The 57,671-nt window shown below is 61.8% G+C and carries 45 protein-coding genes and 1 pseudogene (1 of these 46 running past the window's edge); 18 read left to right on the top strand and 28 right to left on the bottom strand.

Annotated elements, in window-relative coordinates:
* The 9 genes from xylB to FIV39_RS27690 form a co-directional block, all read right to left on the bottom strand.
* Positions 1-1,159 carry the 5' portion of a xylulokinase gene (gene xylB / locus FIV39_RS27730; protein WP_090410025.1) on the bottom strand. It extends 323 nt beyond the left edge of the window, so the window shows 1,159 of its 1,482 coding nt (coding positions 1-1,159); its start codon is at positions 1,157-1,159; its stop codon lies beyond the left edge, outside the window.
* A 140-nt stretch (positions 1,160-1,299) separates the two neighbouring features.
* A complete protein-coding gene (locus tag FIV39_RS27725; RefSeq protein WP_090405117.1) occupies positions 1,300-2,781 on the bottom strand; it encodes a mannitol dehydrogenase family protein in 1,482 nt (493 codons plus the stop codon).
* Positions 2,782-2,799: 18 nt separating this feature from the next.
* Positions 2,800-3,903 (bottom strand): ABC transporter ATP-binding protein, encoded by a 1,104-nt coding sequence (locus FIV39_RS27720; RefSeq protein WP_090405114.1) that lies wholly within the window; start codon positions 3,901-3,903, stop codon positions 2,800-2,802.
* A gap of 39 nt (positions 3,904-3,942) precedes the next feature.
* Positions 3,943-4,773 carry a carbohydrate ABC transporter permease gene (locus FIV39_RS27715; RefSeq protein WP_032886872.1) on the bottom strand — a complete coding sequence of 277 codons (831 nt, stop codon included), beginning with the start codon at positions 4,771-4,773 and terminating at the stop codon, positions 3,943-3,945.
* A 10-nt stretch (positions 4,774-4,783) separates the two neighbouring features.
* Positions 4,784-5,674, bottom strand: coding sequence for a carbohydrate ABC transporter permease (locus tag FIV39_RS27710; protein ID WP_090410023.1), 891 nt, complete (start codon positions 5,672-5,674; stop codon positions 4,784-4,786).
* A gap of 92 nt (positions 5,675-5,766) precedes the next feature.
* The gene (locus tag FIV39_RS27705; protein ID WP_090405111.1) at positions 5,767-7,089 is read right to left on the bottom strand and encodes an ABC transporter substrate-binding protein; all 1,323 of its coding nucleotides are present in this window, start codon (positions 7,087-7,089) and stop codon (positions 5,767-5,769) included.
* A 247-nt stretch (positions 7,090-7,336) separates the two neighbouring features.
* Complete coding sequence (locus FIV39_RS27700; protein ID WP_090405108.1) at positions 7,337-7,816, bottom strand: hypothetical protein; 480 nt, start codon at positions 7,814-7,816, stop codon at positions 7,337-7,339.
* A gap of 145 nt (positions 7,817-7,961) precedes the next feature.
* Complete coding sequence (locus FIV39_RS27695) at positions 7,962-8,867, bottom strand: AraC family transcriptional regulator (RefSeq protein ID WP_090405105.1); 906 nt, start codon at positions 8,865-8,867, stop codon at positions 7,962-7,964.
* Positions 8,868-8,939: 72 nt separating this feature from the next.
* Complete coding sequence (locus FIV39_RS27690; protein WP_090405101.1) at positions 8,940-10,229, bottom strand: glycosyltransferase; 1,290 nt, start codon at positions 10,227-10,229, stop codon at positions 8,940-8,942.
* A 159-nt stretch (positions 10,230-10,388) separates the two neighbouring features.
* Between FIV39_RS27690 and tpx the strand changes: the two genes are divergently transcribed.
* The 5 genes from tpx to FIV39_RS27665 all read left to right on the top strand — a co-directional run bounded on the left by tpx (position 10,389) and on the right by FIV39_RS27665 (position 20,088).
* Positions 10,389-10,889: a thiol peroxidase gene (gene tpx, locus FIV39_RS27685; protein WP_090405097.1), complete on the top strand. Its 501-nt coding sequence runs from the start codon at positions 10,389-10,391 to the stop codon at positions 10,887-10,889.
* Between the two features lie 232 nt (positions 10,890-11,121).
* Complete coding sequence (locus tag FIV39_RS27680; RefSeq protein ID WP_090405094.1) at positions 11,122-12,420, top strand: MdtA/MuxA family multidrug efflux RND transporter periplasmic adaptor subunit; 1,299 nt, start codon at positions 11,122-11,124, stop codon at positions 12,418-12,420.
* A complete protein-coding gene (locus FIV39_RS27675) occupies positions 12,417-15,518 on the top strand; it encodes an MdtB/MuxB family multidrug efflux RND transporter permease subunit (protein WP_090405091.1) in 3,102 nt (1,033 codons plus the stop codon). The genes FIV39_RS27680 and FIV39_RS27675 overlap by 4 nt, the downstream gene beginning before the upstream one ends.
* Positions 15,515-18,622, top strand: a complete 3,108-nt coding sequence (locus FIV39_RS27670; RefSeq protein WP_146371660.1) for an efflux RND transporter permease subunit — start codon at positions 15,515-15,517, stop codon at positions 18,620-18,622. Before FIV39_RS27675 ends, FIV39_RS27670 begins: the two co-directional genes overlap by 4 nt.
* Positions 18,619-20,088 (top strand): efflux transporter outer membrane subunit, encoded by a 1,470-nt coding sequence (locus FIV39_RS27665; RefSeq protein ID WP_090405083.1) that lies wholly within the window; start codon positions 18,619-18,621, stop codon positions 20,086-20,088. The genes FIV39_RS27670 and FIV39_RS27665 overlap by 4 nt, the downstream gene beginning before the upstream one ends.
* A gap of 7 nt (positions 20,089-20,095) precedes the next feature.
* Here the strand turns inward: FIV39_RS27665 and FIV39_RS27660 are convergent, their stop codons facing one another.
* Positions 20,096-20,563, bottom strand: coding sequence for a hypothetical protein (locus FIV39_RS27660; RefSeq protein WP_090405080.1), 468 nt, complete (start codon positions 20,561-20,563; stop codon positions 20,096-20,098).
* On the bottom strand, positions 20,556-21,479 hold the full coding sequence (locus tag FIV39_RS27655; protein WP_090405077.1) for an NAD synthetase: 924 nt from the start codon (positions 21,477-21,479) through the stop codon (positions 20,556-20,558). Before FIV39_RS27655 ends, FIV39_RS27660 begins: the two co-directional genes overlap by 8 nt.
* Before the next feature lie 252 nt (positions 21,480-21,731).
* Between FIV39_RS27655 and FIV39_RS27650 the strand changes: the two genes are divergently transcribed.
* Both FIV39_RS27650 and FIV39_RS27645 read left to right on the top strand, forming a co-directional pair.
* Positions 21,732-23,828: a putative bifunctional diguanylate cyclase/phosphodiesterase gene (locus FIV39_RS27650; RefSeq protein ID WP_090405074.1), complete on the top strand. Its 2,097-nt coding sequence runs from the start codon at positions 21,732-21,734 to the stop codon at positions 23,826-23,828.
* 60 nt (positions 23,829-23,888) lie between these two features.
* Positions 23,889-24,635, top strand: a complete 747-nt coding sequence (locus FIV39_RS27645) for an SDR family oxidoreductase (protein WP_090405071.1) — start codon at positions 23,889-23,891, stop codon at positions 24,633-24,635.
* Positions 24,636-24,647: 12 nt separating this feature from the next.
* Here FIV39_RS27645 and FIV39_RS27640 read toward each other — a convergent pair whose 3' ends face one another.
* From FIV39_RS27640 to FIV39_RS27625, 4 genes and pseudogenes are all read right to left on the bottom strand, one after another.
* Positions 24,648-25,013 carry a hypothetical protein gene (locus FIV39_RS27640; RefSeq protein ID WP_167361118.1) on the bottom strand — a complete coding sequence of 122 codons (366 nt, stop codon included), beginning with the start codon at positions 25,011-25,013 and terminating at the stop codon, positions 24,648-24,650.
* Between the two features lie 194 nt (positions 25,014-25,207).
* A complete protein-coding gene (gene mapR / locus FIV39_RS27635) occupies positions 25,208-26,617 on the bottom strand; it encodes a GntR family transcriptional regulator MpaR (RefSeq protein ID WP_090405066.1) in 1,410 nt (469 codons plus the stop codon).
* Positions 26,618-26,637: 20 nt separating this feature from the next.
* Positions 26,638-28,045 (bottom strand): annotated as a pseudogene (ccoG, locus tag FIV39_RS27630) (cytochrome c oxidase accessory protein CcoG).
* 184 nt (positions 28,046-28,229) lie between these two features.
* Positions 28,230-28,469, bottom strand: a complete 240-nt coding sequence (locus FIV39_RS27625) for a DUF3203 family protein (RefSeq protein ID WP_090405060.1) — start codon at positions 28,467-28,469, stop codon at positions 28,230-28,232.
* Positions 28,470-28,589: 120 nt separating this feature from the next.
* Between FIV39_RS27625 and FIV39_RS27620 the strand changes: the two genes are divergently transcribed.
* Positions 28,590-29,081 carry an MgtC/SapB family protein gene (locus FIV39_RS27620; protein ID WP_090405057.1) on the top strand — a complete coding sequence of 164 codons (492 nt, stop codon included), beginning with the start codon at positions 28,590-28,592 and terminating at the stop codon, positions 29,079-29,081.
* On the opposite strand, the gene FIV39_RS33150 is transcribed toward FIV39_RS27620, so the two are convergent.
* Positions 29,059-29,235, bottom strand: a complete 177-nt coding sequence (locus tag FIV39_RS33150; RefSeq protein ID WP_167361117.1) for a hypothetical protein — start codon at positions 29,233-29,235, stop codon at positions 29,059-29,061. The genes FIV39_RS27620 and FIV39_RS33150 overlap by 23 nt on opposite strands.
* A gap of 205 nt (positions 29,236-29,440) precedes the next feature.
* Between FIV39_RS33150 and FIV39_RS27615 the strand changes: the two genes are divergently transcribed.
* The 4 genes from FIV39_RS27615 (at position 29,441) to FIV39_RS27600 (ending at position 38,385) form a co-directional block, all read left to right on the top strand.
* Positions 29,441-31,429, top strand: a complete 1,989-nt coding sequence (locus FIV39_RS27615; RefSeq protein ID WP_090405052.1) for an alpha-1,4-glucan--maltose-1-phosphate maltosyltransferase — start codon at positions 29,441-29,443, stop codon at positions 31,427-31,429.
* Between the two features lie 153 nt (positions 31,430-31,582).
* Positions 31,583-34,930 carry a maltose alpha-D-glucosyltransferase gene (treS, locus tag FIV39_RS27610; protein WP_090405048.1) on the top strand — a complete coding sequence of 1,116 codons (3,348 nt, stop codon included), beginning with the start codon at positions 31,583-31,585 and terminating at the stop codon, positions 34,928-34,930.
* The gene (gene glgB, locus FIV39_RS27605; RefSeq protein WP_090405044.1) at positions 34,927-37,164 is read left to right on the top strand and encodes a 1,4-alpha-glucan branching protein GlgB; all 2,238 of its coding nucleotides are present in this window, start codon (positions 34,927-34,929) and stop codon (positions 37,162-37,164) included. Before treS ends, glgB begins: the two co-directional genes overlap by 4 nt.
* A 51-nt stretch (positions 37,165-37,215) precedes the next feature.
* On the top strand, positions 37,216-38,385 hold the full coding sequence (locus FIV39_RS27600) for a GGDEF domain-containing protein (RefSeq protein WP_090405042.1): 1,170 nt from the start codon (positions 37,216-37,218) through the stop codon (positions 38,383-38,385).
* Between the two features lie 8 nt (positions 38,386-38,393).
* Here the strand turns inward: FIV39_RS27600 and FIV39_RS27595 are convergent, their stop codons facing one another.
* From FIV39_RS27595 to FIV39_RS27585, 3 genes are all read right to left on the bottom strand, one after another.
* Positions 38,394-40,580: a GAF domain-containing hybrid sensor histidine kinase/response regulator gene (locus tag FIV39_RS27595; protein ID WP_090405038.1), complete on the bottom strand. Its 2,187-nt coding sequence runs from the start codon at positions 40,578-40,580 to the stop codon at positions 38,394-38,396.
* A gap of 171 nt (positions 40,581-40,751) precedes the next feature.
* Entirely contained in the window at positions 40,752-41,603 is an 852-nt protein-coding gene (locus tag FIV39_RS27590) for a CAP domain-containing protein (protein ID WP_090405035.1), read from the bottom strand.
* An 81-nt stretch (positions 41,604-41,684) separates the two neighbouring features.
* Complete coding sequence (locus FIV39_RS27585) at positions 41,685-42,893, bottom strand: MFS transporter (protein WP_090405032.1); 1,209 nt, start codon at positions 42,891-42,893, stop codon at positions 41,685-41,687.
* A gap of 113 nt (positions 42,894-43,006) precedes the next feature.
* On the opposite strand from FIV39_RS27585, the gene FIV39_RS27580 reads away from it, so the two are divergent.
* Both FIV39_RS27580 and FIV39_RS27575 read left to right on the top strand, forming a co-directional pair.
* Positions 43,007-43,891, top strand: a complete 885-nt coding sequence (locus tag FIV39_RS27580; protein ID WP_090405031.1) for a LysR family transcriptional regulator — start codon at positions 43,007-43,009, stop codon at positions 43,889-43,891.
* A gap of 56 nt (positions 43,892-43,947) precedes the next feature.
* Entirely contained in the window at positions 43,948-44,613 is a 666-nt protein-coding gene (locus tag FIV39_RS27575; RefSeq protein WP_090405029.1) for a GNAT family N-acetyltransferase, read from the top strand.
* A 147-nt stretch (positions 44,614-44,760) separates the two neighbouring features.
* Here FIV39_RS27575 and FIV39_RS27570 read toward each other — a convergent pair whose 3' ends face one another.
* Entirely contained in the window at positions 44,761-45,354 is a 594-nt protein-coding gene (locus FIV39_RS27570; RefSeq protein WP_090405026.1) for a TetR/AcrR family transcriptional regulator, read from the bottom strand.
* 72 nt (positions 45,355-45,426) lie between these two features.
* Here FIV39_RS27570 and FIV39_RS27565 point away from each other — a divergent pair, with 72 nt between their 5' ends.
* Positions 45,427-46,026, top strand: a complete 600-nt coding sequence (locus tag FIV39_RS27565) for an NAD(P)H-dependent oxidoreductase (RefSeq protein ID WP_090405023.1) — start codon at positions 45,427-45,429, stop codon at positions 46,024-46,026.
* A gap of 1 nt (position 46,027) precedes the next feature.
* Here FIV39_RS27565 and FIV39_RS27560 read toward each other — a convergent pair whose 3' ends face one another.
* The 3 genes from FIV39_RS27560 to FIV39_RS27550 all read right to left on the bottom strand — a co-directional run bounded on the left by FIV39_RS27560 (position 46,028) and on the right by FIV39_RS27550 (position 48,351).
* Entirely contained in the window at positions 46,028-46,417 is a 390-nt protein-coding gene (locus tag FIV39_RS27560; protein ID WP_090405020.1) for a hypothetical protein, read from the bottom strand.
* A gap of 32 nt (positions 46,418-46,449) precedes the next feature.
* Positions 46,450-47,706, bottom strand: coding sequence for a 3-phosphoshikimate 1-carboxyvinyltransferase (aroA, locus tag FIV39_RS27555; protein WP_090405017.1), 1,257 nt, complete (start codon positions 47,704-47,706; stop codon positions 46,450-46,452).
* 90 nt (positions 47,707-47,796) lie between these two features.
* Positions 47,797-48,351, bottom strand: coding sequence for a UPF0149 family protein (locus tag FIV39_RS27550; RefSeq protein WP_090405014.1), 555 nt, complete (start codon positions 48,349-48,351; stop codon positions 47,797-47,799).
* A gap of 185 nt (positions 48,352-48,536) precedes the next feature.
* Between FIV39_RS27550 and FIV39_RS27545 the strand changes: the two genes are divergently transcribed.
* Positions 48,537-49,349 carry a crotonase/enoyl-CoA hydratase family protein gene (locus FIV39_RS27545; protein WP_090405011.1) on the top strand — a complete coding sequence of 271 codons (813 nt, stop codon included), beginning with the start codon at positions 48,537-48,539 and terminating at the stop codon, positions 49,347-49,349.
* 5 nt (positions 49,350-49,354) lie between these two features.
* A complete protein-coding gene (nudC, locus tag FIV39_RS27540) occupies positions 49,355-50,188 on the top strand; it encodes an NAD(+) diphosphatase (protein ID WP_146371658.1) in 834 nt (277 codons plus the stop codon).
* Here the strand turns inward: nudC and FIV39_RS27535 are convergent.
* The 3 genes from FIV39_RS27535 to FIV39_RS27520 all read right to left on the bottom strand — a co-directional run bounded on the left by FIV39_RS27535 (position 50,156) and on the right by FIV39_RS27520 (position 53,639).
* Positions 50,156-50,935, bottom strand: coding sequence for a TSUP family transporter (locus FIV39_RS27535; protein WP_090405005.1), 780 nt, complete (start codon positions 50,933-50,935; stop codon positions 50,156-50,158). The genes nudC and FIV39_RS27535 overlap by 33 nt on opposite strands.
* A 912-nt stretch (positions 50,936-51,847) precedes the next feature.
* Entirely contained in the window at positions 51,848-52,564 is a 717-nt protein-coding gene (gene pcsA / locus FIV39_RS27525) for a phosphatidylcholine synthase (protein WP_090404995.1), read from the bottom strand.
* A gap of 148 nt (positions 52,565-52,712) precedes the next feature.
* Complete coding sequence (locus FIV39_RS27520) at positions 52,713-53,639, bottom strand: class I SAM-dependent methyltransferase (RefSeq protein WP_090410019.1); 927 nt, start codon at positions 53,637-53,639, stop codon at positions 52,713-52,715.
* Between the two features lie 191 nt (positions 53,640-53,830).
* Here FIV39_RS27520 and mdeB point away from each other — a divergent pair, with 191 nt between their 5' ends.
* Positions 53,831-56,509, top strand: coding sequence for an alpha-ketoglutarate dehydrogenase (gene mdeB / locus FIV39_RS27515; RefSeq protein WP_090404992.1), 2,679 nt, complete (start codon positions 53,831-53,833; stop codon positions 56,507-56,509).
* Positions 56,510-56,562: 53 nt separating this feature from the next.
* On the opposite strand, the gene FIV39_RS27510 is transcribed toward mdeB, so the two are convergent.
* Positions 56,563-57,054 carry a DUF1289 domain-containing protein gene (locus FIV39_RS27510; protein WP_090404988.1) on the bottom strand — a complete coding sequence of 164 codons (492 nt, stop codon included), beginning with the start codon at positions 57,052-57,054 and terminating at the stop codon, positions 56,563-56,565.
* 150 nt (positions 57,055-57,204) lie between these two features.
* Positions 57,205-57,671 (bottom strand): ribonucleotide-diphosphate reductase subunit beta (locus tag FIV39_RS27505; protein ID WP_146371599.1); only part of this gene is annotated, 467 nt, incomplete at its 5' end.

Raw genomic sequence — 57,671 nt, 5'->3', positions numbered from 1 at the left:
GCAGGCCGAAGGTGGTGCCTTCGACCACCGCGCGGCACAGGTTGGCACGGGTCAGGTTGGTCATGGTCAGCCCATGCAGGCTACCGGTGGCGTGGGGCAGGGCAGGCACGCGTTCGCCGTTGAGGAACGGCAGCATGCTGACGCCATCGGCGCCAATCGGGGCTTGCTCGACCAGCGCGTTGAAGGCGTTGAGGTCCAGTTCGAACAACTCGCGAATCACCCCGGTGGCGTTGGTCAGGTTCATCGTGCAGATCAACGGCAACCAGCCGCCGCTGGATGAGCAGAAAGTGGCGACCGACGCCTGCGGGCTTACGTTGGGCTGGTCGGCAAAGGCATACACGGTGCCGGACGAGCCCAGGCTCATGGTGATCACGCCGGGGGCGATATTGCCGGTGCCGATGGCGCCCATCATGTTGTCGCCGCCGCCGCTGGACACGATGGCATTGGGGTTGATGCCCAGGCGCTCGGCGATGGCCGGCAGGATGCTGCCGACGGTTTGATCGGCTTCGATCAACGCCGGCAGCGCAGCTTCGAGGCGGCCGCTGGGGTCTAGGTGCTTGAGCAGCGCCACATCCCAGGCGCGGGTGCGCACGTTGAAGTAACCGGTGCCCGAGGCATCGCCGTATTCGGCGACCGCGCGGCCGGTGAGCCAGTAGTTGAGGTAGTCGTGGGGCAGCAGGACATGGGCGATGCGCGCGAAGATGTCCGGGTGCTGCTCGCGGGTCCACAGCAGCTTCGACACGGTGTAGCCCGGCGCAATCGCCACGCCCAGGCGTTCCAGCGAGCCACTCTCGCCGCCCAGGTAGGCCAGCAGGCGCTCGTTCTCCGGCGCGGTTTCGGTATCGCACCACAGCTTGGCCGGGCGCAGCACCTGGCCGCTGTCATCCAGCAACACCAGCCCATGCTGCTGGCCGGACACGCCGATGCCAAGGATGGCCTGGCCGTCCACGCCGGCCTGTTGCAAGGCGCGGTGGGTGGCTTCGGTAAAGGCATCCAGCCATTCCTGGGGGTGCTGCTCGCGACGGCCATTGGCGCCGCTGATCAGGGTGTGCGCGGCGGCGCCCAGGCCCAGCACCTTGCCGCTGGAGGTGTCGAGGACGATGGCCTTGGTGCCTTGGGTGCCACAGTCGATGCCGAGGAACAGGTTTTGCTGGGTCATGATGGTGTGCTCAGCGGTGTTATTTTTTTGGATTGGCAACCCGGTCCAGTGTGGGAGGGGGCTTGCCCCCGTTGGCAGTGCGTCAGTGAAGGGTATTTGACTGACACACCTTCATCGGGGGCAAGCCCCCTCCCACAGTTTTAAGCCGGTTTCTTCAGGAGGTTCTGTAGGGTAGTGGTGACGCCGTTATCCCGCAGGCTCCCATAGCACCGCTCGAACGCTGCCACAAACTCAGGCGAGTTGGGAATAGCCATCCCGAAAATCTCTTCCACCCCCAGCAACCGCTGGCTGATCAGTGCATCGTCACTCACCAGCCCCTGGCAGAACGCCGCGCGCGGATCCGGGATCTTGTAGCTCACCCCATTCTCATCCACGCCCTTCAAATACAGGGCCCACGCCGCGACGACCAGTGCCGCGCGCTCGGTCTCGCGGCCATCGGCAATCAGGCGATTGATGGTCGGCACGGTGAACTTGGGAAACTTCGACGAGCCATCCGAACACACCCGTTCCAACTGGTCGGCAATCGCCTGGTTGGAGAAGCGGTCCACCAGGGTCTGCTTGTAGTCGCTCAGGTTGATGCCCGGTACCGGCGCCAGGTGTGGGGTGACGTCGAGGTCCATGTAGGCGCGCATGTAGGCCACGAACAGCGGATCGTTCATGGTCTCGTGCACAAACCGATAGCCTTTGAGAAAGCCCAGGTACGTCAAGGCCAGGTGGCTGCCGTTGAGCAAGCCGATCTTCATTTCCTCATAGGGCGTCACGTCGTCGGTGAACTGCACGCCGACCTTTTCCCACGCCGGGCGGCCGTTGACGAATTTGTCTTCCAGCACCCACTGCACAAAGGGTTCGCAAACCACTGGCCAGGCATCGTCGATGCCGTGTTCGTCGTGCAGTTGCAGGCGGTGGGCGGTGCTGGTCATCGGTGTGATGCGGTCGACCATGGCGTTCGGGAAGCTCACATTGGCCTTGATCCAGTCATGCAGCTCGGCATTGTGCAGGGCGGCGAAGGCCAGCAGTGCCTTGCGCGTGACGGCGCCGTTGTGCGGCAGGTTATCGCAGGACATCACGGTAAACGCCGGGATGCCGGCCGCGCGGCGCTGGGTCAAGGCCGCACAGATAAAGCCGAACACGGTTTTCGGCGCGCTCGGGTGCGCCAGGTCATGCTGGATCTGCGGCAGGTGGGCCATGAACTCGCCGTTGCTGTCATCGATGCAGTAGCCGCCTTCGGTGATGGTCAGCGAGACGATGCGAATCTCGGGGCTGGCCAGTTTATCGATCAACGCCTGGGCGCTGTCTTCGGCCAACAGCATGTCGCTGATCGAGCCGATCACGCGCACTTCGGTGTCGTCGGTGTCGCCCAGCTCATAGAGGGTGAACAGGTAGTCCTGGCCGGCCAGGTCGTCGCGGGCCTTGCGGTCTTCGGCACGCAGGCCGACGCCGCAGATGCTCCAGTCCAGGCCCTCGCCGGTATTCATCAGCGCATCGGTGTAGTACGCCTGGTGCGCACGGTGGAAGCCGCCGACGCCGATATGGGCGATGCCCTGGGAGGTACTTGCAATGGCGTAGGCCGGCAGTTTGATTTCCGGCGCCAACTGGGTGAGGTTGTGTTTATTCAGTTTCATAACGTAATACTCGCGAAATCAGGCGGCAGCGCGCAGTGGGCGGGCCACGGCAACACCGTCGGTGTCGAACAGATGGCAGTGTGCCGGGTCCAGGTGCAGGTGCAGCGTCTCGCCATACTGGCTGGCCATGTCGCCGCGAATCCGCATGGTCAGCGGCTCGCCGTTCGAGGTGATGACATGGCAGAAAGTGTCGCTGCCCAGGCGCTCGCCGACGTCGGCGGTGACGGTCAGGGTGGTTTGCCCAGGCGATGCGATTTCCAGGTGCTCCGGACGAATGCCCAGGGTCACCGCGCTGCCCACGCTCAAGCTGGCGCCGCTCAACGGCAGGCTGATCAGGGTGCCGGCGTCCAGTTGTACCTCACAGCCCTGGCCTTCGACACGGGTGACCTTGCCCTTGAGGAAGCCCATTTTCGGTGTACCGAGAAAGCCCGCCACAAACAGGTTGGCCGGCTGGTGGTACAGCTCCAGCGGCGAGCCGACCTGTTCGATGCGGCCGCTGTTGAGCACCACTACCTTGTCGGCCAGGGTCATGGCTTCGACCTGGTCATGGGTCACGTAGATCATGGTTGCTTGCAGCTCTTTGTGCAGGCGCGCCAGTTCCAGGCGCATCTGTACGCGCAGGGCGGCGTCGAGGTTGGACAGCGGTTCGTCAAACAGGAAGATCTTCGGGTTGCGCACAATGGCGCGGCCAATCGCCACGCGCTGGCGCTGGCCACCGGAGAGTTGCTTGGGCTTGCGCTCCAGCAACGGCCCCAGTTCGAGGATGCGCGCCGCTTCGTTGACCTTGCTCTCCACCAGCTTCTTGTCGACGCCGGCCAGGTCCAGGGCAAACGACATGTTCTTGCGCACGCTCATGTGCGGGTACAGGGCGTAGGTCTGGAACACCATCGCCAGGTCGCGCTTGGCCGGGGTGACTTCGGTGATGTCGCGGCCATCCAGTTCGATGGTGCCTTCGCTCACTTCTTCGAGGCCGGCGATCAGGCGCAGCAGGGTGGATTTACCGCAGCCCGAGGGGCCGACGAAGACCACGAATTCCTTGTCGTTCACTTCCAGGTCGATGCCCTTGATGATCGAGAAACCTTCGAAGCCTTTTTGCAGATTCTTGATTTTCAGGTTGGCCATGGGATGGGCCTCCACTTTGAAATTTTTATTGAAAGGCCGTTATTTCACGGCGCCGAAGGACAAACCGCGCACCAGCTGTTTCTGGCTGATCCAGCCAAAGATCAGGATCGGCGCGCAGGCCAGGGTCGAGACGGCAGACAATTTGGCCCAGAACAAGCCTTCGGGGCTGGAGTAGGAGGCGATCAGCGCGGTCAAGGGCGCGGCGTTGGACGAGGTCAGGTTCAACGACCAGAAGGCCTCGTTCCAGCACAGGATCAGCGACAGCAGCACCGTGGAGGCCAGACCGCCCTTGGCGATCGGCAGCAGCACCCGGACCATTTCCTGCCACAGCGTGGCACCGTCCAGGCGCGCGGCCTCGAGGATGTCCTTGGGGATGTCCTTGAAGTAGGTGTAAACCATCCAGACCACGATCGGCAGGTTGATCAGGGTGTAGATGATGATCAGCGCGATGCGCGTGTCCAGCAGGCCAAAGCTCTTGGCCAGCAGGTAGATCGGCATCAGCACGCCCACCGGCGGCAGCATCTTGGTGGAGAGCATCCACAGCAACGTGCCCTTGGTGCGTTTGGTTTCATAGAACGCCATGGAGTAGGCCGCCGGCACCGAGATCAGCAGGCACAGGGCGGTGGCGCTGAATGAAATCAGCACCGAGTTCCACGCATAGCTGAAGTAGTTGCTGCGCTCGTTGATGTGCAGGTAGTTCTCCAGCGTCGGCGTGAAGATGAACTGCGGCGGCGTGGCGAACGCGTCGATTTCGGTCTTGAAGCTGGTCAGCACCATCCAGAAGATCGGGAAGAAGATCAGGATCGCAATGGCCCAGGCCAGGGTGCCGAGCAACAGGCTTTGCAGGCGGCGGGATTGTTGAAGCGTCATGGCGCGGCCCTCAAGGCTTGTCAGTCAGGTTTTTGCCGATCATCCGCACCAGGATGATCGCCGCGATATTGGCGATGACCACGGCAATCAAGCCGCCGGCTGAGGCCATGCCCACGTCGAACTGCACCAGCGCCTGGTTGTAGATCAGGTAGGCGAGGTTGGTCGACGCGTAGCCGGGGCCACCGTTGGTGGTGGTGAAGATTTCGGCGAACACCGAGAGCAGGAAGATCGTTTCGATCATCACCACCACGGCAATCGGGCGGGCCAGGTGGGGCAGGGTCAGGTGCCAGAAAATCGCGATGGCACCGGCACCGTCCAGGCGCGCGGCTTCCTTTTGTTCCTGGTCGAGGGACTGCATGGCGGTCATCAGCAGCAGGATCGCGAACGGCAGCCATTGCCACGACACAATGATGATGATCGACAGCAACGGATAGTGCGCCAGCCAGTCCACGGGCTCGGCGCCGAAGAACTTCCACACGGCCGCGAGAATCCCCGACACCGGGTGGAAAATCAGGTTCTTCCAGATCAGCGCACCGACGGTGGGCATGATGAAGAACGGCGAAATCAACAGCACCCGGACGATGCCACGCCCCAGGAACTCACTGGCCTCCAGCAGGGCACTGATCAACACGCCGAACACCACGCTGATCAGCAGCACACTGCCCACCAGCAACAAGGTATTGGTGGCGCCGGGCAGGAAGCCCGAGTCGGTGATGAAGTAGGTGAAGTTCTCCAGCCCCACGAATTGGTTCTCGCCGGGGTAGAGCAGGTTGTAGCGGATCAGCGAAAAGTACAGGGTCATGCCCAGCGGCACGATCATCCACAGCAGCAGCATGGCGACCGAAGGCGTGACGAGGAACCAGCCGGGGTTGGCCAGGCGGTTTTTGCGTGGTGTATTCATGATAATCAAGGCCATTGCGCAGCGAGGATCGGAGTGCGGTCAGTGTGGGAGGGGGCAAGCCCCTCCCACATTTGACTGTGGTGAGACCCGGGTTACTTGGGGTAACCCGCCCGCTTCATTTCACGCTCGGTGGTGGTCTGCGCGGCGGTCAGTGCAGCATCGACCGTTTGCTGGCCGGTCAGCGCCCCGGAGAAGAACTTGCCGACCTGGGTGCCAATTGCCTGGAACTCAGGAATGGTCACCAGTTGGATACCGATATACGGCACCGGCTTGAGGGTCGGTTTGGTCGGGTCGGCGACTTTCAGCGATTCCAGGGTCACCTTGGCGAACGGTGCAGCCTTCATGTACTCGTCGCTGTAGGTCGACTTGCGCGTACCTGGCGGGACGTTGGCTACGCCGTCGGTCTTGGCGACCAATGCGCCATATTCCTTGGAGGTGGCCCAACTGGTGAACACCTTGGCGGCGTCCTTGGCCTTGGAGCTGGTCGGGATCGCCAGGCTCCAGGAATACAGCCACGACGTGCCTTTGTCGGTTTTTTCGTGCGGGGCAAAGGTGAAACCGACATGGTCAGCCACTTTGCTTTGGGTCTTGTCGGTGACGAACGAGCCAGCGACGCTGGCATCCACCCAGATCGCGCACTTGCCACTGTTGAACAGCGCCAGGTTCTCGTTGAAACCGTTGCTGGAAGCACCCGGCGGGCCGGATTTCTTCATGTTGTCGACGTAGAAGTTCAGCGCGTCCTTCCACTCGGGGCCGTTGAATTCAGGCTGCCATTTTTCATCGAACCAGCGTGCGCCGTAGCCGTTGGCCAGGGTGGTGATCAGCGCCATGTTCTCGCCCCAGCCGGCTTTGCCACGCAGGCACAGGCCGTATTGCTCTTTGCTCTTGTCGGTGAGTTTGGCCGCGAATTCGCCGATCTGGCTCCAGGTCGGGTGCTCGGGCATGCTCAGCCCGGCGTTCTTGAACAGGTCGGTGCGGTAATAGGTGATCGAGCTTTCAGCGTAGAACGGCAGGGCGTACAGCGAGCCTTTGACGGACAGACCGTCACGCACGGAAGGGAATACATCATCGAGGTCGTAGGACGCCGGCAGGTCCTTCATCGGCTCCAGCCAACCCTTGGCGCCCCAGAGTGCAGCTTCGTACATGCCGATGGTCAACACATCGAACTGCCCGCCTTGGGTGGCGATGTCGGTGGTCAGGCGTTGGCGCAGCACGTTTTCTTCGAGCACCACCCAGTTCAGCTTGATCTCCGGATGCTCGGCCTCGAAGGTTTTCGAGAGCTTCTGCATGCGGATCATGTCGCTGTTGTTGACGGTGGCAATGGTCAGGGTTTGCGCGCCAAAGCTGACGGCGCTGAGGGTCATGCATGCAGTCATGCAAGAACAGGCAAGCAGGGTTTTTGCTGTGAACTTCATCGCGCACTCCATTTCCGCGCCCAGGGGGCTACAGAAGGACAGTTATTGTTGTTGTGTCTTCCTACGAGCAGTCAGGAAGAGTGTGCGTTGATTACAGCCTTCAAACGGGGCCGTGACAAATCCTTGGGAACACTTGGACTGATACTTTTTTGCACTCGATGATTTTTCCCACGCTCTGCGTGGGAAAGATCACCAAAAGCGCATGACGTGACGGTGTGAGCACCGTCGTCATGGCGTCAATCTGTATTCAGGAGACCACTTCGCCCAGTATTTCCATCCCCAGTGACTCGGGAGTGTCCGTCGCGGTGACGGGGCCCATGACTTCAATCTGATGGATTCGCAGAGACTGGCCATTATCTGTTTCGAAGTCTATCCAGAACTTTCCAGCGGCATCAGCTTTCGCATTTCTTACCCAATACGTACTCATTTGCGTGGTGACCATCTCGCTGGTGGAGTAATACGTTCCTCCAGAATGCGTGGCTTTTAGCGTGCTGCCAGGTGATCGGACACGACAATAGAGGATTACGGTCAGATTGCTGTGAGGGGGCAACGTCTCCGTGAACGCTCTGCTTGCCTTCTGGACAAACCAGGCTGTCCTTCCACTCACGTCGTCATCAATGATGGAGCCTCCCCCTGTCCAGCCATATTTATCTCCGTCATGACCAAATGCGACGCGATGGTTGATGATGAATCTGTGTTCACGTGCTTGTTCTGTGGTTTGGCTCATTTTTCGATCCTCGATTTAAATGAACACCACTCTCCAGGAATGATGTGCTCGCTCATTTAAGGAGGGGAAAATCCATGGCGATACTGTCAGAAATACCAGTTCCGACCGCCGGGCTTCACACCAGTGCTCGGTTGCACCGTCAGGTTCAAGCCAGGTTCTGTTCGGTCAGCCGCTGTACCGCCAGGCGCCGGTAGTGGGAAGGGGTCATGCCTTTAAGCTGCTGAAAGCGCCGGTTGAAGTTGGAGATATTGTTGAAACCCGACTCGAAGCACACATCCGTCACGGCCTTGTCGCCATCGGCCAGCAGTTCACAGGATTTGCTGATCCGCAGCCGATTGACGAACTCGATAAACGTGCGGCCGGTGGCCTGCTTGAATACCCGGGAAAAATACGTTGGCTTCATGCCCAGGTGTTCCGCCACTTCTTCCAACGGCAACTCCCGCGCGTAGTGGGCGAAGATGTAATCCACCGCGCGGTTGGTGCGGTCGATGCTGTGTTCATCGGCCAGTTGTGGCGTGGTCACGCCGGACAGCAGTTGGTAGTCCTCACAGGTACTCAATACTTCCAGCAAGATAAAGAAGTGACCCAGGCGCGCCATGCCCTGGGCGTCTTCGATGCGTTGCATCAGGGTCATGGCCTGGGCGATGGTCTTTTTGCAGCGGAACTCGATGCCGTACTGCGCCCGTTCCAGCAGCGGTGCCAGGCTCTTGAGTTCAGCGAAAATATGGCTGCCGCCGTCAAACAGCTCATCGGTGAAATTCACCAGCATGTCGCGCTTGGGCACCACTTCGTCTTCCTCCACCTGGCTGATCCAGTTGTGGGGGAGGTTGGGGCCGGTGAGGAACAGGCTTTCCGGGTAGAAATTACCGATGTAGTCGCCGATAAACACCTTGCCCGAGCTGGCGACGATCAGGTGCAGCTCGTATTCCTTGTGGAAATGCCAGCGCACCAGCGGGCAGGGGAAGCCATGCTGGCGATAGATGATGGACAGACCGTTGTGATCGTCCATCAGCTCGTAGGAAGGGTCGGTGATGCGCGTTGCTCGGGTCATGCTGCCGTCGCTTTATTATTGGTTGCCCGCCGAATAATGCCCCCTTGTGCGCGGCGCTGCCAGCCTCGGTGTTTATACGCTGCGGTTTTTCGCCTCGATCCACTGGGACATGTACTGCGTACTTTTATGCGCATGGTGGCGGAGCATGCTGCCGGTGAAGTTGCTGCGGCGATGGGCGGCGAGGTGGCTGCGGCAGTGTTGCAGGCACTCCAGCAACACGGGCCCGTGGATATTGCGGTCATAGCGACGCGCAATCAGTTGGCGCCCATCTTCCTGCGCCTGGGTCCAGCGTTCGCGATCCTGATAGAGCGTCACGGCCGCCGCGGCCAGGGTTTCGGCGCATTGCTCGATGGCGCCGGGCCATGGCCGCTCATCGCCCATGGCCTCCGCGCCGATGGGGGTGGTGATATTGGGGGTGCCGCACAGCATCCCATCCGCCAGCTTGCCCTTGATGCCCGCACCGAAGCGCAGCGGCGCCAGGCAGATACGCGCCGCCGTCATCACTTGCAGCGCGTCTTCGGCCCAGTTCATCACATGGAAACCCTGGGCAGGGTTGTGCAGGGCGGTGGCCTTGGGCGGGGTATAGGCGCCATAGATATGCAGCTGGGCGCCCGGTAATTGCCGGCGAATCAACGGCCAGAGGCTGTTCTTCATCCACAGCACGGCGTCCCAGTTCGGCGCGTGGCGGAAGTTGCCGATGCTGAGGAAGTGCGCACGCTCCTCGAACGGTACGAAGGCGTCGGTTGGCGGCGTCATCATCAACGGGCACCAGTGGAGCAGGGCGGCCGGCACCTTGAACTGTTCGGTGAGCAGGCGGATTTCCACGTCGGAGATCATCAAGCTGATGTCGCAGCGGTAAATCGCGGCGATTTCACGCTTGGCCAGGTCGGTGTCGGCCATCAGTTGGAATTCTTCCTCCAGGGCCGGGGCGAACAGCGCAGTGAAGTCGTCGCTGCCCGGATGGGCCTTGAGGTGCTCCTTGAGGCGCTGATGGCGGGCGTCGCGCAGGCTTTGCAGGTCGGAGGTTTCCAGGACGCGCAGGGCGTCGGGGCAGCACTTCTCCACGCGCCAGCCAAACTGTTCTTCCATCATGAAACGGTCGAACAGCACGATGTCCGGGGCCAGTTCGCGAATAAAATCGTCGAAACTGCTGTTATTGAGCTCAATCGCGCATTCGGCGATGCCCAGCGCAGGCAGGTCGGCCTTGTGCTCGCCCAGCGCTGCGGGGCTGCTGAAGGTAATGTCCCAATCTTGCGTAAGAAAAGTTTCCAGGATCTGCATCATATGCCCGCCCGCGGCCGAGGAACGGGGCTCCGGCCAGACATAACCAATGACCAGGACTTTGGTGGCGGGCTGATTCATCAACAACGGGTTCCTTGGAGGGCAGGCGCAAAGCGCGCAATTAAACCACAACCGCGTGGCATGACAATTTGTGTCTGGCGGTAGGTAGCCACGGCACTTTGTGGTTAACTTCGGCCTCTCGAATGCGTTTAACCAAAACCCAGCATAAGGATTCTGTTCATGGCTCAAGTCACCCTTCGTGGTAACCCTGTCCAGGTTGAAGGCGAATTGCCGCAAGTCGGCTCTGAAGCTGCAGACTTCACCCTGACCGCCGGCGATCTGTCGGATGCAACCCTGGCTACCTTTGCCGGCAAGCGCAAAGTGCTGAATATCTTCCCAAGCGTCGACACCCCGACCTGCGCGACGTCGGTACGCAAGTTCAACGCCCAGGCCAACGAGCTGAACAACACTGTCGTGTTGTGCATTTCCTCGGACCTGCCGTTTGCCCAAGCGCGCTTCTGCGGTTCTGAAGGCCTGGAAAACGTGAAGAGCCTGTCGGATTTTCGCAGCGCCGCGTTCTCCCAGGACTACGGCGTGGACATCGTTGATGGCCCGCTGCGCAGCCTGACCGCCCGCGCCGTCGTGGTACTGGATGAAAACAACAAAGTGCTGCACAGCGAACTGGTTCCGGAAATCGGCCAAGAGCCGAACTACGAAGCTGCCCTGGCAGTTTTGAAGTAACTGTTGCGGCGCATTACTGTCATTTGGCAGTAGCGCGCTTGATACATGATTGCGGCCTGGCCTAGTCCAGGCCGTTTTCATTTGCGCTTCAGATGCTTAGGGAAATATCCGACAGACTAAGCCGCAGAAGTTAAAAGTTGTAAGCCCAAGGTAAATAGCCGGTAAAGGCGCTTTTCTTAACGCGCTCCAGTGCTTATCTTTCAGCCTCCCGAAGAAGAAGCTCTCGCGCCCAATGGTTGATCACTCCATGCAATCCTCCCCCCGCAACTCCCGCCGCTGGCTGTTCGGCCTGCTCGTGCTGCTGGTTATCGCCGGCCTGTGCTGGAAATTCTGGCCAAGCGGCGCTGCCCACAAAGACGCGCCGGCCGGGCACACCGGCAAAACCGGCATGGCGCGCCCGGGCTTCGGCGGGTCCACCGGCCCGGTGCCGGTGCGCGTGGCACCGGCGGTGCAGGGGGAGTTCCCGGTGTACTACAAGGCCCTGGGCACGGTCACCGCGCTCAATACCATCAATGTGCGCAGCCGGGTGGGCGGCGAGCTGGTCAAGATCGCCTTTGAAGAAGGGCAGATGGTCAAGGCCGGTGACCTGCTGGCCGAGATCGACCCGCGCAGCTACCAGAACGCCTTGCTCCAGGCCCAGGGCACGTTGATGCAGAACCAGGCCCAGCTGAAAAACGCCCAGGTCGACGTTGAGCGTTATCGTGGCCTCTACGCCCAGGACAGTATCGCCAAGCAGACCCTGGACACCGCCGAAGCGCTGGTCTTGCAATACCAGGGCACAGTCAAGACCAACCAGGGCGCGGTGGACGACGCCAAGCTCAACCTCGAGTTCACCAAGATCCGCGCGCCTATCAGCGGTCGCGTCGGCTTGCGCCAGGTCGACGTGGGCAACCTGGTCGCCGCCAACGACACCACCTTCCTCGCGGTGATCACCCAGACCCAGCCGATCAGCGTGGCCTTCACCCTGCCGGAAAACACCCTCGAAACCGTGCTCGCGCGTTATCGCGCCGGCAACAAGCTGCCCGTGGAAGCCTGGGACCGTGGCGACGCGAAACAGCAGGCCACCGGCGTGCTGCAAAGCCTGGATAACCAGATCGACGTCACCACTGGCACCCTGAAATTCAAGGCACGTTTCGATAACAAGGACCAGGCGCTGTTCCCCAACCAGTTCGTCAACGTGCATTTGCTTGCCGACACCTTGCACAACGTGGTGCTGGCGCCGTCCGCCGCGATTCAGTTCGGCAACACCGGCACCTTTGTCTACAAGCTCGATGGCGACAAGAAGGTCAAGGTCCAGCCGCTGGTGGTGGGTGACACCGATGGCGAGAACACCGTGATCAAGGAAGGCCTGGTCGCCGGCGACCGCGTGGTATTGGAAGGCACTGACCGCCTGAAGGAAGGCAGCGAGATCGAAGTCGTCAACGACAGCAGTGAAGTCCCGACTACGCCAACTGAACACCTGCAGGGCAAGCCTGCGGCTAAAGGGGAGACCGGCGCCAACGCCGGCAAGGCGCAAAAGGTCGGTTCATGAACCTGTCGCGGCTGTTTATCCTTCGCCCGGTCGCCACCACGCTGAGCATGCTGGCCATTGTCCTGGCCGGCATCATCGCGTATCGCTTGCTGCCGGTATCGGCCTTGCCCCAGGTGGACTACCCGACGATTCGGGTCATGACCCTGTACCCCGGCGCCAGCCCTGACGTGATGACCAGCGCGGTCACCGCGCCGCTTGAACGCCAGTTCGGGCAAATGCCCGGCCTGACCCAGATGGCGTCCACCAGCTCCGGCGGCGCCTCGGTACTGACCCTGCGTTTCAACCTCGACATCAATATGGATGTCGCCGAGCAACAGGTGCAGGCCGCGATCAACGCCGCCACCAACCTGCTGCCCAAGGATTTGCCGGCGCCGCCGGTGTACAACAAGGTCAACCCGGCGGATACCCCGGTGCTGACCCTGGCCATTACCTCCAAGACCATGCTGCTGCCCAAGCTCAACGACCTGGTCGACACGCGCATGGCGCAGAAGATCGCGCAGATCAGCGGCGTCGGCATGGTCAGCATCGCCGGTGGCCAGCGCCAGGCCGTGCGCATCAAGGTCAACCCCGAAGCCCTGGCGGCCAACGGCTTGAACCTGTCCGACGTGCGCACCCTGATCGCCGCGTCCAACGTCAACCAGCCCAAGGGCAACTTCGACGGCCCCACGCGGGTGTCGATGCTCGATGCCAACGACCAGTTGGTGTCGCCCCAGCAATACGCCGAGCTGATCCTGGCCTACAACAATGGCGCGCCTTTGCGCCTTAAAGATGTGGCACAGATCGTCGATGGCGCCGAAAACGAGCGCCTTGCCGCCTGGGCCAATGAAAACCAGGCCGTGCTCCTTAATATCCAGCGCCAACCGGGCGCCAACGTGATCGAGGTGGTCGACCGCATCAAGGCGCTGCTGCCGAGCATCACCGACAACCTGCCGGCCGGCCTCGACGTGACGGTCCTCACCGACCGCACCCAGACCATCCGCGCCTCGGTCACCGATGTGCAGCATGAATTGCTGATCGCCATCGCCCTGGTGGTGATGGTGACGTTCCTGTTCCTGCGTCGGGTCAGCGCCACGATCATTCCGTCGATTGCCGTGCCGCTGTCTCTGGTGGGCACCTTTGGCGTGATGTACCTGGCCGGGTTCTCCATCAACAACCTGACGCTGATGGCCCTGACCATCGCCACGGGGTTTGTGGTGGACGATGCCATCGTGATGCTGGAGAACATCTCCCGTTATATCGAGGAAGGCGAGACGCCGTTGGCCGCAGCGCTCAAGGGCGCCAAGCAGATCGGCTTCACCCTGATTTCCCTGACGCTGTCGCTGATCGCGGTATTGATCCCGCTGCTGTTCATGGCCGATGTGGTCGGGCGGTTGTTCCGCGAATTTGCCATCACCCTGGCGGTGGCGATCCTGATTTCACTGGTGGTGTCCCTGACGCTCACGCCGATGATGTGCGCGCGTTTGCTCAAGCGCGAACCCAAGGAAGAAGAGCAGAGCCGTTTCTACAAGGCCAGCGGCGCCTGGATCGACTGGCTGATCGAAGCCTACGGGCGCAAGTTGCAGTGGGTGCTCAAGCACCAGCCGTTGACCCTGCTGGTGGCCATCGCCACCCTGGGCCTTACGGTGGTGCTGTACCTGGTGGTGCCCAAGGGCTTTTTCCCGGTGCAGGATACTGGGGTGATCCAGGGGATCTCCGAGGCGCCGCAGTCGATTTCGTTCGCCGCCATGAGCCAGCGCCAGCAGGAACTGGCGAAGATCATCCTGACCGACCCGGCGGTGGAAAGCCTGTCGTCCTACATCGGTGTGGATGGTGATAACGCCACCCTCAACAGTGGCCGTTTGCTGATCAACCTCAAGCCCCACGGCCAGCGCGACTTGAGCGCGGCCCAGGTGATCAATCGCCTGCAACCGCAGGTCGACAAGCTGGTGGGCATCCGCCTGTTCATGCAGCCGGTGCAGGACCTGACCATCGAAGACCGTGTCAGCCGCACCCAATACCAGTTCAGCATGTCCTCGCCGGATGCCGACCTGTTGGCCCTGTGGAGCGGCAAGCTGGTGCACACACTGAGCCAGATGCCGGAACTCACCGATGTCGCCAGCGACCTGCAGGACAAAGGCCTGCAGGTGTACCTGGTGATCGACCGCGATGCGGCCTCGCGCCTGGGCGTCAGTGTGTCGACCATCACCGATGCCCTGTATGACGCGTTTGGCCAGCGGCAGATTTCCACCATCTACACCCAGGCCAGCCAGTACCGCGTGGTCTTGCAGGCCCAGTCGGGAGAAACCCTGGGCCCGGCGGCGCTGAACCAGATCCATGTGAAAACCACTGACGGCGGGCAGGTGCGCTTGTCCAGCCTGGCCCATGTGGAACAGCGCCAGGCGCAGTTGGCGATTGCGCATATCGGCCAGTTCCCGGCGGTGATGATGTCGTTCAACCTGGCCCCTGGCGTTGCGCTTGGCAAAGGCGTGGAGCTGATCAACCAGGCGCAGAAGGACATTGGCATGCCGGTGGGCGTGCAGACCCAGTTCCAGGGCGCGGCGCAGGCGTTCGAAGCATCGCTGTCGAGCACCTTGCTGCTGATCCTGGCGGCGGTGGTCACCATGTACATCGTGCTGGGTGTGCTCTACGAGAGCTACATCCACCCGATTACCATTCTGTCGACCTTGCCGTCGGCAGCGGTAGGGGCCTTGCTGGCCTTGCTGCTCAGTGGCAACGACCTGGGCATGATCGCGATCATCGGCATCATCCTGCTGATCGGTATCGTGAAAAAGAACGCGATCATGATGATCGACTTCGCCCTCGACGCCGAGCGCAATCAGGGCCTGGACCCGCAGACTGCCATCTACCAGGCGGCGCTGTTGCGCTTCCGGCCGATCCTGATGACCACCCTGGCCGCGCTGTTCGGTGCAGTGCCGTTGATGCTGGCCACCGGCTCCGGCGCTGAATTGCGCCAGCCCCTGGGCCTGGTGATGGTCGGCGGCTTGCTGGTGAGCCAGGTGTTGACGCTGTTCACCACGCCGGTGATCTACCTGTACTTCGATCGCCTCGGCCGCCGCTGGCGCAAAGAGCCGCAAAGCCTGGAGCCGGTTGAGTCATGAACCTGTCCGGACCTTTCATCCGCCGGCCGGTAGCGACCATGCTGCTGAGCCTGGCGATCATGTTGCTGGGCGGTGTCAGCTTCAATCTGCTGCCAGTGTCGCCGCTGCCGCAGATCGACTTCCCGGTGATCGTGGTATCGGCCAGCTTGCCCGGCGCCAGCCCCGAGGTGATGGCGTCCACGGTGGCCACGCCGCTGGAGCGTTCCTTCGGCGCGATTGCCGGCATCACCACCATGAGCAGTTCGTCGAGCCAGGGCTCCACGCGGGTGATCCTGGCGTTCGACTCCGACCGTGATATCAACGGTGCCGCGCGGGAAGTGCAAGCAGCCATCAATGCCTCGCGCAACCTGCTGCCCAGCGGCATGCGCAGCATGCCCACTTACAAGAAGATCAACCCGTCCCAGGCGCCGATCATGGTGCTGTCGCTGACCTCGGACGTGTTGCAGAAGGGCCAGTTGTACGACCTTGCCTCGACTATCCTCTCCCAAAGCCTGTCCCAGGTACCGGGCGTGGGCGAGGTGCAGATCGGCGGCAGTTCCCTGCCGGCGGTGCGTATCGAGTTGGAGCCCAAGGCTCTCGACCAGTACGGCGTGGCCCTGGACGACGTGCGCAACACCATTGCCAATGCCAACCAGCGCCGGCCCAAAGGCTCGCTGGAAGACAGTGAGCGCAACTGGCAGATCCAGGCCAACGACCAGTTGGAAAAAGCCAAGGACTACGAACCGCTGCTGATTCGCTACCAGGATGGCGCTGCCCTGCGCCTGAAAGACGTGGCGAAGATCAGCGACGGCGTCGAAGACCGCTACAACAGTGGCTTCTTCAACAATGATTCGGCGGTGCTGCTGGTGATCAATCGCCAGTCCGGCGCCAACATCATCGAGACCGTGAGGCAGATCAAGGCACAATTGCCGGCGTTGCAGGCGGTGTTGCCGTCCAGCGTCAAGCTCAGCCTGGCCATGGACCGCTCGCCGGTAATCACCGCCACTTTGCACGAAGCCGAGATGACGTTGTTGATCGCGGTGGGGCTGGTGATCCTGGTGGTGTACCTGTTCCTGGGTAACTTCCGTGCCTCGCTGATCCCCACATTGGCCGTGCCGGTGTCGTTGGTGGGCACCTTCGCGGTCATGTACCTGTACGGTTTCTCGCTGAACAACTTTTCGTTGATGGCGCTGATCCTGGCCACCGGCCTGGTGGTGGACGACGCCATCGTGGTGCTGGAGAACATTTCCCGGCATGTCGACGAAGGCGTGCCGCCGATGAAGGCGGCTTACCTGGGGGCCGAGGAAGTCGGCTTTACCTTGCTCTCGATGAACGTGTCGCTGGTGGCGGTGTTCCTCTCCATCCTGTTCATGGGCGGGATCGTCACCAACCTGTTCCGTGAGTTTTCCATCACCTTGTCGGCGGCGATCATCGTGTCGCTGATCGTGTCGCTGACGTTGACGCCGATGCTCTGCGCCCGATGGCTCAAGCCCCACGTCAAAGGCCGGATGACCGGCCTGCAACGCTGGAGCCAGAAGATCAACGACCGCATGGTCGCCGGCTACGCCACCAGCCTGGATTGGGTGCTGCGCCACCGCCGCCTGACCTTGCTCAGCCTGTTGCTGACCATTGGCATGAATGTGGCGCTGTACGTAGTGGTACCGAAAACCTTTATGCCGCAACAGGACACCGGCCAATTGATCGGCTTTGTTCGCGGGGATGACGGCCTGTCGTTCAGCGTCATGCAGCCGAAGATGGAAATCTTCCGCAAGGCCGTGCTCAACGACCCGGCGGTGCTCAGCGTGGCCGGCTTTATCGGTGGCAACAACGGTACCAACAACGCGGTGATGCTGGTCCGCCTCAAGCCCATCAGTGAACGCAAGGTTTCCGCCCAGGCGGTGATCGAGCGCCTGCGCAAGGATGTACCGCTGGTGCCGGGCGGGCGCCTGTTCCTGATGGCTGACCAGGACCTGCAATTCGGCGGCAGTCGTGACCAGACCAGCGCGCAGTATTCCTACATCCTGCAAAGCGGTGACCTGGCCGCGCTCCGCCTGTGGTACCCGAAAGTCGTGGCTGCCTTGCGCGAGCTGCCGGAACTGACCGCCATCGACGCCCGCGAAGGCCGGGGCGCGGCCCAGGTCACGCTGATTGTCGACCGTGACCAGGCCAAGCGCCTGGGCATCGATATGGACATGGTCACTGCAGTACTCAACAACGCCTACAGCCAGCGGCAGATTTCCACCATCTACGACAGCCTCAACCAGTACCAGGTGGTGATGGAGGTCAACCCCAAATACGCCCAGGACCCCATCACCCTCAACCAGATGCAGGTGATCACTTCCGACGGCGCGCGGGTGCCGTTGTCGACCATTGCCCATTACGAGAACAGCCTGGAAGACGACCGTGTCAGCCATGAAGGCCAGTTCGCTTCGGAAAACATCGCGTTTGACATGGCGCCCGGGGTCACGGTGGAGCAGGGCACGGTCGCCATCGAGCGGGCGATTGCCAAGGTCGGCCTGCCGGAAGATGTGATCGCCAAGATGGCCGGCACCGCCGATGCCTTCGCGGCCACGCAGAAGGGCCAGCCGTTCATGATCCTCGGCGCGCTGGTGGCGGTGTACCTGGTGTTGGGCATTCTGTATGAGAGCTATATTCATCCGTTGACGATTCTTTCGACCCTGCCGTCGGCCGGTGTCGGCGCCATGCTCGCGATCTATTTGACGGGGGGCGAGTTCAGCCTGATCTCCTTGCTGGGGCTGTTCCTGCTGATCGGCGTGGTGAAGAAGAACGCGATCCTGATGATCGACCTGGCCCTGCAACTGGAACGCAACGCCGGCATGGCCCCGCTGGAATCGATTCGCAGCGCCTGCCTGTTGCGTCTGCGGCCGATCCTGATGACGACGCTGGCGGCGATCCTTGGCGCCTTGCCGTTGCTGCTCGGCGCCGGCGATGGCGCGGAAATGCGCCGTCCCCTGGGCCTGACCATCATTGGTGGCCTGATCTTCAGCCAGGTCCTGACCCTCTACACCACCCCGGTGGTTTACCTCTATCTCGACCGCGCGCGCCACCGCTTCAACGCCTGGCGCGGCGTGCGTACCGACGCTGCCCTGGACACTGCGCTATGACCGATTCAACCTTTGCCAAATTGGCCATGATCCGTGGTTCCCGTGTTGCGAGCCTGGTGCTTTGCGGCGCACTGCTCAGCGCCTGCGCCGTCGGGCCCGACTACCACCGCCCCGACGTCATCGAACCCGCGCAATTCAAGGAAGCCCAGGGCTGGCGCCAGGCCACCCCCAGCGACTCGCTGGCTCGTGGCGCCTGGTGGGAGTTGTACGGCGACCGCCAGCTCAATGACCTGGTGCTGCGCCTGAACAGCTCCAACCAGACCGTGGCCCAGGCCGAAGCGCGCTTTCGCCAGGCCCAGGCTCTGGTGCGCAGTTCGCGCGGGGCGTTTTACCCCACCGTCGACCTGAGCGCCGGGAAAACCCGCGCCAGCCAGGGTACCGGCAGCAGCAACGCGAGCCTCAGCAGTTCCAGCAGCGGGATCCGCGACACCCTCAATGCGCAGCTCGGCGTGAGTTGGGAGGCGGACATCTGGGGTAAGTTGCGCCGTGGCCTGGAGGCCAACGAGGCCAGCGCCGAAGCCAGCTCGGCGGACTTGGCCGCAATGCGCCTGAGCCAACAGTCGGAACTGGTGCAAAGCTACCTGCAACTGCGGGTCATGGACGAGCAGACCCGCTTACTGCAAGCGACCCTGGAGACCTACCAGCGCTCCCTGCAAATGACCGAGAACCAATACCGTGCCGGTGTCTCCGGCAAGGACGCGGTGGCCCAGGCGCAAACCCAGCTCAAGACCACCCAGGCCAGCCTGATCGACCTGATCTGGCAGCGCGCCCAGCTGGAAAACGCCATCGCCGTGTTGATCGGTGAAGCGCCGGCCAACTTCAACCTGGCGGTGAGCAAGGACATCCCGGCACTGCCGCAGATTCCGGTGAGCCTGCCGTCGCAACTGCTCGAGCGTCGCCCCGACATCGCTTCGGCCGAACGTTCGGTGATCGCCGCCAACGCCAATATCGGCGTGGCGAAGGCCGCCTACTACCCGGACCTGAGCCTGAGCCTCGCCGGCGGCTATTCCAGCAGCACCTATGCGGACTGGATCAGCTTGCCGAACCGCTTCTGGTCGGTAGGGCCGAAACTCGCCATGACCCTGTTCGACGGCGGCCAGCGCTCGGCGGAAGTCGACCGCACCGTGGCGTCCTACGACGAAACCGTGGCCAAGTACCGCCAGACTGTGCTCGACGGCTTCCGTGAAGTGGAAAACTACATGGTGCAGCTCAAGGTGCTGGAAGACGAGGCGGTGGTCAGCAATGAAGCGCTGGACGCGGCGCGTGAATCGCTGCGCCTGACTCAGAACCAGTACAAGGCCGGGCTCATTGCCTATCTGGACGTGGTCACCGTACAAGCGACCGCCCTGAGTAATGAGCGCACTGTGCTGACCTTGCTGCAAACGCGGTTGGTGGCCAGCGTGCAACTGATCGCCGCACTGGGCGGTGGCTGGGATGGGCAGACGCCGATTGCCGAGAAGGATTGATTACACGTCAAATGGGGGCCTTGACCTGGCTGAGGGCCCTGAGCTTGCGCCGACGCTTGACCCGCAACATGCCGGTGTAGCGGCGGTGGTTTTTTGAGTTGAGGACCAGGACATAGATCAAGGCCGAGATGAGCGTGGATAGGTTGAGCAGTGTAGGTGGGTGACTGGCGAGATAACCGGTCGCCAATAGAATATTCACGATTGCCACGAGCATGAGTACTCGGGGCGCATAACGAAACCCTTGGCATAGCATTATTTGCCCAACGTTAAAAACTAGGCAAAGCGTCATGCCGGTCGCAAAAGCATATTCATTGGGCAAGTGATGGATTTCTGCGTAGTACGCCAGGCTAAGTGACATGTTGGCGGCGATATTGTTGAGACTAAGCAATAGAGCACCGCCGAACGACGGCAAGAATCGATAGGCGTAACGGCGCCATATTCGATACTCGCGCAGACGCTCGGTGTAATCAGTCATGGCTGTCGAACTCCTCATACAGGGCAATAATCATGTGGCTGATATTCCCTGACAGCGCGCTGCCAGTAACCGAGAGGGTCGCTCCGATTTGATCTTTGATTTGAGTGAGGATGTCCTGGCGTAATTGTAGATTGCTATACCGTTTGGGTAACTCCCCGGCCAGCTGTTTCAGCCGGACGATTTCGAATGGATGGCGGGGATTTTTAAGCCGCAGGATTTCGTCCGTTAACGTTGCCCGTTCCTGACGGCTCATGGACCGCAGGATGTCCGTCATGTGGCGCCCCGTCGAACGCCGTATGGCCAACACTGATTTGACCGCAGCGAAGCTGCTGGAGCCTGCTCCCACAAGTGAGATGCCGTCTAAGGCAAGCGTCGTTGCCTGATACCACCTTAACGTGTCGTAGTGATCATTCAGGGCGGGATTGATTAGCTCGTTTCGGGTCCTCCATAAACTGTTCAAACACTGTGCCCCACTGGCCGCTGTCCCGACAAAAGCGATGTAGGTCAATACGAGGCTCGCACCTAGGGTAAATGGCGCTGCCGCAATACCCGTTTTCGCCACGATGTAGCTAATCACAGCTCCGCCGCAGGAAATTGCCATCCCCGATGCCTCCTTCCATAGCTGTGATTCACGCGGGGAATTTGCCGCCAGTTCTGCATATTCGTCGGCAGTCTTAATAGGCCCGGCCGCCTCGCGCAAAATCACCCGTTTGGGCTTGATACTGCACAGCGGCACAAACTCTCGTAACACTGTTACCTGATAGTCGCTGCCGATATGCACCACTCCAGCACCAACGATGCCGGGGTCGGCGTCGATGGTTCGATAGAGTTCGGGCAGGTCCAACAGACTCATGAGTCGTTGACGGGTGGTGGAGTGTGCATCCGGCACACCGCTACGCAGGAAATCGCTTGGCATCCTTTCACCGGTGAGTCGATAGAGGTGAAAGAGCCTGGGGAATAGTTCCCGGTTTTTATGTCAGGCCGTTCGCTATGTTTTGTAGGATCATGCCTGCCAGTTATCTGATGCTTTTGAGTCGGTGAATTGACGTCAAATTGTCACTAATGGCCCTCTGGCAATTAATCAACTGTCCAAGAATTATTCTCGCTACAATCGCCCGCTTTGCCAATTGGCACGGGCGTTTCGGGTCCGTTGCCCACGAGAAGTCCCATGCTTATCGGTAGCTATTCCCCCTCGCTGGTCGCGATCTCGCTGTTTGTCGCGATCCTCGCTTCCTACACCGCCCTGGACCTCACCGGCCGCATCGCGACCGCCAAGGGGCGCGCTGTGTATTTATGGATAGCCGGCGGGGCCATGGCGATGGGGGTAGGCGTCTGGTCAATGCACTTTATCGGCATGCTGGCGTTGCGCCTGCCGTTTGCCTTGGGCTTTGATATCGGTATCACCGCGCTCTCGTTGTTGATCGCGGTACTCTCCAGCGGCTTCGCGTTATGGCTGGTCAGCCAACGCCGTTTACCAGCCTGGCAACTGGCGTTTGGCGCGCTGGTCATGGGCAGCGGTATTGCCAGCATGCACTACACCGGCATGGCCGCGATGCGCATGACACCGGGCATCGACTATGAACCCACGCTATTTGGCCTGTCGTTGCTGATCGCGGTGGTGGCGTCCGGAGTCGCGCTGTTGATTGCGTTCAACCTGCGCCGCAACACGCCTTACGTACGCCTGGCCCGTGGTGGTGCGGCGGTGGTGATGGGCTTTGCAATCGTCGGCATGCATTACACCGGCATGGCGGCCGCACGCTTTGCCGATGAAAGCTACTGCGCCGCCGTGCTGGACGGCTTGAGCGGCAAGGGCCTGGATAACCTGGTACTGGTCACGACACTGGCGGTCCTGGCGATTGCATTGCTCACTTCGTTGCTTGACGCTCGCCTGGAAGCGCGCACCGCTGTGCTCGCCGACTCGCTGACCCTGGCCAACCAGGAACTGACCCACCTGGCCCTGCACGACATGCTCACCGGGCTGCCCAACCGCACGTTGCTGGCGGATCGCATTCAACAGGCCATCGAGGCGGTAAAAGAGCAGGGTGGTTGCTTTGCCCTGATGTTCATCGACCTGGACGGCTTCAAGCCGGTCAACGATGCCTTTGGCCATCACCTGGGCGACCAGTTATTGCGTGAAGTCGGCCTGCGCCTGCGCGAGGACTTGCGCAGTCACGACACCCTGGCGCGTATTGGTGGTGATGAGTTTGTATTGCTGGTGCAGTTGACGCAGCCCGATGATGCACTCGGCCTTGCCGAGCGCCAGGTGGTGCTGATCAACCGTGCGTTCCAGGTGGCCGAGCATGAGCTGAAGATTTCCGCCAGCGTCGGCATCGCGATGTTCCCGGGCAACGGGAGCGACCCCCAGGAACTGTTGATGAACGCCGACGCCGCCATGTACCACGCCAAGGGCATGGGCAAGAACGGCTACAGCTTCTTTGATGTGTCGATGAACACCAATGCGCGCAAGCAATTGCAGTTGTTGCAGGACCTGCGCAATGCCCTTGAGCAGGAGCAATTTCGTCTCTATTACCAGCCCAAGTTTGATGCGCTCACTGGCATCCCGGTAGGGGCCGAAGCGTTGGTGCGCTGGGAGCATCCGCAACAAGGCTTGTTGTTGCCGGCGACCTTTATCGAACTGGCGGAAAAAACCGGCTTGATCATTCCCATCGGTGAATGGGTGCTCAATGAAGCCTGTCGCCAAATGAGCGTGTGGTACGCCCAGGGTTATGAACACTGGCGCATCGCGGTGAATTTGTCGGCGTTGCAGTTCTGCCACGCCGGGCTGGTCAACAGCGTGGCCGGCGCACTTGCGCGGCACCGGTTGCCGGCCAACAGCCTGACCCTGGAGATTACCGAGACCACCGCGATGAGCGATGCGGATGCGAGCATGACGGTATTGCAGCAGCTGTCGGACATGGGGGTAGACCTGTCCATCGACGATTTCGGCACCGGCTATTCCAGCCTGATGTACCTCAAGCGCCTGCCGGCCAACGAGTTGAAGATCGACCGCGGTTTTGTGCGCGACCTGGAGCACGACAGCGACGACGCCGCCATCGTCTCGGCCATCGTGGCCCTCGGCCAGGCCCTGGGGCTGCGGATTGTCGCCGAAGGGGTAGAGACGGATGTGCAGCAGACCTTCCTCACGCGACTGGGCTGTAACGCCCTGCAGGGTTACCTGCTTGGCCACCCGCTGCCGGCTGACGGTTTCATGGCGGATATTCAACGTGTCGAAGACGCACTGATGCCTGACAAAAGCCGTGCGTGACGGTTAGTATTGGATCCAACTGTAAGCATCAGCATCACGTTGGATCAGGAGACCGCACGCATGGACAAAGTCGTAATCATCACCGGGGGCAGCCGTGGCATCGGCGCCGAGACGGCATTGCTGGCTGCCCGAGAGGGCTATCGCATCTGCATCAACTACCACTCCGATGAAAAAGCCGCCCACAGCGTGCTGGAACAGGTTCGCGCCCTCGGCGCCCAGGCGATTGCGGTGCGCGCTGATGTAAGCAGCGAAGATGAAGTGATCGCGCTGTTCCATCACGTCGACGCCGAACTGGGCCGCGTCACCGCATTGGTGAACAACGCCGGCACGGTGGCGCACAAGTCGCGGGTGGATGAGATGTCCGAGTTCCGCATCCTGAATATCCTCAAGACCAACGTGCTCGGCCCGATCCTGTGTGCCAAGCACGCGGTGCTGCGCATGTCGCCCAAGCATGGCGGGCAGGGCGGCAGTATCGTCAACGTGTCGTCGGTCGCATCGCGCCTGGGCTCGCCGGGTGAGTACGTCGACTATGCGGCGTCCAAGGGCGCGCTCGACACCTTCACCCTCGGCTTGTCCAAAGAAGTGGCGGGCGAGGGCATCCGCGTCAACGCGGTGCGCCCCGGCTACATCTTCACCGACTTCCATGCCCTGAGCGGCGACCCGGACCGGGTCAGCAAGCTGGAGTCCGGGATTCCCATGGCGCGTGGCGGTCGGCCGGATGAAGTGGCGGAAGCGATTATCTGGTTGTTGTCGGATAAGGCGTCGTATGCCACCGGCACGTTTTTGGATTTGGGCGGGGGCCGTTGAGGTCGCGTACCCTCAGGTCTGCAAATAATGCAGCGCGGAATATCCCTCGTAGGAGAACCTGTCGAGCAGGCTGGCTTCTGAATTGTCCTGGATTCTGTAGCCGTAATTGGAGAAACCATCGACTTTCCCATTGAGCCTGTCGCTGCCTTTCAAGGTGCTATCGTCCACGTTATCGATAAACCGCAGTACCTGGTCCAGATCATAAGCCGCGTCGGCCCTGGCCTCTGGGTCGGGGTTGGCTTCGGTCCAGTCACCGATTTGCTTTTTAAGGTTATCGCCGACCTGGTAGTGATCGTAGCCCTCCAGGAAATGACGCATCACCGCGCTTCCCTCGATGATCCTTTCTGCCGATCGATGATCGCCCGCGGGACGGCCCATGGGGCCCTGCCTCTCGCGTACGTCTTGGCGCTCATCCCTGCACATATAGTGGGATGGCACGAGGAGAGGGATTAGGTGGACAGGTGCATCGGCAGGAAGCGGGCAGGTCTTCATGGAAACTTCTCACAGTGTGTGTTGAGTCTTCTCTGTGGCTGCCCGTCTCAATACGTTCCCGCCTTCAATTCAAGATAACGTTAGAACGACCGCACAATCCGTCCCAACGTCTCCATCGCCTTCTCCGAGGCCTCGGTCCATGGGCTGCCGTAGTTCAGGCGAATACAGTTTCTGAAACGCCGAGTCGCCGAAAAGATCGGCCCCGGCGCAATGCTGATGCCTTGCGCCAGTGCCATCTGGAACAACTTCAACGAATCGGTTTGCTCGGGTAATTCCAGCCACAGGAAATACCCGCCGGCCGGCTGGCTGACCCGTGTCTGTGCCGGGAAGTAGCGGGCGATGGCGGCCAGCATGGCGCTTTGCTGTTCCTCCAGGGCATACCGCAGTTTGCGTAAATGCCGGTCATAGCCGCCGTGTTGCAGGTAGTCGGCAATCGCCGCCTGGGCCGGCATCGAGGGGCACAGCGAGGTCATCAGCTTCAAACGCTCGACTTTCTGCGCATAGCGCCCGGCCGCCACCCAGCCGACGCGATAGCCGGGGGCCAGGCTCTTGGCGAAGGACCCGCAGTGCATCACCAGGCCTTCGGTGTCGAAGGCCTTGGCCGGCTTGGGGGCCTGCTGCCCGTAGTACAACTCTGCGTACACATCGTCCTCGATCAACGGCACCTGATGGCTGCGCAGCAGTTCCACCAGCGCCTGTTTTTTCGCTTCCGGCAGCGTCGCGCCCATGGGATTCTGGAAGCTGGTCATGGTCCAGCAGGCCTTGATCGGGTAGCGCTCCAGGGTTTGCGCCAGGGCGTTGAGGTCGATGCCGTCGCGCGGGTGCACCGGGATTTCCACCGCCTTGAGCTTCAGGCGTTCCAGCACTTGCAGGCAGGCGTAAAACGCCGGGGCCTCGATGGCCACCAGGTCGCCCGGTTCGGTGACGGCTTGCAGGCACAGGTTCAACGCTTCCAGGGCGCCGTTGGTGATCAGCAACTCCTCCATGGGCAGCATCAGGCCGCCGACCATATAGCGCAGGGCAATCTGCCGGCGCAGTTGCGGGTTGCCCGGCGACATGTCGGTGACCACCATGCGCGGGTCCATCTCGCGGCTGGCACTGGCCAGGGAACGGGCCAGGCGTGGCAGCGGGAACAGCATGGGGCTGGGGAAGGCCGAGCCGAAAGGTACGGTGTTGGGGTCTTTGATCGAATCGAGCACCGAGAACACCAATTCGCTGACATCGACTTCGGTGGACTCATGCACTTGCTCGCTCACCACCGGCTCGGAAAACGGGCTGGGCGCATGGGCGTTGACGAAGTAGCCGGAACGCGGCCGTGCACGGATCAACCCGCGCCGCTCCAACAGGTAGTAGGCCTGGAACACTGTGGACGGGCTGACGCCATACGTCTGGCTGGCATAGCGCACCGAGGGGACCCGCTGGCCGGGGCCCAGGACGCCGGAGCGGATCAGTTCGGCGATGTCGTCGGCGAATTTTTCGTAGCGTTTCATGTTGGCCTTAAACAAGTGTTTTAGATGAGCGGCGCCACGAATCGGCTATCGGCAACGCTGTAAATGCTCGGTGCATCCACATCCGTCACCTTGAACCGTATGGTCTGCGAACTGCTCGCCGGTTTATCCGCCAGCAACGCCACCGACACCGGCATGTCGACGATTTCCCCCGGCGCCAGGCTGATCTCGGTCTTGCCCTGCAGTTGAAAACCCTCGGCATCCAGCAGCTCCACCCGGTAATCCTGGCGTTGCTGGGTCTTGTTGATGACCTTGAGGCTGTAGATGTTTTCGATCAGGCCCTGGGCGTTCTCGCGGAACATGCCGCGGTCCTTGGTCACATCCAGCGACACCAGCGGCCGCTCCACCAGTGCCACCACCAACGCGGCAATCATCACCAGCAGCACGGCACTGTAGCCGATCAGGCGTGGCCTGAGCAGGTGAGCCTTGCCGCCTTGCAATTGATGCTCGGAGGTATAGCTCACCAGGCCACGGGCATAGCCCATCTTGTCCATGATCGAATCACAGGCGTCGATGCACGCCGCACAGCCGATGCACTCCATTTGCAGGCCGTCGCGGATGTCGATGCCGGTGGGGCAGACCTGCACGCACAGCTGGCAGTCAATACAGTCGCCCAGGCCGACATCGGCCGGCTTGACCTCGCGTTTGCGCGGGCCACGGTTTTCGCCGCGCGCTGTATCGTAGGAAATGGTCAGGGTGTCTTTATCGAACATCACACTCTGGAACCGCGCATACGGGCACATGTGCATGCACACCGCTTCACGCAGCCAACCGGCGTTGATGTAGGTGGCGCCGGTAAAAAACAGCACCCAGAACAGGCTCACGCCGCCCATCTGCCAGGTCAGCAGTTCGGCGGCCAATGGACGAATCGGCGTGAAGTAGCCGACGAACGTCAGCCCTGTCAGCACACTGATGCCCAGCCACAAGGTGTGTTTGGCCGAGCGCCGCGCGAGTTTGTCCAGGCTCCAGGGGGGCCGCTTGCAGCTTGATACGTTGGTTGCGCTCGCCCTCGGTGATCTTTTCGCACCACATGAACAGCCAGGTAAACGAACTTTGCGGGCAAGTGTATCCGCACCACACACGGCCGGCGAACACCGTGATCGCAAACAGGCCGAAGGCGCAGATGATCAGCAGCGCCGACAACAGGATGAAATCCTGGGGCCAGAAAGTCGCGCCAAAAATATGGAATTTGCTTTCGGCCAAGTCCCACAGCACGGCTTGCCGTCCGCCCCAGTTCAGCCACACGGTGCCGAAAAATGCCAGGAACAGAAAGCCCGCACCGGCCACGCGCAAGGTGCGGAACAGGCCGGTGAAACTGCGGGTATGGATCAGGTTGTCGCTGGATTTGGCCTTCACCTTCTTTGGGTGTATAGGCTCAAAGGTTTCCACGGTTGGGATTCGTTCGCTCATGGTCGTTCGCTCATCAGCCTCCATCAGGCCGATGAACTATGCGCGTGGGTCTGTTTGCATAACAGGCTCAGGTATGGCGATAAAAAGCGGATCAGATGAAGGTTGTCGATCTGCCTGCGTCAATGTGCTGCACCCCATGGCGTGTGGGGTACAGGCAGATCCGGCGGGTGCTGATACAGATCAATTAAATCAGCGAACCAGGTTCGTCGGCCTTTACATGTTGGCGCCCATCATGGGCACCCGCCACCGTCAGGGCGTCGGCCTCGGCTTCGGTGATATAGATTCGCTCGGCCGCCAGTTCCACGTAAGACATGGATTTATCGGTGTCGGTCACGATATTGACCCGGGTCGCCGGCACACTCTGTTCCTGGCCGTTCTCATCGAGCATGAAGTAGCACAACTGGTTTTCGATACGTATGGTCATGTCGATCTCCTTTTCATGGGCTATGTAGGGTTAGGGTTCAGCGATGTAGGCGGGTTCAAGGCAACTGACTGGCGGTCGCGGCTGTCCATCCTTTATCAACAAAGACAAAGGACAGTGTTCATGGACGCTTGGTGGCATGAAGTGTGGCAAACCCTGCAGGCCGAATTCGCCGATATCGGCGACGCCAGGCAGCTCACTCAGATGACTGTGCGCCTGGTGATTGCCGCGATCCTGGGCGGCATTCTCGGGTTCGAACGCGAGAGCAAGGGTAAGGCCGCCGGGGTGCGCACCCACATGCTGGTGGCCTTGGGAGCGGCGCTGTTTGTGATGGTGCCGCAGATGTCCGGCAATCAGGCGGATGCCATGAGCCGTGTGGTGCAGGGGGTGATTGCCGGGATCGGGTTCCTGGGGGCCGGCACCATCATCAAGGGCAAGGATGATGAAGAAGGGCATGTCAAAGGCCTGACCACGGCGGCCGGTTTGTGGATGACCGCTGCGATTGGGGTCTCGGCCGGGTTGGGTCGGGAATCGACAGCGGTGCTGAGTACCTTGCTTGCGTTGGCGGTGTTCAGTGTGATGCCAAAAATCGTCAAGCGGTTCGAGAAGGACTGACGATCACCGGTGGCATGGTCGTCGGCGGTTCTTCCACCGGCGGCGGCTCATTTTCAGGCGGTTCCTTTTCGGGAATCGGTGTCGGCTCAGTGGGTGGCAGCGTTGGTGTGTCGATATTCGGGTCCGGGGCTTCAGCCGGGATCGGGATATTCATCGGTGTGGCCTCCTTTGTGCTTTGCTCTACCGGTGGACATCCGCCGATGCGAATTGATTCCCCGCCCAATGGCGGCATATCCACCTGAACTTTTAACCTCGGCGCAAGCTCGGACCTATAGCGGCCCTGCTCAGGGGAGAGCGCTGCCGTATCAGAATTTGGATCAAGCAAAGAGCGTCCACAGGGCGTAAGGGGAAGATGCTCGATGACTGCTGAAACACTGGCTACAGAAGATTCCATATTGCCGCTGTCCCAGGCGCTGTTGCTGCCCAGGATCGCAATCGAAAGCACCTCACCCGTGATCGACGGCGGCGAATTTGCCGTCAAGGCCGTGGTTGGCCAGCGGGTCAATGTCACCAGTAAGGTATTCGCCGACGGCCACGACAAGCTCGCCGTCCTGATCCGCTGGCGCTCGATGCATGAAGAAAGCTGGCACAGCGTGATCATGAATGACGTGGGCAACAATGGCTGGGAAGGCGCGTTTACCGTCACCGTGCAAGGCCCTCACGAATACTGCATCGAAGCCTGGATCGATACCTTCGCCAGCTTCTGCTACGAATTGCGCAAAAAGCATGAGGCCGGTGTGCCGGTCAGCCTGGAGTTGCAGGAAGGCCGCAGCCTGGTGCTGCAGGCCGCCGAACGCAGTGACAACGAATTGCGCGACCGCCTGATGTTGCTGCACCACGAGCTCTCCGGCCTGCTGGAAACCGAGCAGGTCGCGCTGTTTCTGCACGAAGACAGTGCACACTTGATGACCCAGGCCGACCACCGCGCCTACTTGAGCATCAGCACCGTCTATCCGCTGGATGTGGAGCGCGAAGCGGCGCAGTTTGCCAGCTGGTACGAGCTGTTTCCCCGCTCGATTACCGATGATCCTGCACGCCACGGTACGTTCAACGATGTGCACTCACGCCTGTCGATGATCCATGACATGGGTTTCGACGTGCTGTACTTCCCGCCGATCCACCCGATCGGGCGCAGCCACCGCAAGGGCAAGAATAATTCCCTCACCGCCGGCCCCGATGATCCGGGCAGCCCGTATGCCATCGGCAGCGAGGAGGGCGGTCACGAGGCGATCCACCCGCAGTTGGGCAGCCGCGATGAATTCCGGCGCCTGGTCAAGGCCGCCGCCGAGCATGGCCTGGAGATCGCGCTGGATTTCGCCATCCAGTGCTCCCAGGACCATCCATGGCTCAAACAACATCCGGGCTGGTTCAACTGGCGCCCGGACGGCACGATCAAATACGCCGAGAACCCACCGAAGAAGTACCAGGACATTGTCAACGTCGACTTCTATGCGGCGGAGGCGATCCCGGGCCTGTGGACCGAGCTGCGCGACATCGTGGTGGGCTGGGTGGAAGAGGGCGTGAAGACCTTTCGCGTCGACAACCCCCATACCAAGCCGCTGCCGTTCTGGCAGTGGCTGATCGCCGATGTGCGGGCAAGGCATCCCGAGGTGATCTTCCTCGCCGAGGCGTTCACCACCCCGGCGATGATGGCGCGCCTGGGCAAGGTCGGTTACTCCCAGAGCTATACCTATTTCACCTGGCGCAACACCAAGGCCGAGTTGGGTGAATACCTGGCGCAATTGAACGAGTCGCCGTGGCGCGAATGCTACCGGCCGAACTTCTTCGTCAATACGCCGGACATCAACCCAGGCTTCCTGCACGAGTCCGGGCGCCCAGGCTTCCTGATCCGCGCCGCGTTGGCCACCATGGGCTCTGGCCTGTGGGGCATGTATTCGGGTTTTGAACTTTGCGAAGCGGCGCCGGTGCCCGGCAAAGAGGAATACCTGGACTCGGAGAAATACGAGATCCGCCCTCGGGATTTCACCGCGCCCGGCAACATCATCGCCGAGATCGCCCAACTCAACCGGATCCGCCGTCAAAACCCGGCGTTGCAGACGCACCTGGGCCTGAAGCTCTACAACGCCTGGAACGACAACATCCTGTACTTCGGCAAACGCAGCGAGGATGGCAGCAACTTCATCCTGGTGGCGGTCAACCTCGACCCATTCAATGCCCAGGAAGCCCACTTCGAGTTGCCATTGTGGGAGCTGGGCCTGCCGGACGATGCGCAAACCCAGGGCGAAGACCTGATGAACGGCCACCGCTGGACTTGGTACGGCAAGACCCAGTGGACGCGGCTGGAGCCGCAGATGCCGTTCGGGATCTGGCGCATCACTGTTTCCTAAGTCTTGCGCAGATCAACTGTGGGAGGGGGCTTGCCCCCGATAGCGATGTTTCAGCCATCGAGTATCCAACTGAACGACCGCTATCGGGGGCAAGCCCCCTCCCACATTGACCGAGTTCAGTTTGCAAGAATTTGAGTATTTCAGGAGTTTCCAATGGCGAAGAAACCCAAGGCTGCCACCTTCATCAAAGACCCGCTCTGGTACAAGGACGCGGTGATCTACCAGGTTCATGTCAAATCCTATTTCGACTCCAATAACGACGGTATCGGTGACTTTCCCGGCCTGATCGCCAAGCTCGATTACATCGCCGACCTGGGCGTCAACACCATCTGGCTGCTGCCGTTCTACCCCTCGCCACGCCGTGATGACGGCTATGACATCGCCGAATACCGTGGCGTGCACAGCGACTACGGAACCATGGCCGATGCCAGGCGCTTTATCGCCGAAGCCCACAAGCGCGGGCTGCGCGTGATCACCGAGCTGGTGATCAACCATACCTCCGACCAGCACCCCTGGTTCCAGCGCGCGCGCAAGGCCAAGCCGGGTTCGGCGGCGCGGGACTTTTACGTGTGGTCCGATGACGACCAGAAATACGACGGCACGCGGATTATTTTCCTCGACACCGAAAAGTCCAACTGGACCTGGGACCCGGTCGCCGGCCAGTACTTCTGGCACCGTTTCTATTCCCACCAGCCGGACCTCAACTTCGACAATCCGCAGGTGATGAAAGCCGTGCTGTCGGTAATGCGCTACTGGCTGGACATGGGCATCGACGGCCTGCGCCTGGACGCCATCCCGTACCTGATCGAACGCGATGGCACCAACAATGAAAACCTGCCGGAAACCCACGACGTTCTCAAACAGATTCGCGCCGAGATCGATGCCCATTACCCCGACCGCATGCTGTTGGCCGAAGCCAACCAGTGGCCGGAAGACACCCAGCTGTATTTCGGTGACCGCAAGGGCGATGACGGCGACGAATGCCACATGGCGTTCCACTTCCCGCTGATGCCGCGCATGTACATGGCGCTGGCCCAGGAAGATCGCTTCCCCATCACCGATATTCTGCGCCAGACCCCGGAAATTCCCGCCAACTGCCAGTGGGCGATCTTCCTGCGCAACCACGATGAGCTGACGCTGGAAATGGTCACCGACAAAGAGCGCGACTACCTGTGGAACTACTACGCGGCTGACCGCCGCGCGCGCATCAACCTCGGCATTCGTCGGCGCCTGGCGCCGCTGATGGAGCGTGACCGCCGCCGTGTCGAGCTGCTCAACAGCCTGCTGCTGTCGATGCCCGGCACGCCGACCCTGTATTACGGCGATGAAATCGGCATGGGCGACAACATCTACCTCGGCGACCGTGATGGGGTGCGCACGCCGATGCAATGGTCCATCGACCGCAACGGCGGTTTCTCGCGTGCCGACCCGGCCAGCCTGGTGCTGCCACCGATCATGGACCCGCAATACGGCTACCTGTCGGTCAACGTCGAAACCCAGGCCCAGGACCCGCACTCGCTGCTGAACTGGACGCGCCGCATGCTGGCTGTGCGCAAGCAGTCCAAGGCGTTTGGGCGTGGCAGCCTGAAGATGCTCTCGCCGAGCAACCGCCGCATCCTGGCGTATACCCGTGAGTTCACCGGCGAAGACGGGCGCACCGAAATCATCCTGTGCGTGGCCAACGTCTCGCGCAGTGCCCAGGCTGCCGAACTGGACCTGTCGGCCTTTGCCGGCATGGTCCCGGTCGAGATGCTCGGCGGTAATGCGTTCCCGCCCATCGGCCAGCTGAATTTCCTGCTGACCCTGGCGCCGTATGGCTTCTATTGGTTCGTGCTGGCGGCGGAAAACCAGATGCCCAGCTGGCATGTGGAACCGGCGCAAAGCATGCCGGACTTCACCACCCTGGTCCTGAAAAAACGCATGGAAGAGCTGCTCGACGAGCCGTGCCGCACCACCCTTCAACACACCTCGCTGCCGGCGTGGCTGCCGAAGCGCCGCTGGTTCGCCGGTAAGGACACGGCGATCGACAGCGTGCACATCGCCTATGGCGTGCGGTTTGGCGACGCCGAGCATCCGGTGCTGCTCAGCGAAATTGACGTGAGCAGCGGCGGCCAGGTCAGTCGCTATCAGCTGCCGTTCGGCTTCCTCGGCGAAGACCAGTTCACCAGCGCCTTGCCACAGCAGTTGGCCCTGGCCCGCGTCCGGCGGGTGCGTCAGGTGGGGTTGGTGACGGATGCCTTCAGCCTGGAGCACTTTGTCCGCGCGGTGATCCAAGGCTTGCAGGCCGGCACGGTATTGAATACCAGCGAAGGCGATCTGCGCTTTGAGGCCACGCCTCACCTGGCCAAGCTGCAACTGACCGACGAGTCCCAGGTGCGCTATTTGTCGGCCGAGCAGTCCAACAGCTCGGTGGTGGTCGGCGAGAGCCTGGTGCTCAAGCTGATCCGCAAAGTCAGTGCAGGGGTGCACCCGGAACTGGAGATGAGCGCCTACCTGACGGCCGCGGGTTACCCGAATATCTCGCCGCTGATGGGCTCGATGATTCGCCATGATGGGGCAGGCCAGGACAACCTGTTGATGATTGCCCAAGGCTATTTGAGCAACCAGGGCGATGCATGGGCCTGGACCCAGAACAACCTGGAGCGCGCCATTCGCGACGAGCTGGCCGAAGCCATCTCTGAACAGGAACAGCATTACAACGCACTGGGCGAGCTGGCGGACTTCGCCGGGCTGCTCGGCCGGCGCCTGGGTGAGATGCACGGGGTGCTGGGGGCCAAAACCACCCACAACGACTTCAAGCCCGAGCTCACCACCGCCAAGGACACCCAAGCCTGGGCCAAGGACGTCGGGGCGCAGATTCAGCGCGCCCTGCAATTGCTCAAGCTGCATCAAAGCCAATTGAACCCTGCCGATCAGGCGCTGGTCAGTGAATTGCTGGCCCAGGAAAAAGCCATCGCCACTTATGTACAAAGTCTGGCGAAGGCCACGCTGGGCGGCCTGCGCATTCGGGTCCACGGTGACTTGCACCTGGGCCAGGTGCTGGTGGTGAAGGGCGATGCCTACTTGATCGACTTTGAAGGCGAACCGGCGCGGCCGTTGCATGAACGACGCGGCAAGCACAGCCCGTATAAAGATGTGAGTGGCGTGCTGCGTTCCTTTGATTACGCGGCGGCCATGGCCTTGAACGTACAAGGAGTGGATCACTCGCCCGAAGCGGACCAGGCGCGCAGACGCGTGACGGATCGCTACCTGAAAGAGGCCCGCCAGGCATTTATCCAGGCTTATCAGGCCGCTGCGTCTACACTGGCGCATGACTGGCAGGATGCCAAGGGCCAGGACGCCGCGCTGACGTTGTTCAGCCTGGAGAAGGCCGCGTATGAAGTGGCGTATGAAGCGGAAAACCGTCCGACCTGGTTGCCGGTGCCTCTACAGGGCTTGCACGGGTTGTTGAGCGGGATTAAACCTAAATCGAACACTGCACGCGGTGGGGAGACGTCATGAGCTTTACGAATAAAGAACCGCTGCAACCGAAGTTGACAGCCATGCCGGCGTCCAAGGACGTCGAAGCGCTGGTGCGCGCCGAGCACCACGACCCGTTTTCCATTCTCGGGCCACACGATGACGAGCAGGGCGGGCAATTTATCCGCGCGTTCCTACCGGAAGCCTTGAGCGTCCAGGTGCTGAGCCGCGATGGCGGCGAACAGATCGGCAGCCTGGATGCGACCCAAGTGCCGGGTCTGTTCGTCGGGCAGTTCAACACCCGCCAGGCGTACGAGCTGAAAATCCAGTGGGCCGGCGGTGAGCAGATCACCGAAGACCCTTACAGCTTCCAGCAATTGTTGCTGGGTGAGATGGACCTGTATCTGTTTGCCGAAGGCAATCACCGCGACCTCAGCAGTTGCCTGGGGGCCCAGGTGACCAGTGTCGATGGCGTAGACGGCGTGCGTTTTGCCGTTTGGGCGCCGAATGCGCGGCGGGTCTCTGTTGTGGGGGACTTCAATATCTGGGACGGCCGCCGCCACCCGATGCGCCTGCGGCATCCGTCGGGCGTGTGGGAAATCTTCATTCCGCGCCTGCAACCTGGCGCCGCCTACAAGTACGAAATTCTCGGCGCCAATGGCATTCTGCCTCTCAAGGCCGACCCCATGGCACTGGCGACCCAGCTGCCACCCGACACCGCCTCGAAAGTCGCCGCGCCGTTGCAGGTGGACTGGCAGGACCATGAGTGGATGCAATCGCGGGTCGAGCGGCAGAAGACCACGGCGCCTTTGTCGATCTACGAGCTGCATGTGGGCTCCTGGCAGTGCGAGCTGGACGAGGCGGGCGAAGTGGCGCGCCAATACAACTGGCGCGAGCTGGCGCAGCGGTTGGTGCCGTATGTGCAGCAACTGGGCTTCACCCACGTTGAACTGATGCCGATCATGGAACACCCGTTCGGCGGTTCGTGGGGTTACCAGGCGCTGTCGCAATTCGCCCCGACTGCGCGCTTTGGCTCGCCGGAGGATTTCGCCTATTTCATCAACGCGCTCCATCAGGCCAACATCGGCGTGATCCTCGACTGGGTGCCGGCGCATTTCCCCACCGATACCCACGGCCTGGCGCAATTCGACGGCACTGCGTTGTACGAATATGCCAACCCGCTGGAAGGCTTCCACCAGGATTGGGACACGCTGATCTACAACCTGGGCCGCACTGAGGTCCATGGCTTCATGCTGGCCTCGGCGCTGCATTGGCTCAAACACTTCCACATTGACGGCCTGCGCGTGGATGCCGTGGCGTCGATGCTGTACCGCGACTACTCGCGCAAGGCCGGCGAATGGGTGCCGAACCGCCATGGCGGTCGCGAGAACCTGGAAGCCATCGACTTCCTGCGCCACTTGAATGACGTGGTGGCGCTGGAAGCCCCCGGCGCGCTGGTGATCGCCGAAGAGTCCACCGCCTGGCCCGGCGTCAGCCAGCCCACCCAACAGGGCGGCCTGGGCTTCAACTACAAATGGAACATGGGCTGGATGCACGATTCGCTGCATTACATCCAGCAAGACCCGGTCTACCGCGCCCATCACCATAACGAGCTGAGCTTCGGCCTCGTGTATGCGTGGTCCGAGCGTTTCATCCTGCCGATTTCCCACGATGAAGTGGTGCACGGCAAGCACTCGCTGATCGACAAGATGCCCGGCGACCGCTGGCAGAAATTCGCCAACCTGCGCGCCTACCTGGCGTTCATGTGGATGCATCCGGGTAAGAAACTGCTGTTCATGGGTTGTGAATTCGGCCAGTGGCGCGAGTGGAATCACGACCAGCAGTTGGACTGGTACTTGCTGCAGTACGCCGAGCACAAAGGCGTGCAAAAGCTGGTCGGCGACTTGAACCGCCTGTACCGCGAGGAGCCGGCCCTGCACGAGCAGGACGATGCGCCCCAGGGCTTCCAATGGCTGATTGGCGATGACGCGATCAACAGCGTCTACGCCTGGCTACGCTGGAGCAAGGATGGCAAGCCGGTGCTGGTGGTGGCCAACTTTACCCCGGTGCCCCGTGAGGCCTACAAAGTTGGCGTACCGTTCGGCGGGCGTTGGAGCGAGGTGATCAACAGCGACGCAGACACCTACGCGGGTTCCAATTACGGCAATGGCGGTGGCGTGTTCACCGAGGATGAGCCACGCCACGGGCAACCGGTGTCGCTGTCGTTGAATCTGCCGCCGCTGGGGGTGCTGATTTTGCGGCCCGAAGCGGGTTAAAGGCTCTACCCTGCTGGATTCAGTTGTCCACGCTAGTGGCAGGGTGCCACAATGGCGCCTTTGTCATGGCAGTCGAATCAGGCGAACTTCATGAATGGCCTTGAGCGTGAGCAGGACCAGGATTGCTTTATAGAGGCGCAGGTGCGAACCGACCGTTTGCACCAGTTGTTTCGCCAGTCATTTACGGCCATTTTCGGCAGCTACATGGCGGCGGCCATGCTCTGCTGGCTGTGCTGGGAGCGCTTCGACCACACGTTCATGCTGGTGTGGCTGCTGCTGCTGGGCGCGTCGTCGCTGCTGCGGGTCAAGATGTTCCTGGACTGGTTCCGCTGCCCCAACAGCGAACGTACGCCGGACCGCTGGGAGCGCCGTTACTGGATCACGCTGGTGCTGTCCGCGACCATTTGGGGCGCAGGGGCATTCGCGCTGATGCCCACGGATGATCGGTTATCCCAGGCGCTGGTCATGCTGTTCACCGTGGGGATGTCGGTCAGCGCCGTGTCGTGTTATTCGGCCTATCGCTACATGACCCTGGTGTCCATCGGCCTGGTGCTGCTGCCGTGCACCCTGTGGCTGCTGTTCCAGCCGACATCCATGCAGGTGGGCATCGCTATCGCGGTCCTGGTGTTTTCCACGTTTGTGGTCAGTGCCACGCGCAAGTTGTCCGATGCTTTGGAAAAAGCCTTTCGCCTTACCCGGCAAATGGAACGTGCCCACAACATCTCGACCCGTGCCGCACAGACCGATGAGCTGACCGGCCTGATGAACCGCCGGGCGTTTTTCGAACATGCCCAATTGCTGTACGCGCAATGCCGTCACAACCAGCAGCCGCTGTGTGCGCTGATGATGGACATGGACCACTTCAAGCAAATCAATGACACCTACGGGCATCAGGCTGGCGATCAGGTATTGCGCCAGATTGGCGGGGTGATCAGTGCGTCGTTCCGCAAGGCCGATGTCTATGGTCGCTTGGGCGGCGAAGAGTTTGCCGTGTTGTTGCCCAATACCTCGTTGGAAACCGCTCGGGATATTGCCGAGGGTCTGATCAAGACTATATCCGACTTGGCCGCCGAGCCGGTCAAGGGGCTTTCAGCCAGCCTTGGGCTGGCGTTTACCCAGGCCGTGGATGAGGACTTGCACGGCCTGATGAACAGCGCGGACAAAGCGCTCTACCGGGCCAAGGCGCTGGGCCGCAACCAGGTGGCCGTGGCGCAGGAGTAGGGCGCTGCTCAATCCTTGAGCATGGCCTTGATCAATACCCGCGAAACCTGCTCGGCAGAGTAAGGCTTGGGCAGGAACTCGAAACCCTCATAGCCGCTGTCTGCCAGCTCTTCGCTGTAGCCCGAGGTCAACACCACGGGCAGGTCCGGCCGGCGCTGGCGCAGCAGCTTGGCCATGGCGACACCGGTGATGCCGGGCATGACCACGTCCGAGAAAATCACATCGAAGGCCATCCCATCATTGCCCACGAGGATCAGGGCTTGTTCGGCATCGGTCGCCCAGGTGGCCTGGTAACCCAGGTCTTGAAGAATCTGGCTGGCAAACCGCCCGACTTCCAGGTTGTCCTCCACGATCAGCACTCGGCACTGCGTGGTGTCGTGGGACGATGCCGGCGTTTCCTGAGGGCTGTGTTGCAGCAATGCCTCGGCTTCGACCTGGGGCAGATACAAGGTGAACACGCTGCCTTCACCGGGCGTGCTGGCCACATCGATATTGCCCCCGGACTGCTTCACAAACCCGAAGACTTGCGACAGGCCCAGGCCGGTGCCTTTACCCACCGCCTTGGTCGTAAAGAACGGTTCGAAAATGCGTTCGACGGTCTCGGCGGGAATACCGGGGCCGGTATCGGCGAGCGCAATGGCGATATACGCTTTGTGTGACCCGGCGTCGCCGCGGATGTGCGGTAACGGCTGCTCGCCGGTGACCCGCAGGGTCAGGGTGCCCTGGCCCTCCATCGCGTCCCGTGCATTGAGGGCGATGTTGATCAGTGCGGTCTCGAACTGGCTGGCATCGATACGCGCGAAACAGGCTCGCTGCGGCATCTCGACATGCACACGAATACGCGCACCGGTCACGCTCTCGAGCATCTCGCCGATGTTCTGCACCCGCTGGCCCACGTCGAAGACTTCCGGGTTAAGCGGCTGGCGACGAGCAAAGGCGAGCAACTGGCTGGTCAGCTTGCTGGCCCGCTCTACCGTATCTGCCACGGCGCCCATGTAGCGCTGGCGGCGGTCTTCCGACAGGCCTGGCTGACGCAAAAAGTCCACTGACGAGCGAATGATCGTCAGCAGGTTGTTGAAGTCATGGGCCACGCCACCGGTCAATTGGCCGATGGCCTCGAGTTTCTGCGACTGGCGCAGTGCGGCTTCGGCCTGGGCCAGCGCCAGGGTGCGCTCTTCGACGCGTTGTTCCAGGGTGGTGTTCAGCTCGGCATACGCCGCCATGCCTTCACGTACGTCGGCATCGGCGCGCACGCGTTCGATATGGGCCCAGGAACGCTCGGTGACTTCCCGCAGCAAGGCCAGGTCGTACGGTGACCAGGGGCGCGCGGTTTTGTCGTGGACGGCCATCAGGGCGGTCAGGCGCCCGTTCTTGATCAGCGGCATGCAGATCGTGGCGGTCACCCCCAGGGCCTGGAAGCTGGCGGACTCTTCGGGCGGCAGTTCGCGCAGATTGTCCTGGATCACCAGCGGCTCGCCGGCCCGCAGGCATTTGACGGCCTTCTCGCCGAACGCCGCCAGGCTGTAGCGGCCAATGATGCTGGGTGAACCGGGGGCGGTCCAATTGTCGCGAATGGTAAAGCCGTCTTCATCGGCGTCCATGTCGGCGTAGGCGCAATTGCTCACCTGCAGGTGTTCGGCCAGCAGTTGGGTGGTGCTGGTCATGATGGCTTCGGCATCGGCGGCGTTGACCACTGCGTTGCCGATGGTGTCCAGTACCGCCAGGCGTCGGGCGAGGAACACCGTCGCGGTGGTTTCAGTGACGGTGTCGAGCATACCGACCACCTTGCCTTTGGGGTCGCGAATCGGGCTGTAGCAGAAGGTGAAGTACGCCTGTTCCCGCGCCTGGCCGCGTTCAATCACCAGGGGGAAGTTTTCGATATAGGTGGCGTGCCCTTGGAACGCCGCGTCGGCGATGGGGCTGACCTCGTCCCACACCTCGCTCCATATCTCGCTGAAGGGACGTCCGAGGGGATAGGGCTTATTGCCCAGGATCGGAATAAACGCGTCGTTGTAGAGGGTGATCAACTGCGGCCCCCAGACAATAGCCTGGGGAAAGCTTGAGGCAAAGCACAGCGCGACCGTGGTCTTCAAAACGTCCGGCCACTGCTCCAGCGGGCCGAGAGGTGTATCGGCCCAGTGATGCTGGCGCACCCGCTCGGCCATTTCGCTGCTGCTTTGCAGCCAATTCATCATTGAGGGAGCACCTTGTTTTCCAGAGTCACAGCGGGCATTCCAGTGTGTGGCGCAGAGCTACAGACCCGGTTGAACGCTGCCAGTTCAGCGTAATTATCGGTTAGATGGCAATTTGATGCTTCATTTGTTTGAGCCGGTAGAATTCAGTGCAATTGGGCGGTGGCCCTATCCCTATTGCGTGCCGAATAAACCGGTCCAGTAAATGCCCGCATCGCTCTTCGGGTCCATGGCATAAGCTGCGCCCAATTCGCGAAATTGCGGGTTCATCAGGTTGGCGCAATGACCTGGACTGGCGAGCCAGCCGTCGACCACCTTGCGTGGGGTGTCCAGGCCGGCGGCGATGTTTTCGCCGATGTTCTTCGCGATATACCCGGCCAGTTCGGCGCGGTCGCCAGGCGTGCGGCCGTCGTGGTCCAGATGGTCGAAGAAATTGCCGTTGGCCATGTTGCGTGTGTGGCTGTTGGCGGCCCCGGCCAGCTCCTCGTTCCACGACAATGGCGTGGTCGCGGTAAACGCCTGCGTGCCGCATTGGCGCGGTTGTGTGCGGGCGGCATTGATCAGGTCCAGCAGTTTCCTGCCTTCGGTTTGCCAATCGCCCAGGCCGCTGGACAGCAACGGGCGGGCCAGCACGATGCGCCAGTCCTGGCCGTTGTTGCTCACGCCGATGTCGACGAATTGCGGGTCCAGCACCACCCGACAGAAACTCTCGCGCACGGCTTTCATGGCCGCCTGGGCGTCCTTGGGACCGGACAGGCTGATGGCCTGCACGTTGACCATCGGGTATGCCGCCCGGGCCAGCGCCTGCTGCAGATCGCCGACGTTATTGGCTGGCAGCACCAGCCGGGTGTCGCTGGACAACGGTGGCAGTTCCTGGGAACCCTGGTCGCCGCAGCGCTGCAGCTGGCTGCGGTACTCATTGATCTGCTGCACCAACTGACTTTCTTCATTCGCCATCGCGCTGGCGCAGAACACCGTACTGGCGGCCAGCGTCGTAAGACCCATCATCAATGACAGAACGCGCATGGACGTTACCCTTGAGCTTGAAAGTGCCCATGATGCGCGATGTAACCCCGTCTGGCGCAACGCCTTTTTTGTTTTTTTGCCTCAACGGGTATTCTGCGGGGTATTCACGGCGCGGATGCGGCCCGTTGCCATCGCGGTGGCCAGCAGAATCAAGCCCACGGCGACGGCGAACGTCGCATGCAGGCCGCTGGCCACGGATTGCGCGGTGGCGTGGGTGCCATCCGGGGTTACCCAGGCGAACACAGCCCCGAGGGCCGAGGTACCGAAGATCAGCCCGATAGTCCGTGACAGGTTGAGCAAGCCTGCGACCGAGCCTCGGCGCGCACTGTCTACATCGCACATCACCGCAGTGTTGTTGGCGGCCTGGAACAGGCTATAGCCCGCCGTCAGAATCACCAGCCCCCCAAGGTAGGCGATCAATCCCGAGGCCAACGACAATAACAAGGCGCCGCAAAGCAGGATGCCCAACCCGGCGAACGTCATGGGGCGCCAGCCCTGGTGGTCGGTGAGGCGACCCGCCGGTACACCGCTGAGCGCCGCGACACAAGGCCCGACGGCCATGGCCAGGCCCATCCATTGCGGGTCAAGCCCCAGCCCCTGGGACAGGTAGAACGGGCCGACCACAAAGGTCGCCATGATCACCGCCGCCACCAAGGCACTCATCGCCAGACCCGTGCGCAATGGTGCTTCCTTCAAGGGCAACCAGAAGCTGGAAGGTAACCCCACGTGGCGCCGACCAACCGGCAAATAGCGCCACGCGAGGCCGGCGGTGAGTAACCCCAGGGGCATGCCCACCAGAAACAGTGCGCGCCAGCCCCACACACTGAGCAAGAAACCTCCCGCGCTGGGCCCCATGGCGGTGCCGACGGCTGACATCGTGCCCAGCAGGCCCATCACCCGGCCAGTGCGCTCCTTGGGCACCGTGTCGCCGACCGTCCCCAGCGCCATTGCCATCATGCTCGCCGCGCCCAAGCCCTGCAGGAGGCGTGCGGCAATCAGCCAGCCCAGCGAGGGCGCGCCCGCACACAACCCACTGCCCAGCGCAAACAACAGCAGCCCGCCGAGCAACAGCCGGCGACGGCCCAGGCGATCACCCATTCGGCCAGCCATGACAAGCACTGCCGTGATCGCCATCAGGTAAGCGAGCACCACCCACTGCACTGCATGAAACGACGCATCGAACGCCTGTACCAGGCTGGGCAGGCCGACATTGGCGATGCTGGTGCCGAGGGAGGCGAGCAACATGGACAGGGACAGGCTGGCAAGGCCGCCGCGTGAAGAGGTGTGCATGGATAATTCCTTGGGTGAAGGCAACTGTCACAAATCTACGACGTCGCCTAACATGGCGGAAGACGCAGGGTTTGCAGTTAATACCTGCGTCAAACGCCTGATAAGGAGCGCCGATGCCCGATCTCAATTTGCTGATCACCCTGGATGTCTTGCTGGCCGAAGGCAGTGTCGCCCGCGCGGCGAAACGCTTGCAGTTGAGCCCCTCGGCCATGAGCCGTGCGCTGGCGCGCCTGCGTGAAACCACCGGCGATCCGCTGTTGGTGCGCGCGGGGCGCGGGCTGGTGCCGACGCCGCGCGCGCTGGCGTTGCGTGAGCAGGTCAGCCGCCTGGTGCAGGATGCCCACGCGGTGCTGCGCCCGGCCCAATCCCTGGACCTGGCCCAGGTGGCGCGCACCTTCACCTTGCGCACCAGCGAAGAATTCGTGGAGAACTTCGGCCCCGCGTTGCTGGCGCGCATCGCACGCGAGGCGCCCGGCATACGCCTGCGTTTCGTGAGCAGAACCGACAAGGACAGCACGCTGCTGCGCGAGGGTAGCGTCGACCTGGAGACCGGCGTGGTGGATCCCACCGCCAGCCCCGAAGTGCTGACCCAGGCGCTGTTCCGCGACCGCCTGGTGGGCGTGGTACGCAGCGGCCATCCGCTCAGCCAGGGCGAGGTGAGTGCCCAGCGTTTCGCCGAAGGTCGGCATGTCTACGTGTCCCGCCGTGGGCGGGCGCGCGGCCAGGTCGACGATGCCTTGCAGGCGTTGGGCCTCACCCGGCAGATCAGCACCATCGTCGCCGGGTTCGCCACGGCCATTGCCCTGGCCCGCGACACCGACCTGATCGCCAGCGTGCCCGAACGCTATACCGCCCACCAGCGCGAAGGCCTGCATAGCTTCGCGTTGCCGCTGACACTGCCACCCTTCACCGTGGCGATGCTCTGGCATCCGCGTCTGGATGCCGACCTGGCTCACCGCTGGTTGCGCGGATGCTTGCGTGAGGTGTGCGGGCAATGAGCGGCCTGCAACAGGTACAATCGCCGCTGTCTTGACGCGAAACCCCAGGAATCTGCATGTTCAGCCTTACCCGCTACACCACACCGTGCCCCGAGCCCATCAATGCGCAGATCCTGCAGATGGTGGTGGATAACCTCACCGACATCAGCAGCGTCGCGCTGCCGCCGAGCAACGTGCTCTACAACATCTACCAATACGCCATCGGCTTTGAGGTGCACCTGTACCTGGAGGCAGTGGGCGGGTCGAAGGGGATTGCCGTTGAGCTGATCGTGGCGATGGTTGAGGAACAGGTGATTGGCTTTTGCCTGTACCTGCCGGTGAAAGATGATCCTGAAGCCTGTGGCATCGCCTTTATGGCGGTGCAGGCGGGTTTCCGACGCCAGGGCGTGGCGCGCGGGATGATAGCGGACGTGCTGGCGCGCTATCCCCATGCCGAGTTGGCGTGTGCCGTGGAGAAGGTGCCGGCCTTTGAGGCCATGGGCTTTCAAGTGCGTGGTGCGCGGGGCACCCAAGTGCTGATGAATACGCGCGACTACGGCACCGACGGCTTGATGGGGGTGTTGGACGTGGCGCCGATCTACAGCTCGCTGGAGGTACGGCAGATCCATACCTACCTGCTGCAAAAACACGGCAAGCGGGCGATGGTGGATGCCGAGAAACAGCGCGATCGGCACCTGGATCACCTGGCGCGCAAGGTCCAGTTGTTTGTGGCAGGGCGTTAGCCTGCGTGCCTGCACTTGTGCCGAGTTGGCTTGTTGTGGCGAGCGGGCTTGCCCCGCGTTGGAGTGCGCAGCGCTCCCGTTTTTTTTGGGGCCGCTACGCAGCCCAACGCGGGGCAAGCCCGCTCGCCACAGAAGCGTCTTCAGTCTTCAGCGCCGTGCGCGGTTGATCATTGCCAGGATGGTTGCCAATAGTTCCTCTTGCGCCTCTTCACGGCTGATTTCGCCACTGGCCGCAGCATGGGACAACGCTTCCGCCGCCCCCAGCATAGCCCGTAATCCTGCCTGTGATACCTGGCCAAAGGGCGCCAGCGCGGCGCGGCATTTGTCGAGAAAGATCGCCTCGTATTTACGCTTGAGCGCTTCCAGCTCCGGCGAGCTGCTCAGTGCCGCAATCACCCCCGGAATTTCCCGGCCCTGCAATAACACACAATCGACATAACACGAGGCAATCACCCCGGCGCGTTCTTCCAAGGTCGCGCTGCTGGCGTCGAGGGCCTCGGCAAACACCTGGGTCTGGCGCCCGTCGAAGTCTTCATACAGCGCGGCGAGCAGCCCGGCGCGGGTGACGAAATGGTCGTAGACCACCGGCTTGGTGACGCCTGCCAGTTCCGCCAGGCGGCCCAGGGTCAGGGCTTCGGTGCCTTCCTCGCGCACCAGCTGCCAGGCCACCTCCAATAATTGGCGCAGACGATCTTCACGGGACAGGCGACGGCGTGGGGCAGGGGATTCGGGGCTTGACATGCTTATATACCAAAAGTAACTTATCGGCAGTAACTTACTAAAAGTAGCTTAAACCGAAAGGGAGTCAAAGTCATGCACGCACTCATCGTCGTTGCCCATCACGACCCACTGTCCCTTACTCACGCCGTGGCCGCGCAGGTGGCTGCCGGGCTGACTGCCGCGGGCCACAGCTTCGAAATCGCCGACCTCGCCGCCGAAGGCTTCGACCCGCGCTACACCGCCGCCGACCACCTCGTACACCGCTCCCGCGCCACGCCCCCCGCCGACGTGCTGGCCGAACAGGCGCGGCTGGACCGCGCCGATGCGCTGGTGCTGGCGTTCCCGATCTACTGGTGGTCGCTGCCAGCATTGCTCAAGGGCTGGGTCGACCGTGTGTTCGTCAACGGCTGGGCAATCGATTACGGCCCGGACATGCCCGTGGTGAAAAAACTGCGGCACTTGCAGGTGCACCTGTTGGCCCTGGGTGGTGCCGATCAAAGCGCGTTTGACCGACACGGCTACGCCAAGGCGATGCGCACGCAGATCGACTACGGGATCTTTGATTACTGCGGGGCGAAGGTGGTGACGTCGGCGTTGTTGCTGGAGTCGGAAGATGGCGCGGCGACCGCGCATCTGCAAACGGCCAAGGCGGTGGGGCAGCGATTGTTCGAGGCCGAGACGGTTGCCGGTTGATTCAACCTTCGCGAAACAGGTCGTGGGCGTCCAGCAGGCGGTAGGCAATTTCCGGGTTTTTCTCCAGGCCCCGACGAATCGCCGCCGGGATCGATTGCCGGGTCTTGCGGCACATGCCTGGCAGTTCGTCGATGACGATCTGGATGCCGCGCATGCTCTTGACCTCGGTGTGCCCCGGCGCGACATGCACGCGAATGCCCAATAGCTCATGCATCCGCTGTTGCATGCGCTCCAGGTCCTGCAGGCTTTGCAGGTTTTCAAGGCGCTCGATCAGGCGTTTTTCTTCCTGGCGCGTCAGGCTGAGGATACGCAGGTCGGCGCCGGGGGCGTCCAGCAGTTGTTCACGCTCGCAGACACAGGCGCCGGGTGGGCAGGGTTGGCGAATTGTCATGATCCTTACCTCCCCATTCCGACGCCGGTGAATCAGTAGCTCAACGCGACCCCAAGGCTGCCCAGGGCCTTCCAGTAACCAGGATAGGTCTTGGCCACGCAGTCCGGGTCCTGAATGCGGATCCCCGAGACTTTCAGCCCCGCCAGGGCAAAGCACATGGCGATGCGGTGGTCGGCGTGGGTGTCGATCAGTGCATTGCACGACGTGCCGGCCAGTGCAGGGTCGGCCGCGACCAGCAAGTCGTCGCCTTCAATGGTGGCGAGGCCCGGACGGATCTCATTGAGGCCGTCATGCAGCGCCTGTACGCGATCACATTCCTTGACCCGCAGGTTGGCCAGCTCAGTGAAACGCACCGGGGTGTTGTTGAAGGCGGCCAGCACCGCCAGGGTCGGGATTGCGTCCTGCATCTGCGAACCCACCACGGTGGCCTGCATATTCGGGAACTGGGCGATCACGGCCTGGGCCTTGGCGTCCGGCTGGGTGAAGGCCTGCGCGGCGACGCCGATGTCGATGCGGCCACCGGTCAACACTTCGGCAGCCCACAAGTAGGTGGCGGCGGAGGCGTCGGGTTCGATCAGGTAATCATGGGCGGTATAGCCGGTGGGGGCCACACGCCAGGTGGTGTCGTCGACCACATCGACCTGGGCGCCGAAGGCCCGCATGCAGTCCAGGGTCAGGTCCACGTAGCCACGGGCGCCGATGTCCTTGCCGGTCAGGGCCACTTCAATCGGCGCTTCGCCGCATGCGGCCAGCATCAACAGGGCCGAGACATACTGGCTGGACAAGCCGCCGTCGATCTCGAAACGCTTGGCCTGGACCTTGCCCACGCCGTGCACCGTCACCGGTGGGCAACCGGTCGGGCTGTCGACCTGGATACCGTTTTGGCCGAGGGTGGCCAGCAGCGGGCCGATCGGGCGTTTTTGCATATAGTCGTCGCCGTCCAGTACCACGGTGCCTTGCACGGTAGCCACGGCGGCCGTCAGGAAGCGCATCGCGGTGCCGGCATTGCCAAGGAACAGCGGCTGCGCGGGCAGTTGCAGCTTGCCGGTGCCGGTGACCACGAAGGTGGTGTCGTCCGGCTCGTCAATGGTCACGCCCATCTGGCGCAGGGCCACCGACATATGCCGGGTGTCATCGCTCTTCAAGGCGCCGCTCAGGCGGCTGGTGCCCTTGGCCAGGGCGGCCAGCAGCAGGGCACGGTTGGTAATGGATTTGGAGCCGGGGGGCGCGACCTTGCCATTCAGGGGGAAGTTGGGCGGTGTAACGGTCACGGTTTTCTGCGAACTCAAGGTACAAGGCTCCTGATCAAGGCAAGGTGGTACGGAGTGGCCGACGGGCGGACCCGAATAATCGGCCAAAGGTGCGGTGCTTGTCGAGGTTTAGCGCTTGCTCAACCAGTAATCATGTAACGCTCGCGCCGCTGGCTCGATCTCGCTGACCCGCTGTTGATGTGCCTGTACATCCAGGTCCGCCGGCAGTTCGAAATTGTCCTGCTCGGCGCACCAGGAGATTTTTTCCAACCGTGCGGCCTGTTCGGCCGGCAGTTCCGGCCAGTTGCCGATAGCGGCGCCACGGATATAGCCAAAGCACCACTCTTCGGCGAGGGTCACGTCCTGGCCCTGATGTTCGGTTTCATCGAAACGCGCCTTGAAGCCCTCGGCGTCAGTCGCCAGTTGCGCGGCCAGCAGGTTGATATGACGCACGCACAGGTCCAGGAACTGCTGGGCCTCTTCGGCGCTTTCCCACTCCGGGTTCTGCCCACCCCAGATCGCCGGGAACCACTCTGCAATATCGACCTGCGCGGGGCTGGACACCAACGCGGTGAAGTAACCGTCGAGTTCGGCCAGGTTCAGCACCGAATGGTCGTCGCCGTATTTCAACAGCGTCTCTTCGATGAATTCGAAATCGGTGGGGGCGAGGGGTTGGGCGTGCATGGGCATATCCTTTAAACGTCGAACGCCGCTGATGGGGCGGCTCAAAGCGCGAAGGATGGCGTGTGCCGGGGCTTTTATCCAGTGTCTTTTCCATCCCCATTGCCAGTCCCGCTTTTGGCCGATGCGCCGTGGTGCACCCTTGTTATAGTTCGGGCCTTATCACTCGCCAGCCAGGGATCACTGCCATGTCCGAATACCAAGCTTTCGTCGTCGAACTCACCGGCAACGTTGCCCATGTGCAGATCAACCGCCCGGAAAAGATCAACGCCATGAACGCCGCGTTCTGGACCGAGATTATCGACATCTTCCAGTGGATTGAAGACACCGATGCCGTACGCGCGGTGGTGCTCAGCGGTGCCGGCAAGCATTTTTCCTCTGGCATCGACCTGATGATGCTGGCCTCGGTGGCCAATGACTTCGGCAAGGATGTAGGCCGCAATGCACGCCTGCTGCGCCGCAAGATCCTCGAGCTGCAAGCTTCGTTCAACGCCGTCGACAACTGCCGCAAGCCGGTACTGGCGGCGATCCAGGGTTACTGCATCGGTGGCGCCATCGACCTGATCAGCGCCTGCGACATGCGCTACGCCGCCGAAGACGCGCAATTCTCGATCAAGGAAATCGACATTGGCATGGCCGCCGACGTCGGCACCCTGCAACGCCTGCCACGCATCATCGGCGACGGCATGCTGCGTGAGCTGGCCTACACCGGTCGCCAGTTTGGCGCCGAGGAGGCGCGCAGCATCGGCCTGGTCAATCGCGTGTATGCCGATCAGGAAAGCCTGTTGGCCGGCGTGATGGACATCGCCCGTGAAATCGCCGCCAAGTCGCCGATTGCGGTCACCGGCACCAAAGCCATGATCAGCTACATGCGTGACCACACGGTCAATGACGGTCTGGAATACGTTGCCACCTGGAACTCGGCTATGTTGCAATCCAACGACCTGCGCGTGGCCATCGCGGCCCATATGAGTAAGCAGAAACCCGAATTCGTGGATTGACTGACATGACCCCAGGCTGGATTACCACAACGCTGCTGGACAACGACGCCCCCGGCGGCTGGGCCGTTGCCCGCAGCCGCGACGGCTTTTTGCATGACGCCAATGGCCCGCTGTTCCCCCGGGAATGGCTCAAGCGCCAGGACCTTTCGGTGTTTGCCGAACACGGCATCGGCCACCTCGACGGTGAGCCGGTGTACCTGCTGGAGCTCGATTCGGCGGGCGAAGTGCAAGGTTGCAGCTGGCAGGGCCTGCGCGGCTTCATGCTGCAAGGTGATCACACCCTGTACAAAGTGCTGGGCTACGCCGCGCAGATCGGCACCTGGGCGCGCGAGCATCGGTTCTGCGGCAGTTGCGGCCAGGCCATGGTCCAGGTGCCACGGGAGCGGGCGATGTATTGTCAGGCCTGCGACCTGCGCAGCTACCCACGGATTTCGCCGAGCATGATCGTGCTGGTGACCCGTGGCGACGAGATCCTGCTGGCGCGCTCGCCGCGTTTTGTCCCCGGGGTCTACAGCACCTTGGCGGGCTTTGCCGAGCCGGGTGAGTCGGCCGAAGACTGCCTGGTCCGCGAGGTGCGTGAAGAAGTGCAGGTGGAGGTCAGGAACATCCAGTACATGGGCAGCCAGTGCTGGCCGTTCCCCCATTCGATGATGCTGGGCTTCCATGCCGAGTACGCCGGTGGCGACATCGTGCCCCAGGCCGACGAGATCGAAGACGCGCAATGGTTCAGCATCCACGACCTGCCGCCGTTGCCGGCATCACGCTCGATTGCGCGCTACCTGATCGACCTCTACCTGGCCCGCCGCCTAGGCCACGCTGAACCAGTGCTGCCAGGCTAGGCGCACGGTCAGGCCGAGGACCACGGTGATAAACACCGGGCGAATGAATTTGGCGCCGCCGCTGATCGCGCTGCGGGCGCCAAAGAACGCGCCACACATCACCGAAATGCCCATCGCCAGGCCGACGATCCAGTCCACCGAGCCGTTGAAGATAAACACCGACAGCGCCGCCGCGTTGCTGACGAAGTTCATGCTGCGCGCCACGCCGCTGGCCTTCACCAGGTCGATGGGGTGCAGCAGCATCGTGCTCACGGTCCAGAACGCACCGGTACCGGGGCCGGCCACGCCGTCATAGAAGCCCAGGCCAAAACCCTGGGTGCCTTGCCATTTCTTCTTGATCGGCGCGTCGGCGTCCAGCGGCGCCTTGGGCGTGCCACCGAACAGCAAATACACGCCGCAACCGAATACGATCACCGGGAGCATTTTGTTCAGGGTTTCGGCGGGCAGGTAATGGGCAACCACCGCACCGGCCAATGCACCGATCAACGTGCCGACGATCGCATGTACCCACTGGCGCGGGTGGAACAGCTTGCGACGATAGAAGGTGAAACTGGCCGTGGCCGAGCCGAAGGTGGAGCTGAGTTTGTTGGTGCCCAGTACCAGGTGGGGCGGCATCCCTGCGGTGAGCAGCGCCGGGGTGGTAAGCAGGCCGCCGCCGCCGGCGATGGCATCGATAAACCCGGCGATAAAGGCCACGACGGCGAGAATGGCGAGGGTGGTGAGGTCTACGCTGAGTTCGAAAGGCATTGGGCAGGGCTTATATTTGGCAGTGCGCAGCAAGGCGCTGTGCGAAGGGTTGCCATCTTACCTGCCTGATGTACGCAGAACCAAATATGGGAGGTGGCTTGCTTCCGTGGCGGCCTTCGGGCCGACCGTTTTTTGGGGTTTGGGTGAGTACATATCCGTTGCTGCGGTAACGGCTGCCTATGGTTCCGCTCTTACAGCGGCTCACTTTTGGAGGGACCCAAAAGTAAGCAAAAGGTCCTCGCCCCAACACTCGGCACCTCGCTTAGGCTCGGTGTGCCCTCACTCCGGCTTTGGAGCGTGGGCCGCCGCGATGGGCCATCCATGGCCCAGCGCGGCTAACCCGGCGTCCTGCCGGGTTACCCACGCTCCAAAGCCTGCGTTCGGCCAGCGTGTTTGACGGGGCGATTCCAGATCAAAAACAAAGCGAGGCGGCCTTAAAGCCGACCTGATTATTGAAGCGTGCGGGGCGGTGTGGCTTCTACTTCCTTAACCGCTGACGAAGTCAGCAATCTTTTGATCTGCTCTGGCTCTGGCTCTGGCTCTGGCTTTTGATCTTGATCTCAGGCGCCCCGTTAACCACGCTGGCCGGAATTCGATAGTGATTTGGGGGGTAAACCGGCAGGGATGCCGGTTTAGCCGCCCCGCGCCATGGATGGCGCGTGGCGGCGGCCCCCCAAATCACTGTCGGATTACGGGCACACCGAGCCTGGGCGAGGTGCCGAGTGGTGGGGCGAAGGCCTTTTGCTTACTTTTGGGCCTTTCCAAAAGTGAGCCGCCGTAAGGGCGGAACCATAGGCAGCCGTTACCGCAGCAACGGATATGTACCCTGTCTGATCCAAAAAAATGGTCGGCCCAAAGTACGCCATCGGGAGCAAGCCCCCTCCCACATTTTGCCCACGGTGTGTCAGTTGGCTATTTGTGAGTCCCCATCCACTCCAGCGCCGTGCGCCATACGCAAATCCCGAGGAAATACGCCGACATCACCGACCACAACCCAAACGTCCACGGGTTGGTGTTGGGATAATCCACCACCATCAAAAAGCTGCACAGCAACCAGATGGTGGTCACTGCGATATTGATCGGCATGAACCGCTTGACCCGAAACGGGTGCAGGAACTTCATCGGCGTCACGGTCAGCAGGGCCAGGCCGATCACCGTCAGCAAGGTGACCCAGGCGGCCGGCTGGATGATGTACACACACAAGGCCACTACGTTCCAGGCGGCAGGGAAGCCGACGAAGTAGTTGTCCTTGCTCTTCATGTTCACGTTGCAGAAGCAGAACAGCGATGACACCAGGATCACCGACACCGTGAACAGGTGGGTAAAGTCCGGCAGGTCGATATAGCGATAGATAAACAGTGCCGGGATAAACACATAGGTGAGGTAGTCGATCACCAGGTCCAATACCGAGCCGTCAAAGCTGGGCAGTACGGTGCTGACATTCACCCGTCGTGCCAGGGAGCCATCGACGCCGTCTACCACCAGTGCCAGGCCCAGCCAGAGCAGGCAGGCCTTGGGTGAGTTTTCCAGCAACGCCAGGGTGGCCAGGAAGGCCAATACCACACCGGTGGCGGTAAAGCCGTGGGCGCCCCAGGCTTTGATTCTGGCTACATGCAGGGTCGATATCACGGGCGGTTCTCCAAAAGGTGAAACGGGGCAGCCGACGACGTAACGCCGTCGAGTCTGGCCGGGGGATGCAGGTATCGACCGGGAAGGGGGGGATAAGGTTCACCACCCGGTGTATCTCTTAGCGTAGCAAGCGTAGGACGTTTCGGCATCAGCCTTGGCGGAACACCAGCGCCTTCAAGCCACTTTGCGCGTCGATATCCGGAAATTCCGGCGGGTTTTGCAGCCGTTCGATAAAGCGCAGGCCCGGTGCTTCGCGGGTGACGCCGTCGATCAGGAAGTCTTCGCCAAAGGCCGGATCGTTCATGCACGCCAGGACAGTGCCCTGGGCCGTGAGCAAATCCGGCAGGCGACGCAACACGCGCTGGTAGTCCTTGGTCAGCAGGAAACTGCCTTTCTGGAAGGACGGCGGGTCGATGATCACCAGGTCGTAGGGGCCGCTGTGGGTGACCTTGGCCCAGGATTTGAACAGGTCGTGGCCGAGGAAGGTGACCTTGCTCAGGTCATGACCGTTCAGGCGGTGGTTATCGCGGCCCCGGCTCAGGGCGCCACGGGCCATGTCCAGGTTTACCACGTGGCTGGCGCCGCCCTCGATGGCCGCGACCGAGAACCCGCAGGTGTAGGCAAACAGGTTGAGCACGCGCTGGCCCTTGGCCTGCTCGCGCACCCAGTTGCGGCCGTAACGCATATCGAGAAACAACCCGCTGTTCTGCTTTTTGCCCAGGTCGATCAGGTAGCGCAGGCCGCCTTCGGTGATGGTCAACTCGTCGATGGCTGCGCCCACCAGCCATTCGGTGGTGCTTTGCGGCAGGTAGCGGTGTTGCAGTGCCACGGTGTGCGCGCCGAATTGGGCCCAGTCGAAGTCGATCAACAGCTGTTTCAACGCATCCAGGTGGGTCGCTTCGGGCTCCTTGAACAGCGCGACCAGGACCACGCCTTGCAGCCAGTCCACGGTCAATTGCTCCAGGCCCGGCCAGCAACGGCCACGGCCGTGGAACAGGCGCCGGGTTTCGGCAGGGGCGCTGGCCAGGGCGGTGAGCAGGTGGGCATGCAGGGTAGCGAGTGCGTCTGGGTTCATCATTAAGCGTCGGTCATTGAGCGGGCGGCATTTTAAACACAATGGTGGGGTTTCGGGGTGTTTGAGCACAACGTGCTGGGAAAATGCCGATGGGCAGTGATTCATGCTCAAAATGCAGCGAACTGCGCCTGATAACAGGCAAAAAATCCTCCGGTACCGACATAAACTGGAAAAAAAGCCCGGAGGTGCCCATGAACGGTTTCGCGAGTGCAGTGAATCACACAGTCCAGGATCAACAAGAGCTGGACGAATGGCGCGACGCCCTGGCTTCGTTGGTAGCCAATGCCGGCCCTGAGCGCGCACGCCAGATCCTCGACCTGCTGGCCCGCGACGGCAGCGCCCCGCCTATCGACTGGAAACCCCGCCACGGCACGCCCTACATCAACAGCATCAGCGTCGAGCAGCAACCGGCGTTTCCCGGCGACCTGGCCACCGAAGAGCGCCTGGCCTCGCTGGTGCGCTGGAACGCCCTGGCCATGGTGGTGCGGGCCAACCAGGCGTATGGCGAGCTCGGTGGCCACATTGCCAGTTACGCCAGTGCGGCGGATTTGTTCGAGGTGGGCTTCAACCACTTTTTCCGCGCCCGCAATCACGACTTTGGCGGCGACCTGGTGTTCTACCAGCCGCATTCGGCCCCCGGCATTTATGCGCGCGCCTTCCTTGAAGGGCGCTTGAGCGAGGACGACCTGGCTCACTATCGCCAGGAACTCGGCGGCGCCAAGGCCGGCGTGCGCGGGCTGTCCAGCTACCCGCACCCGTGGTTGATGCCGGACTTCTGGCAGTTCCCCACCGGTTCCATGGGCATTGGCCCCATCAGTTCGATTTTCCAGGCACGTTTCATGCGCTATCTGCAGCATCGCGGCCTGCAGGACACCGCCGAGCGCCACGTGTGGGGGGTATTCGGCGACGGCGAGATGGACGAGCCGGAAAGCATGTCGGCCCTGACCCTGGCCGCGCGCGAAGGCCTCGACAACCTGACCTGGGTGGTCAACTGCAACCTGCAACGCCTCGACGGCCCGGTACGTGGCAACGGGCGGATCATCGACGAACTGGAAGCGTTGTTCGCGGGTGCAGGCTGGAACGTGATCAAGTTGGTCTGGGGTTCGGACTGGGACGCCTTGCTCGCCAAGGATGCCGACGGTTCACTGGTCAACACGTTGTCAAACACCGTGGACGGCCAGTTCCAGACCTTCGCCGCCAAGGATGGCGCCTACAACCGCGAGCACTTCTTCGGCCAGAGCGAGGCGCTGGCCAAGCTGGTCGAGGGCCTGAGCGATGAGCAGATCGACCGCCTCAAGCGTGGCGGCCATGACATGGTCAAGATCCACGCCGCCTATCACGCGGCGCGCCGGGTCAAGGGCAAGCCTACGGTGATCCTGGCCCAGACCAAAAAAGGCTTCGGCATGGGCGAGGCGGGGCAGGGCAGGATGACCACTCACCAGCAGAAGAAGCTTGATCGCGAGGCGCTGCTCGCGTTCCGCAACCGCTTCCAGTTGCCGCTGAGCGATGAGCAGGCCGAATCGCTGAGCTTCTTCAAACCCACGGATGACAGCCTTGAGTTGCGCTACCTGCATCAGCGGCGCACGGCCTTGGGCGGTTATGTGCCCAGCCGTAGCCAGGCCGCAGCACCGGTGAACGTACCGACCGTGAGCGGTTACGCCGGTTTCGCCACGGCGGCCGATGGCAAGGAAATGTCCACCACCATGGCCTTCGTGCGCATGCTGACCAACCTGCTCAAGGACAAGGCGCTCGGCCCGCGCATCGTGCCCATCGTGGCGGACGAGGCGCGTACCTTTGGCATGGCCAACCTGTTCAAGCAGATTGGTATCTATTCCAGCGTCGGCCAGCGCTATGAGCCGGAAGACATCGGCTCGATCCTCAGCTACCGCGAGGCCACTGACGGGCAGATTCTTGAAGAGGGCATCAGCGAAGCCAGTGCCATCAGTTCCTGGGTGGCAGCGGCCACCAGCTACTCGGTGCATGGCCTGCGCATGTTGCCGTTCTACATCTATTACTCGATGTTCGGCTTCCAGCGCGTCGGTGACCTGATCTGGGCCGCCGCCGACCAGCGCGCCCGTGGTTTCCTGCTCGGCGCCACGGCCGGGCGTACCACCCTCGGCGGCGAGGGCTTGCAGCATCAAGACGGCAGCAGCCATCTTACCGCCGCCACCGTGCCCAACTGCCGCGCCTACGATCCGGCGTTTGCCGGGGAGTTTGCGGTGATCCTCGACCACGGCATGCGCCAGATGCTGGAACAGGATGTGGACGAGTTCTACTACGTGACCCTGATGAACGAAAACTACCCGCAGCCGAGCCTGCCCGAAGGCGTGGAAGCGGCGATTATCAAGGGCCTGTATCGCCTGGAAGGCGCCGCCGATGCCAGCGTACGCCTGCTCGGTTCGGGGACGTTGCTGCGTGAGGCCCAGGCCGCCGCGCGGTTACTGGCTGAGGATTGGCACGTGGCGAGCGAGGTGTACAGCGTCACCAGTTTCAGCGAACTGGCGCGGGAGGCGCGGGACGTGGAGCGTTGGAACCGCCTGCATCCACAGGCCGGCAAGCGCGCCAGTCACCTGAATGACTGCCTGCCGACAGGTGCACCAGTGGTTGCCGTGTCTGATTACGTCCGTGCGGTGCCGCAGATGATCGCGTCCTATCTGGACTCCAGCTACACCGTGCTCGGCACCGATGGGTTTGGTCGCAGTGATACACGGGCGGCATTGCGCGATTTCTTCGAGGTGGATCGGCATCACATCGTGTTGGCGGCGCTTAGCGCGTTGGTGGAGCAGGGGAGCCTTGAGCGGCAGGTATGCCAGCAGGCAATTGAGCGATATGGCTTGCAGACGGATCGCGCAGCTTCCTGGGCCTGCTAATCCCTCCGTAGCAGCTGCCGGGCCTCGCCAAGGCTCGGCAGTTGCTACGACGGTCACAGACTGCTGGCGATGAGGGGCTGGCCGAACACTTCGCGTATAAACCCCGGCGCGATATACCGTTCGTAATGCGCCTCGGACAGCAGGAAAAACTCCCGGTCAATCGCATCGCGCAAATCCGCCAGGCTGCGCTCGCGAAACTCCGGCAACAACGTCAACCCATACGCATCCAGCCTGGAAATCACCCGTGCGCCCCGGGCAATCAACTGGTACGCCCAGCAATACGGCGACTGGTGCGGCATAAAACGAATCTTGCGGTCTTCCAATTGCTGGCGCAGGCGCTGCGGGTCGAACACTTCCAGCTTGCTGGCCATCACCTGCACCAGCAACTGCTCAAGGCGCAGCCACACCGCCTGCTTTTCCTCGGCGTTGTAGCCATTCCACTGGATTACTTCATGGTGATAACGCTTGCAGCCTCGGCAGACCAGGTCCCCGTAAACGGTGGAGCACAGGCCTATGCAGGGCGTCTTGATGGTTTGATTGGGCATAAAGGGCAATTTACAAAGTTTATGGAACACGGCGTTCCCAATGTGGGAGGGGGCTTGCCCCCGATAGCGGTGTATCAGTCACAGATGCTTTAACTGAACCACCGCTATCGGGGGCAAGCCCCCTTCCACACTTTGGATCTGTGCTGTTAATCAATCCCAGCTCAACGCCCCACCCGTCTGATACTCGATTACACGGGTCTCAAAGAAATTCTTCTCTTTCTTCAAGTCCATAATCTCGCTCATCCAAGGGAACGGGTTAGTCGTCCCCGGATACTCTTCCTTCAAACCAATCTGCGACAGGCGACGGTTAGCGATGAACTTGAGGTAATCCTCCATCATCGCCGCGTTCATGCCCAACACCCCGCGCGGCATGGTATCCCGCGCATATTCAATCTCCAGCTGAGTCCCTTGCAGGATCATCTGGGTCGCTTCTTCCTTCATCTCGGCATCCCACAAATGTGGGTTTTCGATTTTGATCTGGTTGATCACATCGATACCGAAGTTCAGGTGCATCGATTCATCGCGCAGGATGTACTGGAACTGCTCGGCCACGCCGGTCATTTTGTTGCGGCGGCCCATGGACAGGATCTGGGTGAAGCCGCAGTAGAAGAAGATGC

Origin of the sequence: Pseudomonas grimontii, from assembly GCF_007858185.1 — a bacterium.
In the GTDB taxonomy this organism is placed as follows: Bacteria; Pseudomonadota; Gammaproteobacteria; order Pseudomonadales; family Pseudomonadaceae; genus Aquipseudomonas; species Aquipseudomonas grimontii.
Note: the sequence above shows the minus strand (reverse complement) of the source record. Positions and strands in the feature narration are given on the sequence as shown.

Coding starts and splice junctions, on each gene's coding strand:
- FIV39_RS27725 (WP_090405117.1), bottom strand. CDS start 2,781: ATGAAACTGAATAAACACAACCTCACCCAGTTGGCGCCGGAAATCAAA.
- FIV39_RS27720 (WP_090405114.1), bottom strand. CDS start 3,903: ATGGCCAACCTGAAAATCAAGAATCTGCAAAAAGGCTTCGAAGGTTTC.
- FIV39_RS27715 (WP_032886872.1), bottom strand. CDS start 4,773: ATGACGCTTCAACAATCCCGCCGCCTGCAAAGCCTGTTGCTCGGCACC.
- FIV39_RS27710 (WP_090410023.1), bottom strand. CDS start 5,674: ATGAATACACCACGCAAAAACCGCCTGGCCAACCCCGGCTGGTTCCTC.
- FIV39_RS27705 (WP_090405111.1), bottom strand. CDS start 7,089: ATGAAGTTCACAGCAAAAACCCTGCTTGCCTGTTCTTGCATGACTGCA.
- FIV39_RS27700 (WP_090405108.1), bottom strand. CDS start 7,816: ATGAGCCAAACCACAGAACAAGCACGTGAACACAGATTCATCATCAAC.
- FIV39_RS27695 (WP_090405105.1), bottom strand. CDS start 8,867: ATGACCCGAGCAACGCGCATCACCGACCCTTCCTACGAGCTGATGGAC.
- FIV39_RS27690 (WP_090405101.1), bottom strand. CDS start 10,229: ATGAATCAGCCCGCCACCAAAGTCCTGGTCATTGGTTATGTCTGGCCG.
- tpx (WP_090405097.1), top strand. CDS start 10,389: ATGGCTCAAGTCACCCTTCGTGGTAACCCTGTCCAGGTTGAAGGCGAA.
- FIV39_RS27680 (WP_090405094.1), top strand. CDS start 11,122: ATGGTTGATCACTCCATGCAATCCTCCCCCCGCAACTCCCGCCGCTGG.
- FIV39_RS27675 (WP_090405091.1), top strand. CDS start 12,417: ATGAACCTGTCGCGGCTGTTTATCCTTCGCCCGGTCGCCACCACGCTG.
- FIV39_RS27670 (WP_146371660.1), top strand. CDS start 15,515: ATGAACCTGTCCGGACCTTTCATCCGCCGGCCGGTAGCGACCATGCTG.
- FIV39_RS27665 (WP_090405083.1), top strand. CDS start 18,619: ATGACCGATTCAACCTTTGCCAAATTGGCCATGATCCGTGGTTCCCGT.
- FIV39_RS27660 (WP_090405080.1), bottom strand. CDS start 20,563: ATGACTGATTACACCGAGCGTCTGCGCGAGTATCGAATATGGCGCCGT.
- FIV39_RS27655 (WP_090405077.1), bottom strand. CDS start 21,479: ATGCCAAGCGATTTCCTGCGTAGCGGTGTGCCGGATGCACACTCCACC.
- FIV39_RS27650 (WP_090405074.1), top strand. CDS start 21,732: ATGCTTATCGGTAGCTATTCCCCCTCGCTGGTCGCGATCTCGCTGTTT.
- FIV39_RS27645 (WP_090405071.1), top strand. CDS start 23,889: ATGGACAAAGTCGTAATCATCACCGGGGGCAGCCGTGGCATCGGCGCC.
- FIV39_RS27640 (WP_167361118.1), bottom strand. CDS start 25,013: ATGGGCCGTCCCGCGGGCGATCATCGATCGGCAGAAAGGATCATCGAG.
- mapR (WP_090405066.1), bottom strand. CDS start 26,617: ATGAAACGCTACGAAAAATTCGCCGACGACATCGCCGAACTGATCCGC.
- FIV39_RS27625 (WP_090405060.1), bottom strand. CDS start 28,469: ATGACCATACGTATCGAAAACCAGTTGTGCTACTTCATGCTCGATGAG.
- FIV39_RS27620 (WP_090405057.1), top strand. CDS start 28,590: ATGGACGCTTGGTGGCATGAAGTGTGGCAAACCCTGCAGGCCGAATTC.
- FIV39_RS33150 (WP_167361117.1), bottom strand. CDS start 29,235: ATGAATATCCCGATCCCGGCTGAAGCCCCGGACCCGAATATCGACACA.
- FIV39_RS27615 (WP_090405052.1), top strand. CDS start 29,441: ATGACTGCTGAAACACTGGCTACAGAAGATTCCATATTGCCGCTGTCC.
- treS (WP_090405048.1), top strand. CDS start 31,583: ATGGCGAAGAAACCCAAGGCTGCCACCTTCATCAAAGACCCGCTCTGG.
- glgB (WP_090405044.1), top strand. CDS start 34,927: ATGAGCTTTACGAATAAAGAACCGCTGCAACCGAAGTTGACAGCCATG.
- FIV39_RS27600 (WP_090405042.1), top strand. CDS start 37,216: ATGGCGCCTTTGTCATGGCAGTCGAATCAGGCGAACTTCATGAATGGC.
- FIV39_RS27595 (WP_090405038.1), bottom strand. CDS start 40,580: ATGATGAATTGGCTGCAAAGCAGCAGCGAAATGGCCGAGCGGGTGCGC.
- FIV39_RS27590 (WP_090405035.1), bottom strand. CDS start 41,603: ATGCGCGTTCTGTCATTGATGATGGGTCTTACGACGCTGGCCGCCAGT.
- FIV39_RS27585 (WP_090405032.1), bottom strand. CDS start 42,893: ATGCACACCTCTTCACGCGGCGGCCTTGCCAGCCTGTCCCTGTCCATG.
- FIV39_RS27580 (WP_090405031.1), top strand. CDS start 43,007: ATGCCCGATCTCAATTTGCTGATCACCCTGGATGTCTTGCTGGCCGAA.
- FIV39_RS27575 (WP_090405029.1), top strand. CDS start 43,948: ATGTTCAGCCTTACCCGCTACACCACACCGTGCCCCGAGCCCATCAAT.
- FIV39_RS27570 (WP_090405026.1), bottom strand. CDS start 45,354: ATGTCAAGCCCCGAATCCCCTGCCCCACGCCGTCGCCTGTCCCGTGAA.
- FIV39_RS27565 (WP_090405023.1), top strand. CDS start 45,427: ATGCACGCACTCATCGTCGTTGCCCATCACGACCCACTGTCCCTTACT.
- FIV39_RS27560 (WP_090405020.1), bottom strand. CDS start 46,417: ATGACAATTCGCCAACCCTGCCCACCCGGCGCCTGTGTCTGCGAGCGT.
- FIV39_RS27550 (WP_090405014.1), bottom strand. CDS start 48,351: ATGCACGCCCAACCCCTCGCCCCCACCGATTTCGAATTCATCGAAGAG.
- FIV39_RS27545 (WP_090405011.1), top strand. CDS start 48,537: ATGTCCGAATACCAAGCTTTCGTCGTCGAACTCACCGGCAACGTTGCC.
- nudC (WP_146371658.1), top strand. CDS start 49,355: ATGACCCCAGGCTGGATTACCACAACGCTGCTGGACAACGACGCCCCC.
- FIV39_RS27535 (WP_090405005.1), bottom strand. CDS start 50,935: ATGCCTTTCGAACTCAGCGTAGACCTCACCACCCTCGCCATTCTCGCC.
- FIV39_RS27520 (WP_090410019.1), bottom strand. CDS start 53,639: ATGAACCCAGACGCACTCGCTACCCTGCATGCCCACCTGCTCACCGCC.
- mdeB (WP_090404992.1), top strand. CDS start 53,831: ATGAACGGTTTCGCGAGTGCAGTGAATCACACAGTCCAGGATCAACAA.
- FIV39_RS27510 (WP_090404988.1), bottom strand. CDS start 57,054: ATGCCCAATCAAACCATCAAGACGCCCTGCATAGGCCTGTGCTCCACC.